Source organism: Sphingobium cyanobacteriorum (assembly GCF_030580935.1).
GTDB classification, from domain to species: Bacteria; Pseudomonadota; Alphaproteobacteria; order Sphingomonadales; family Sphingomonadaceae; genus Sphingobium; species Sphingobium cyanobacteriorum.
In genome coordinates this window covers 567,355-622,766 of record NZ_JAUQOM010000001.1, presented here as the reverse complement: position 1 = coordinate 622,766, position 55,412 = coordinate 567,355, and the positions used below count along the sequence as shown (strand labels likewise).

Genomic DNA, 55,412 nt, shown 5'->3' with positions numbered 1-55,412 from the left:
GCCAGTGCCGTTTCGATGTTGTTCGGCACGCGCCGCGATGTCGGCTGTGACGCCGATATAGAGAACGCCCCTTGCCTTATTTGTCATGATATATGTGTAGCCGCCTCGCGCCATGCCCTACTGTAACGCGCCGCCGCCTGAGACCCCAGCCTTCGCTGGGGTGACGGTGGATTTTATGTCTGCTCTACAACAATTGCTCCTGTAAACCAATCAGTCCACTCCCCACCCTTCTTCGTCATTGCGAGCGTAGCGAAGCAATCCATTGTTGCGCCATGGATTGCTTCGCTACGCTCGCAATGACGGGTGGTTGTGGGATGGGAACCCCAGGCTTTTCCACCATCCCACGATCTTTCCCTCACGCTTCCGTCGCCCCTTAATAAAATCCCCCAAAGGGTCTGGCCGCGCGCGCATGAAGTGGTTACATGGGCCGCCACAAATCCCCCTCGGACCCGCCGCCGGTCCGGCAGCAGAAAGTGGCTTTTTCCATGGATATCCGCCTCGGCCTCACCTTTGACGACGTGCTGTTGCAGCCCGCCGAATCCGATGTGCTGCCCAGTCAGGCGGACACGTCGACCCATGTGACCAAGGCGATCAGGCTGAATATCCCGATCCTGTCGTCCGCGATGGACACGGTGACGGAGGCCGATATGGCGATCGTGATGGCGCAGCTCGGCGGGATCGGCGTGCTGCACCGCAATCTGACGGTCGAGGAGCAGGCGGACGCGGTGCGCGCGGTCAAGCGGTTTGAAAGCGGCATGGTGGTCAACCCGATCACGATCCTGCCCACCGCCACGCTGGCCGACGCGCAGATGCTGATGCAGCGGCACAAGATCAGCGGCATTCCGGTCGTGGAACAGAGCGGCAAGCTGGTCGGCATCCTGACCCATCGCGACACGCGCTTTGCCGAAAATCCCAAGCAGCCGGTCAGCGAACTGATGACCAGGGACAATCTGGCCACGGTCAAGGTCGGCGTCGGCCAGGAAGAGGCGCAGCGCCTGCTGCATGCACGCCGGATCGAAAAGCTGCTGGTGGTCGATGACGCCTATCATTGCGTCGGCCTGATCACGGTCAAGGACATCGAGAAGGCCGTCACTTATCCGCAGGCGACCAAGGACAGCACCGGCCGCCTGCGCGTCGCCGCCGCATCGACGGTGGGTGAAACCGGGCTGGAGCGCAGCCGTGCGCTGATCGACGCGGAATGCGACCTGATCGTCATCGACACCGCCCATGGCCATAGCAAGCAGGTGTCGGCGGCCGTCGAGGCGGTCAAGCGCCTGTCCAACAATGTGCAGGTGGTCGCGGGCAATGTCGCCACCGCCGAAGCGACCAAGGCGCTGATCGGCGCGGGCGCGGATTGCGTGAAGGTGGGCATCGGGCCGGGGTCGATCTGCACCACCCGCGTCGTGGCGGGCGTGGGCGTGCCGCAGTTGACGGCGGTGATGGATTCGGCCGAGGAAGCCGCCAAGCAGGGTGTGCCGGTGATCGCGGACGGCGGCCTGCGCACGTCGGGCGACGTGGCCAAGGCGCTGGCCGCGGGTGCGGGCTGTGTCATGGTCGGGTCGCTGCTGGCGGGCACGGCCGAAGCGCCGGGCGAAACCTTCCTGTATCAGGGGCGCGCGTACAAGAGCTATCGCGGCATGGGCAGCGTGGGCGCGATGGCGCGCGGCAGCGCCGACCGCTATTTCCAGGCCGACATCAAGGACCAGATGAAGCTGGTGCCCGAAGGGATCGAAGGACAGGTGCCGTTCAAGGGACCGGCCAGGGACGTGATCCACCAGTTGGTCGGCGGCGTGAAGGCGGCGATGGGCTATACCGGCAGCGCGACGATCAAGGATTTGCAGGAACGGGCGCGTTTCGTGCAGATCACCAATGCGGGGCTTTCGGAAAGCCATGTCCATGATGTCACGATCACGCGGGAAGCGCCCAATTATCCAACACGTTAACCTGTTCGTAATGCGCCCGGAACAGGGTGCGCAACCGTAATGACACCACAGGCTCGCATCCAGGCGGCGATCGAATTGCTCGACGCCATCATCGCTTCGGCGCGTGACGGCGGCCCGGCCGCCGATACGCTGATCGCCCGCTATTTCAAGGACCGCCGCTATGCCGGATCGCGGGACCGGCGGGCGGTGCGCGACCATGTCTATCGCGCCATCCGCCGCGCCGCCGAACGGCCGGAGGATGGCCGGGCGGCGATGGTCGGGCTGGCGCGCGACTTGCCCGAAATCGCGGCGCTGTTCGATGGCGGCCCCCATGCGCCCGTGCCGATCGCGCCCGGTGAACCGGGTGCGCCGCCGGGCGCGGTGCCGGGCTGGCTGATCCCGCTGCTGGCCGCGCCGGTCGAGCAGGACGCGCTGCTGGGTCGCGCGCCGGTCGACCTGCGGGTCAATGCGCTGAAAGGCGTGCCCGCCGATCTGACGGCGCTGTTGCCCGACGCCGATCCGGTGCCCGGCCTGTCGGCCGCGCGCCGCCTGCCCGAAGGCTTTCCGATCGAGCAGAACCCGGCCTGGAAACAGGGGCTGGTCGAGGTGCAGGACGCTGGCAGCCAGTTGATCGTGCAGGCCTGCGCCGCGCAGCCGGGCATGACCGTGGTGGACCTGTGTGCCGGGGCGGGGGGCAAGACGCTGGCGCTCGCCGCCGCGATGGCGGGCAAGGGGATGCTGATCGCCGCCGACACGATCCGGTCGCGCCTTGCGCGGCTGGGGCCACGCGCGCAGCGGGCGGGGGCGACCTTCATCGAAACGCTGCTGCTGGACCAGAGCCATGAGGCGCGGGGGCTGGAAAGCCTGAACGGTCAGGCCGATATCGTGCTGGTCGACGCGCCCTGTTCGGGCACTGGCACCTGGCGGCGCAACCCGGAAGCGCGCTGGCGGCTGACGCCGGCGCGGCTCGACCGGCTGGTCGCCGAACAGGCCCGCATCCTCGATTTCGCAGCGCCGCTGCTGGCGCCGGGCGGCGCGCTGGTCTATGCCATCTGTGCATTGACCGACCGGGAGGGCCGCGATCAGGTGGACGCATTTCTGACCCGCAACGCCGGCTGGGCGGTGGAGCCGCTCGACCTGCCGCTGGGCCGGCCGCATGGGCCGGGCTGGCTGTTGACGCCGGGGCATGACGGCACCGACGGTTTCTTCTTCGCGCGGCTGCGCCGGACGGCATCCTGATCGCGCTTATGGACAAGCGGGTGCAAACGCGCGAAGATCGGCAGGAATCAGCGCCTGAAACATGGCTGGAGACAATGATGCGTTTCACCCCTGCCTCGATCGCCCTTGCCATCGTCCTGACCACCGTGTCGAGCGTGGGCCTGAGCCAGAAGCCCGACAGCCAGATCAGCCCGCAATCGGTGGAATGGCAGAAGGCCGGTGAGGCCGCGCGCAAGGCCGGCAATCTGGACGGCGCGACCGACGCGCTGGAAAGCGCGCTGGCAATCGATCCGCGCAACCGCGCCGCCTATGTCGCACTGGCCGAGGTCGCGCGGGCGCAGGGGCTTCAGGGCAAGGCGATCCGCCTCTACAAGGAAGCGTTGCTGCTCGATCCCACCGATGTCGTCGCGCTGGCGGGCCAGGGTGAGGCGATGGTGGAAAAGGGCGCGATCGCCAGGGCGAAGGACGTGCTGGCCCAGGCCCAGGCCCTGTGCAAGAGCGAGTGCGCGCCGGTGGGACGATTGGCCGCCGCGATCCAGAAGGGGCCGCCGGCCGTTGCCATGACGGACAAGACTGTGGTGCCCGCGCCCAAGGCCGCGCCGACCCAGACGCCATGATGCGGGGCTGCCGCGCTTGTTAGGGCGGGATGACGTGGGATTGCCCCACGCCGTCCTTGCTTCGCTGCGCGCGCAAGGGCCGAGCGAATCAATCTGGTGTCGTCAAATTTCGATCCGCTGCTCGCGCCATTCGCCCGGTGCGATGCCGTCCACTGTCCAGTCGCCGATGCGCCAGCGGACGAGGCGCAAGGTGGGGTGGTTGATCGCGGCCGTCATGCGGCGAACCTGCCGGTTGCGCCCTTCGCGGATGGTCAGCCGGATCCAGCTATCGGGCACGCTCTTGCGCACGCGGATCGGCGGGGTGCGTGGCCAGAGGCCGGGATCGGCGATGCGGTCGGCTTCGGCCGGGCGGGTCAGGCCGTCTTTCAACGCCACGCCTTGCCGTAGCGCGGCCAGCGCATCGTCGCCGATATCGCCCTCCACCTGCACCAGATAGGTTTTCGGCAGCTTATATTTGGGGTCGGCGATGCGGGACTGGAGCCGGCCATCGTCGGTCAGCAGCAGCAGCCCTTCGCTGTCGCGGTCGAGTCGCCCGGCAGGATAGACGCCGGGCACGGCGATACAGTCGGACAGGGTCGCGCGCGGACTGTCCGTGCCCCGGTCGGTGAACTGGGACAGCATATCATAGGGTTTGTTGAACAGGATCAGGCGGGGCATGGGCCAGCGCGCTTCCATGTAAAATCTTTCCCTGAAAGGGGCGTGTGATGGAGACGCATATCTGCATCGAACAGGACATAGCCCTGAGGCAAGGCTGTTGCCCTGTCGATGATAGCGCGACACCCCTCCGCCACGTCCTTCGGGCGCGGTTCCCCTCTCCTTCCGGGGGAGGATCGGGCGTGCAGGGCCTTCACCGGCTCAAGATACGCGCGACATCGACAAATTCCGCGACGCTCACGGTTTCGGCGCGGCGTTGCGGGTCGATGCCGATCTGGTCGAGCGCTTCGAGCGCGCCGGGCAGCCCCTTGAGGCTCTGGCGCAGCATCTTGCGGCGCTGGCCGAAGGCGGCGGCGGTCAGGCGTTCGAGATATTTGAGCTGCACCCCGTCGGGCGCCGGTTTCGGGGTGATGTGGACCACCGCCGACATCACCTTGGGCGGGGGGGTGAAGGCGCTGCGATGGACCTTCATCGCGATCCGTGCGTCGCTGCGCCATTGGGACAGGATGGCGAGCCGGCCATAATGGTCGGTGCCCGGCTGGGCGACGATGCGTTCGGCGACTTCCATCTGGAACATCAGCGTCAGGCTCCGCCACCAGGGCAGGGGCGACCAGTCGGCCGACAGCCAGCCCACCAGCAGCGGGGTGCCGACATTATAGGGCAGGTTGGCGATGATATGCGCGCCCTCGCCCGCTTCTGCGCGCGCGTCTATTTCCATCGCGTCGCCGGACAGGGTGCGCAACTGGCCGGGAAATGCCTCCTCCAGTTCGGCCAGCGCCGGCAGGCAGCGCCGGTCGCGCTCGACCGCGACGAGCCGCGCCCCGGCGCGCAGGATCGCGCGGGTCAGGCCGCCGGGACCGGGGCCGACCTCGAACGCGGGCGCGTCCCTGAGCGGGCCGGGGATGGCGGCGATGCGGTCGAGCAACTGCTCGTCGAGCAGGAAATTCTGCCCCAGCGCCTTGCTGGCGGCAAGGCCGTGGCGCGCGATCACGTCGCGCAGGGGGGGCAGCGCCGGACGGCCCTCAGCCATGGGCGATGCGCGCCCGCGCGGCTTCGGCGGCCATGCGGAGCGCGGCCATCATCGCGCCGGGATTGGCGCTGTCCTTGCCGGCAATGCCAAAGGCGGTGCCATGGTCGGGCGATGTGCGGACGATCGGCAGGCCCAGCGTGATGTTGACGCCTTCATCGAAATTCAGCGTCTTGATCGGGATCAGCGCCTGGTCATGATACATGCACAGCGCCGCGTCATAGGTTTCGCGCGCACGGGCGTGGAACATGCCGTCGGCGGCGAGCGGACCGACAATGTCGAGGCCGTCCTGTCGCAGCAGATCGATGGCGGGGCGGATCACGTCGATCTCCTCCCGGCCCAGCGCGCCATTTTCGCCGGCATGGGGGTTCAGGCCAGCGACGGCCAGACGCGGGCGCGCGATGCCGAAATTGCGCTGCAACCCCTTGGCCGTGGTGATGGCGCGGGCGCGAATCAGGTCGATGGTGAGCGCGGCGGGCACCTGGGCCAGCGGAATATGGATGGTGATCGGCACGACTTTCAGCGACGGCCCGGCCAGCATCATCACGGCATTATGGGGGGCAACGCCGCATCGTTCGGCGATGAACTCGGTCTGGCCCGGATGGGTGAAGCCGACGCCGTAAAGCTGTTCCTTGCCCACGGGCGCGGTCACGACACCGGCGGCCGATCCCGATCGGGCCAGGCCGACCGCGACTTCCAGCGCCTGGAATGCGGTGCGCGCGCCGTCGATGTCGGGGGTGCCCGGCACGATTTCACCCGCCTGCGCGACCTGGAGGCAGGGGAGGGCGGTGTCGAATATTTTGGCGGCTTCCTCCGGCGCGCCGATCGGCGCAATCGGGCCGAGCCAGACCGCGCGGAGCGAGGCGATGTCGCCCACCGCAAAGAAGGGCGGCAGGCCGCGCGCATCCCGCATCACCCAGCTTTTGGCGACGATTTCCGGCCCTATGCCCGCCGGATCACCGAGCGAGACGGCGAAAGGCGCGCGCTCAGTTATATTCGATGACGGCATCGCGGCGAAGGTCGCGCAGATAGATGCGCGCGCGCTTGTTGACCCGTTCCTCTTCCAGTTGCGCCATGATCTGTTCCGCATTGGGCGCATTGGCCGACGCCGGATCGTCGCGACCGCACACCACAAGCACGCGGACGCCATCGTTGATCGAACCGAAAGGCGGGGTGGTCTGGCCCACTTGCAGGTTCATCAATATGTCCTGCAACTGCGGCGGCAGATCGCGGACCTTGACATTGTCATTGTCGACCACGTCGGCGCCGATCTTCGCGCCCACTTCATTGGCCTGGCCGCACCCCTTGATGCCCTTGATCGCTTCGGCGAACGCCGCCGCCTTGGCGCTGGCTACCTCCTTGGTCGTGCCCTGCGGGAACAGGACCGACAATTGTTTCAGGCTGAGCAGCGAATCGCGCGGGTCAGCGGTCAAGACCTTGCGCTTGTCCATCACGTAGATCAGCGACATGCCACCGGCGACATCGATCGGGCCGGCAATCTGGCCGACCTGCATTTCCGCTGCGGCCTGCGCCAGTTCGGGCGGCAACTGGGTGGGGCGGACCCAGCCCAGGTCGCCGCCGACCACGGCGGTGGAGGCTTCGGAAAACTGCCGGGCATAGGCCTGGAAGCTGCCGCCCTGCTGGATTTGCTGAATGATGTTGCGCGCATTGGCGGCGATCTGGTCGTGATTTTCCGGGGTCGCCGACAGGTAGATTTCGCCGATGCGCACCTCGTCGCTGCCCTTGGCGGCATTCAGCCGCTCGACCACTGCCTTGACCTCCTCCTCCGACACGTTGACGAAGGGCTGGATGTTGCGGCGTTGCAGCCGGCTCCAGGCCAGTTCGCCCTCGATCTGGCGCTTGATGCTGGCGGCCGAGCTGCCCTTTTCGCGCAGATAGGCGTCGAACTGGGCGGGCGACTGGCGGAAATTGGCGGCCACCCGCTCATAGCTTTGCTGCACTTCGGCCGGATCGACCTTGATGTCGTTGGCGGCGGCTTCCTGAATCTGGAGCGTTTCGTCGATCAGGTTGCGCAGCACCTGGACGCGCAGCCGCTCTTTCTCTGCCTCTTCCACCTTGCCGCCATTGGCGGTGATGATGAGCGCCAGCCGCTGATCGACATCGGTGCCGGTGATGATGCGGCCGTTGACGATCGCGGTCGCCTTGCGGACATTGGGGTCGCTCTTGCCAAAGACGGTAAGATCCTTGGGCAGGTTGAGCGGCTGCGCGCCGACGCCGCCATCGTCATCCACGCTCTGGGCAAGGGCGGGCTGGAGCCCCGCGCCCAGCAGAGCCGACGAGAGAAGCAGGGTGCGCAGGCCCGAACGGACGCCATGGAAGCGGCGGTTGGGCGGGGAAACGACAGGCAGCATCGTCGGCAAAAATCTCCAATACGAACCGGCGCGTGATGCGCCCGTCCGCCTTAACCAGCCCTGACAAGGAGACAGGAAGCGTGACCCTTATATGCCAATATTGCGGAAAGCTAGCCGTAGCTGGAAGCCATTGCCCTTCCGCGCGTCGCCATTGGTCTGATAGTCGCGCCGCCAGGTCAGGCCCAGCGTCAGGCAGTCATCCTCATAGGCGACGCCCAGACGGTGGCGGACCGGCTGATAACCGTCGGACACGCTGACCGGATCTTCCTTCGCATCGGTCAGGTCGACCACGGTGGAACCGAACACCGACCAGAATCGCGCGAACTGGACGCGGGCGCCCAGGCGCAATTCCTCCCGGTCCTGCAAATCCTCCAGCGCCGACGATGCATTGCGGTTGAGTCGCAGATAGCCGACCATGGCATAGGTCTGCTTGGTGCCGATCGTCGCGTCCACTTCGTTGCGGCGGACGGAGAGATTGTCCTTGTCCAGCCGGAAGCGGTGGGTGAAGCTGAGGAAATCCTTGTAGCGGACGGTGGTGCGCCCGACGATGTCGGATGTGCGACCGGACAGGCCGGTGCCGTCGGGCAGGATGCTTTCGCGCCGGTTGAGCCGATAGCTCTGGCCGATGATGCTCTGGAGCGAGAAACTGGGCAGATCCAGCCCATATTCCAGGCCATAGGTGACGCGCGAACTGTCCTCGAACCGATCATAGCCGGCGAAACGGTTGAGCGCGAAGAGGTTGCTGTCCTCCAGGTCGACGGCGCGCGCGTCCTCATTGGGCAGGGACAGGTTGGCCAGATGGGGCGAGGCGACGATCTGCACGCGCGGCGCGATCCGCTGCACCCCGCCGAACGCTTCGCCCACGAACGGCCAGCGCATGTCGACCGCGGCGGCGGCGATGCCGCGCGCCTGCCAGCCGGGCTTGCCGGCATAGCTGGTCACGGCCGTCAGATCATTGTCGCTGCTGTGATAGGCGTCGCCGCGCAGATAGCCGGTGAAGGTGACTTCCTGCCCCAGGCCGGTCAGCGTGCGCAGATTCCATTCGGCGGCGGCAAAGGCGCGCTGCGTATCCTGCCCGCTGGTCCGGGTGATCGCCAGCGTGTTGGCCTGCAACTGGAGGATGCCGCCCAGCAGCGGGTCTTTCAGGCGCAGCCGATAATCGATGACAGGCAGGGCGATCGGGGTATTGCCCTGCGAATCGCCCTGGCGCAGCGTCTGGACCGCCCAGCCGCGAATCGAGAAATAACTGTCCTGCCCGATCCGCTGCGCGCCGATGGTGGAGCGCAGCCGATCCTCCCGGCTGATGTCGTAGCGGCGCAGGAAGGTGCGATCGGTGACGAGCCGGATCGATCCGTCCACGCTCCATTGCGGGCTGAGCTGCAACGCGCCGCTGGCGTCGAGATAGCCGCGAATATCCTTCTGCGCACTGGCTGGCGTCGTGCCCACGCTGCTGTCGCCGGTGGCGACGCGGCTGCCCTGGGTCAGATAGCCGGTGATCTGGTAGGCGCCGCGATCGGTCAGATGGCGGAAATTCGTCTCCAGCATCGGCAGCGCGTCGGTATAGACATGCGGCGTGACCGTCAGGTCGCGATTGGGCGCCAGCTTGAAATAATAGGGCAGCGCGACTTCGAAGCCGTTATTGCGGTCATAGCGCAGATTGGGCACCAGCAGCCCGCTGCTGCCGCCATCGCCGACCGGATGCGACAGGCCCGGCAGCGGGATCAGCGGCAGCCCGAACAGTTCGATATTCGCATTCTTGTAGGTGACGCGCTGGCGCGTGGGGTCATAGATGACGCGCACGGCGTTGATCTGCCAGGTCGGTTCCTTGGGACAGCCCTTGCTGTCCTCCACCGCGCAGCCGGTATAGGCGGCGCGGTGCAGCGTGTAGATGCCGTTGACCCGTTCCCCCTTCACCGCCGCCAGCCGCCCGCCCGACTGAAGCACCAGCAACATGTTGTCGACTGCCCCGTCCCTCAGCGTGTCGGTAACGTCGAAGCGGTCGCCATAGGCGATATTGCCTTCGGGATCGGTGACTGAGACATTGCCCAGCGCCTCCACCTTGCCGCTGTTGCGGTTCCACACGACCTTGTCCGCGCGCAGCCGGTTGCCGTCGCGCAGCAATTGCACATTGCCGCTGGCGGTGACGATATCGGCGTTGCTGTCATATTGCAGCGCGTCGGCGGCGAAGCCCAGTTGATCGTCATTTTCCGGCACCGGCGCGTCAGGCGTACTGATCGGCGCCTGCGGTTCGTTGAGTTGCTGTGCGATCGCCTGCGGGCAGGCGGCCAGCGCGACACCGCCCAGCAGGGCAGCACGGAAGGGAAGGGAGAACAGGGTGTTTCGCAAGCGGCGGGGCCTTATCGACGGGCGCATCTGGGCTACCGCCTATCCTACTGATTGGCAGTCCGCAATCGCCCGCTATGCCTGTGGGGCCGCAAAATCGGTCGAACGGCTTTGCCAGACGGAGAAAGCTGCACTATCTGGCACACAAGCGCGCGTTTTTACGGCGCATCAGGACATAAGAGGAAAAGAACCCCGATGGATATCCGTTTCAGCCCGACCCGCCCGGACGCCGACACCCTGGTCTTTGCCGTGCCCAAGGGCGGTTTCGACGCGCTGCCGCTGTCCGCCGCGCCGATTTTGGCCGCCGGCGCGGCCGCATCCCGCTTCACCGGGGAGACGGCGACGAGCTTCGAAAGCTTCGTGACCGAAGGCGGCAAGACGCTGCGCGTGCTGTTGCTGGGCATTGGCGCGGGCAGCGCGCAGGATGTGGAAAAGGCCGGTGCGGCGCTGACCGCCAGGCTGGCGACGAGCGGCGCCGTGCACGCGGCAGTCGAATTTTTCGGCGGCGCGAGCGGCGAACTGGCCGCCCGTCTGGCGTTCGGCGCGCAATTGCGCGGATGGCGGATCGACACATATCGTACCCGCCAGAACGAAAAGGCCAAGCCGACGCTCCAGACCATCACTTTGGTCGCGGCCGGCGCGGATGCGGCCTGGGAAACGCTGGCGGCGGTGGCCGATGGCGTCGCCTTCACCCGCGAACTGGTGTCGGAACCGGCGAACATCCTCTATCCCGAAAGCTTCGTCGAACGCTGCCAGCATCTGCGCGATCTGGGCGTGAAGATCACCGTGCTGGACAAGGCGGCGATGGAGGCGCTGGGCATGGGATCGCTGCTGGGCGTGGCGCAGGGTTCGGTGCGCGAGGCGCGGCTGCTGGCGATGGAATGGGACGGCACCGACGGTGCGGTCGAAAAGCCGGTGGTGTTCGTCGGCAAGGGCGTGACCTTCGACACGGGCGGCATCTCGATCAAGCCGGCGGCGGGCATGGAGGACATGAAGTGGGACATGGGCGGCGCGGGCGCGGTCGCCGGCGCGATGAAGGCGCTGGCCGGGCGCAAGGCGAAGGCGCATGTCGTGGGCATTTGCGGGCTGGTCGAAAACATGCCCGACGGCAATGCCCAGCGTCCCGGCGACATCGTCACCTCCATGTCGGGCCAGACGATCGAGGTTCTGAACACCGACGCCGAAGGGCGGCTGGTGCTGTGCGACGCGCTGACCTGGGCGCAGCGCACCTACAAGCCCGACGTGATCGTGGATCTGGCCACCCTGACCGGCGCGATGATCGTGTCGCTGGGCAACGAATATGCGGGTATCTTTTCCAATGACGATGGCCTCGCCAACGACCTGATCGCGGCGGGGCAGGCGGCGGGCGATCCGCTGTGGCGCTTCCCGCTGTCGGCCGCCTATGACAAGCTGATCGACAGTCCGATCGCCGACATGAAGAATATCGGCTCGCGCTATGCCGGGTCGATCACGGCAGCGCAGTTCCTGAAGCGCTTCATCGAGGATGGCGTCAAATGGGCGCATCTCGACATTGCCGGCATGGTGTGGGCGGACAAGCCGGGTGCGACCTGGGACAAGGGCGCGACCGGCTATGGCGTGCGGCTGATCGACCAACTGGTGGCGGACAAGTTCGAACGCTGATGCAGGTCGATTTCTACCAGCTCAGCCGCGATCCCGTGGACCAGGTGCTGCCCGTCATCGCGGCGCGCATCCTGGGCCTGGGCGCGCGGCTGCTGGTGGTGGCCCAGGAAGCGGAGCGGCTGGAACGGATTTCCGCCGGGCTGTGGGCGGGACCGGCCGACAGCTTCCTGGCGCATGGCCGGGCGGGGGAGGACGGGGAAGCGCACCAGCCGATCCTGCTCGGCGCGACCTGCGCGGCGCTGAACGGCGCGGCGCATGTCGCGCTGGCGGACGGGATCTGGCGTGATGAGGCGCTGGCGTTCGAGCGCGCCTTTTATTTCTTTGACGCGGACACGATCGAGGGCGCGCGCGCCAGTTGGCGGATGCTGAGCAAGGCGGACGGCGTCGCGCCGCGCTTCTGGCGGCAGGAAGGCCGCAAATGGGTGCAAGGTCCGTGACGGCGAAGCCTCTTGCGGCCCGGCGCGGCCACGTCTAAAGGCGCGCCCAGCATTCCCAACAATCTGGAGTTTCGAGGGCCATGGCCGTCACGCGCACCTTTTCGATCATCAAGCCCGACGCGACCCGTCGCAACCTGACCGGCGCCGTCACCAAGATGCTGGAGGAAGCCGGCCTGCGCGTCGTCGCGTCCAGGCGCATCCGCATGAGCCGCGAGCAGGCCGAGGGCTTCTATGCCGTGCACAAGGAACGCCCCTTCTTCGCCGATCTGGTCGCCTTCATGATTTCCGGCCCGGTCGTCGTGCAGGTGCTGGAAGGCGAGAACGCCGTGCAGCGCAACCGCGACATCATGGGCGCCACCAACCCCGCCAATGCCGACGCCGGCACGATCCGCAAGGAACTGGCCGAATCGATCGAAGCCAATTCGGTCCATGGTTCGGACAGCGAAGAAAATGCCGCGATCGAGATCGCCTATTTCTTCAAGCCCGAAGAAATCGTCGGCTGATAGCCGATCGGTCCTGACGGACGGAAAGAGGCCCGGCGCTCCTTGAGGAGTGGCCGGGCTTTTCATGATCTTCACGGCCGGTTAAGGCCGCGCGGCCTTCACCGGCGCCTCGACCTTCACCGGGTCGGGCGCCCGTGCCTTGACGAACAATTGCCAGGAGGACAGCGCCAGCACGGCCGCGAGCAGCGGTTGCAGCAGCCTGTCGGGCGCGCGGGAGGACAGATAGCTGCCGATCACCACGCCGGGGATCGATCCGATCAGCAAATTGGTCAGCAGCACGCCATTCACGTCCCCCATGATCCAGTGTCCGGTCCCGGCGATCAGCGCCAGCGGCACGGCATGGGCGATATCTGAACCCACGATGCGCGCCATTTGCAGGCGTGGATAGAGGAACAACAGCACCGTCACGCCGATCGCGCCCGCGCCGACCGAGGAGATCGACACGGCCACGCCGATCATCGCGCCCAGCACCACCGTCCCGCCGATCACCGTCCCGCGTGATCGCACCGCGTCGAAATCATGCGCGTGGCGGAACAGCCATTTGCGCCCGATCACCGCCACCGATGTCAGCGCCAGCAGGCTGGCGAGCGAGAGCAGGATGACATGTTCGGTCGATTTGCCGACATCGCCGATCCAGCCCAGGACGGCCAGCGTCAGCAATGCGGCGGGCACGCTGCCCATCGCCATGCGGCGCACGATCGTCCAGTCCACCGTTTCGCGCGATCCATGGATGGCGGAGCCGGCGATCTTGGTGATGGCGGCGAACAGCAGGTCGGTGCCCACCGCCGTCTTGGCGCTGACGCCGAAGATCAGCACCAGCAGCGGCGTCATCAGCGATCCGCCGCCCACCCCGGTCAGGCCGACCAGCGTGCCGACCAGAAAACCGGCGATGGCGTGAAAAAAGTCGATCGATCCGGTCACGCTTGTCCTGTCCTTATGGGCGATCCTGCGTCGGCCGTTTCAGCGGGTTGCGGCGCGCAGGACAAGGCGGTTTCGGGTTTCAGCGGGTGAAGCAGGGCTTGGCCTATTGCCCGCTGAGCCTGGCCCAGCGCGTATCGACTTTCGCCTGCGCATCGCGCGCGGTCAGCGTTCCGACCCGCGACAGGCCGCGCAGCGCCAGGCTGTGTCCGGCGATCCAGCGCCCGGATATGCCATAGCCGATGTCGTAGAGCGCCACATTGTCATGCGCGTCGCCATTCACCAGGAAGCGGGTGGTGATGGCGACCGGCAGCCGTTCGTCGCCGATGCTGTCGTCGGGCAGCTTCGCCCTGTCCCGCGCTGTCTTGAGCGCATCGGCGAACCAGCCCGCCTCGATCCGGGGCGCGCCGGTGGTGTCGACCGGCCCGATGCCGAGTGCACGGGGGAAGAGGATGGTCTGGCTCTGGACGATCTGGTCGGGATCGGCGGTCCTGATCGCGATCCGCTCGTCCGTCACCGTCTGTGCGTTCAGCACCAGCGCGGCGGCCCGGCTGGACGCCTTGCGGTTTTCGCTGGCCCTGGCGGCGCGCTCGTCCTGCTTGTCCGACCAGTTGAGATAGAGGGTGAGGGCGGAAATCGCCACCGCCAGCACGGCCACCCCTTCGCCCAGCGTGATCCAGCGCCGGCGGATCGCGGCGGCCTCCGCCGCGCGCGCTTCCTTCGTTTCCGTTGGCGTTTCGGGACCGTCGCTCATCGCTTCACACCGTCTGCGGCGGGACTTCGAAGCGGTCGATCACCCAATCCTCGGCCTGCGCGCCGCCGATCCATTCCTGCATCCAGGGATGGGCGATGATCGCGCGCATATAGGCTTCGGCAAAGCGCGCGACCGGCAACTGATAGGTGATGAAGCGGGTGACGACCGGGGCGAACATCAGGTCCGCCGCGCCAAATGTCCCGAACAGGAACTCGCCATCGCCGCCATGGCGCGCGCGCGCCTGCGCCCAGAGCTGCATGATCCGGCCGATATCCTGCGCCACCGCTTCGGATGGCGGGACGGCGGGGTAGATTTGCCGGATGTTCATGCTGTGCTCGCGGCGCAGCGCGGCGAAGCTGGAATGCATTTCGGCCGCCATCGACCGGGCCATGGCGCGGGCGGCGGGATCGGCGGGCCAGAACAGGTCGCCGCCGACCTTTTCGTTCAGATATTCGACGATGGCCAGGCTGTCCCACACGACGATGTCGTCGCCGTCCCACAATATCGGCACCTTGCCGGACGAGGGCGCGAATTCGTCGCCCTCGCGCCGTTTCTCCCATGCTTCGTCATAGAGGGGGACGACCACCTCCTCGAAGGGCAGGCCCGAAAGCTTGCACGCCAGCCAGCCGCGCAGCGACCAGCTCGAATAGGCCTTGTTGCCGATAAAGAGCTTCATCATGGCGTCAGCTTGTAAACGGCGCGGACGGGACAAGTCGAGAGCGGTCACGGAAAATTGGCCAGGCCGGGCCTTCAGCCCGGATCGATCTGAAGTCCGGCGGTGCGACGGAACAGTTCCAGCACCAGCGGTTCCTGCTCGCGGGCGCGGATCGCGGCCTCGAAATGCAGCATCCGGTCGGGGCGCGGCAATATCTCGACCAGCCGCCCGCTGGCGATTTCGCCGCGCACCATGGTTTCGGGCAGCACTGCCGCGCCGCCGCCATTGGCGACGATTTCCACCAGCGTGCGGACATTGTTACAGCTGTTGATGGATCGCGCAGCGACGCCCTGTTGCGCCAGCGCGTCGCGCATCGCGCCGTGGATGGGGGAAGGATCGGGCAGCGACCAGACCGGCAGCGGCCGGGCGAAGCCGCCAGCCTGCGCGACCGCACGGCCCGCGACCCAGGCGAGGTGCAGCGCGCCGATCGGCTGGGTGCGGATATTGGGGCTGGCGACCGGCCCGGCCAGGAAAACGAGATCACGGGCGCCGGTCAGCAACAATTGCAGCATCCGCGCCGTCAGGTCCAGTTCCACCTCCATCGACACGCCGGGCATGTCGCGTTCGACCGCCTGGATGAAGGCGGGCAGGCAACTGGCCGCCGCGATCTCGCCCGATCCGATGCGGATCATGCCGCTGGCCCCGGCGAAATCGCTGATGTCGAGCAGCGCCTGTTCCAGCCCGGTCCACAGCGGCTCGCACGAATCGATCAGCAGCCGCCCGCGCGCGGTCAGCACCATGCGCCGCCCTTCGCGCCGGAACAGGGCGATGCCCAACTGGTCCTCGACCTCGCGCACGCGCGCCGAAATGGCGGGCTGGGTGGTATGGAGCCGTTCGGCTGCGGCCTGAAACGTGCCCAGCCGGGCGATCCAGGTCAGGGTTTCAAGATGATAGAGCGCGATCCGTTTCATAATCATCTCTTATCATAAATAATAAAAAATAATCGCTATTCCTGATCCTATCCGCGCCTTATCATGCTCCGCGAAGGAGAGACGTGCATGGCGAACAAGCTCTACCCGGATGCGCAGGCGGCGCTCGACGGGGTCATCAGGGACGGGATGCTGATCGCGGCCGGCGGCTTTGGCCTGTGCGGTCTGCCCGAACGGCTGCTCGACGCGATTCGGGACAGCGGCGCGAAGGATCTGACCTTCGCCTCCAACAATGCCGGCATCGACAATGAAGGCATCGGCAAGCTGCTGCGCACGCGGCAGGTGAAGAAGATGATCTCCTCCTATGTCGGCGAGAACAAGGAATTCGAACGCCAGTATCTGGCCGGTGAACTGGAGGTGGAATTCTGCCCGCAGGGCACGCTGGCGGAACGGATGCGCGCCGGCGGCGCAGGCATTCCCGGTTTTTACACCAAGACCGGCGTGGGCACCTTGGTTGCCGAAGGCAAGGAGGTGAAGAATTTCGACGGTGAGGATTATATCCTGGAACGCGGCATCTTTGCAGACCTCAGCATCGTCAAGGCGTGGAAGGCGGACGAGACGGGCAATCTGGTGTTTCGCAAGACTGCCCGCAATTTCAATGCGCCAGCCGCCACCTGCGGCAAGATCTGCATCGTGGAAGTCGAGGAAATCGTGCCGGTGGGGTCGCTCGATCCCGACACGATCCACCTGCCGGGCGTTTATGTCCAACGCCTGATCGTGGGCAGCCCCTATGACAAGAAGATCGAATTCCGCACCGTCCGCCAGAAGGAAGCCGCATGATGACCGAGCAGAGCACAGGCTGGACGCGGGATGAAATGGCCGCGAGGGCGGCGAAGGAGTTGCAGGACGGATTCTATGTCAATCTGGGCATCGGCATCCCGACGCTGGTGGCCAACCATATTCCCGCCGGCGTGGAAGTGACGCTCCAGTCGGAAAACGGGATGCTGGGCATCGGTCCCTTCCCCTATGCAGGGGAGGAGGACGCCGACCTGATCAACGCGGGCAAGCAGACGATCAGCGAATTGCCGCAGACCGCCTATTTCTCCTCGTCCGACAGTTTCGCGATGATCCGCGGCGGGCATATCGACCTGACCGTGCTGGGCGCGATGGAGGTCGCTGAAAATGGCGACATCGCCAACTGGATGATCCCCGGCAAGATGATCAAGGGCATGGGCGGCGCGATGGACCTGGTCGCCGGCGTCAAGAAGATCATCGTGGTGATGGAACATACGTCCAAGAATGGCGATCCCAAATTCATTCCGGCCTGCACCCTGCCTCTGACCGGGCGCAATGTGGTGGACATGATCATCACCGACCTGTGCGTGCTGCAACGGCCCGACCATGACAGCCCGTTCAGGCTGGTCGAAATGGCGCCGGGCGTGAGCGCGGAAGAGATCGCCGCCAAGACGACGGGCCATTATATCGTCTGACGGGCGCGGTCCGATGGTGCGGGCCGCAGCGAACGGATAAGGGGGGTGGGGTGAACAATATGTCCCCCTTTTCCCGGATCGGCATCATCGGCGCGGGCCGGGTGGCGCGCGCCATGGCGCTGGCGCTAGGCCGCCATGCGGCCGCGCCGCCGCTGATCTGGGCGCGCGATCCCGCCCGCGCCCGCGCTGCTGCCGTGCCGGTGGGGGCGTCCGTCGCTGCGTCGCTGGCGGCGATCGCGGCCTGCGACCTGATCGTCATCGCCGTGTCGGACGACGCCATCGCGCCGGTCGTCGCCGCGCTCGCGCCCGCCATCGGCGATTCGCCGTTCATCTTCCATGTCAGCGGGCGCAGCGGCGCGGCGTTGCTGGCCCCCCTTGCCGCGTGGGGCGCCCGGACGGCAGCGATCCACCCCGCCATGACCTTTACCGGCGATCCGCGGGCCGAAATGGTCCGCATGGTGGATGCGCACTTCGCCGTCACGAGCGGGACGGCCATGGCACAGGCGCGACAGGTGGTGGCGTTGCTGGGCGGCGTCGCGGTGGAAATCGCGGAGGACCGCCGCACCCTCTATCATGCCGCGCTCTGCCATGCGGCCAACCATCTCGTCACCCTGATCGCCGGTTCCTGCGACGCGCTGGCGGCGGCGGGGGTGGCGCAGCCTCATGCGCTGGTCGCGCCCCTGGTTCGCGCCGCGCTGGACAACAGCCTGGAGGCAGGCTTCGCCGCCCTGTCCGGCCCGCTGCTGCGCGGCGACGCGGAAACGATCGCCGGTCATGTCGCCGCGATCGGAACAGGGCATGCCCCGTTGCTGCCCGCCTATCGCGCCATGGCGCAGGCAACGCTCGACATGCTGGCGGGCACGGGCCATCCCCCGTCCGATTCGATGCGACAGAATTTGGGTGAATGATGCCGGGACGCCCGGACCATTGGACTTTGCCCTGCTGTTTCCATGACGGCGTTGTTTCCATGACGAAACGCTGCCCCAGGCTGCAGGCCGGGCCATATCCGGGAAAGGGGTTGCAGGCGGGTCGCGCGGGCGGTTAGAGGCGATGGCATGACCTTCTCCCTCCCCGGTTTCGATCTTGACGCCTTCGTTGCTTCCACTCTGGCCGAAGATCTTGGTCCCGATGGTCGCGACGTTACCAGCGAGGCGGTGATACCGGCCGATGCGATCTTCGACGGGGTAATGGACAGCCGGGACGCGGTGACGCTGGCGGGACTGCCGATCGCCATCGCCTTCTTCCGCGCGCTCGACCCCGATGTGATAATCGACCTTTTGCATCAGGATGGGGACCAGGTGGCGGCCGGGACCGACATCATGCGCATCCGGGGCAGGGCGCGGGCCATGCTGACGGCGGAGCGGTCGGCGCTCAACACGGTCCAGCATCTGACAGGCATCGCGACGATGACCCGCGCCTATGTCGACGCGATCCTTGGCACCGGCGCGACCCTGCTCGATACGCGCAAGACGATTCCGGGCCTGCGCGTGCTGGAAAAATATGCCACCCGCATGGGCGGGGCGACCAATCATCGCATGGGGCTGTGGGATGCGGCGATGATCAAGGACAATCATGTCGCGGTTGCCGGATCGGTCGGGGAAGCGGTGCGCCGCGCCGTCGCGGCCGGCATCGAGCGCATCATCGTGGAGGTCGACCGGGTGGACCAGATCGAACCGGCGCTGGCCGCGGGCGCGACGCACCTGTTGCTCGACAATATGGACGCGGCGATGCTGCGCGAGGCTGTAAGATTGATCGGCGGGCGCGTGCCGACCGAATCATCGGGTGGAGTCACGCTCGACACGATCCGCGCCAAGGCGGAAACGGGCGTCACCTATATCAGCGTCGGCCGCCTGACCCAGTCTGCCCCTGCCGCCGACATCGGGCTGGATTTCGCTTATGCATAAAATGCTGCTGTCCCTGTTCGCCCTTGCCCTGATCGCGCTTGTCATGCCGGGCGTTGCCATGGCGCAGGCCGGCCAGTGCCGCCTGCCGGCGGTGATCGCCCGCCCCCATGTCGAAGGGCCAAGCGATAAAGAGCCAAAGCGTGTCCTGCCGATCGGCTATTACACGCTGGCGGTCAGTTGGACGCCGCAATATTGCAAGACATCGCGCGGCGGCGCGCGCGATGCGTTTCAGTGCCGGTCGGGCAACAGATTCGCCTTCACCCTGCATGGCCTCTGGCCCGATGGCCATGGCAAGGAATGGCCGCAATATTGCAGGCCCGCCGGACCCCTTCCGCGCAAGGTGATCCGCGATCATCTTTGCGCCACGCCTTCGGTGCAACTGATCCAGCATGAATGGGTCAAGCATGGCACCTGCATGCCGACCACCCCGGCGAAATTCTTCGCCCTGTCGCGCACACTCTATGCGGCCCTGCGCTATCCTGACATGGCGGCGCTCGCCGCACGGCCCAGCCTGTCGGCACGCGATTTTGCCGAAGCCTTCGCGGCGGAGAATGCGGGCATGGTCGCGGACGGCATCCGCCTGAACGTCACCCGCGACGGGGCATTGAGCGAAGTGTGGATCTGCATGGACCGCCAATATCGCTACATCGCCTGCCCGCCGCAGCAGGGCGGCGTCAGGGACCGGGCGCAATTGCGGATCGAACCGCTGCGCTGATCCTCAGCCGTCGATGATCACCGTCGAGGGATGGTGCCGGTCGAGATGCTTGCGGATGATGCGCAGATTCTTCGTGTTCGACTTGTAGAGAAAGTCGAAGATATCGCCGGCGAAGGGGATCGCGCCGACCAGCGTATCGACCCCGACATTGGCCGCCATGCGGGTGATCTGCCATTTCGACATGCCCAGATTGCGCGCTTCCCACACGATCCATGCGCCCATCGCGGCGGTGGCAAGGTCGCCGACCACCGGGACCAGGCCGACCAGACTGTCTAAGCCGACCCGGCGCTTCGTTCCGGGGATGACGAACAGCCCCTCCAGCATCGCCTCCATCGCCTCGATCCGGCGACGGACGGATGCGGGGTCGCGGCCGAAACCGGGCAAGTCCCGCGCGATGCGATCAAACTGGTCCTGCGAAATCGCCATCTGTCCAAACTCCTTGCCAACCCTAGTTGGTGCTGCGGAACAGATGGTTCAATGGGTGGCGTGCACGCGGGGAGGGGAGGAAGCCGGTCAGCCGTTTCGACACCAGCGACCAGCGCACCGGCGCGCCCAGCGCGATATAGCCGTTATGCGCGACCATCTGCGCTTCGGCATCGGCGATGCGGGCCATGCGTTCGTCCAGCGTCGGGGCCATGCTGGCGGCGTGGAGCTGGGCGTCGGCCTGGTCGCTGCAATGGATTTTGCGCGCGCAACCGACCCGGCCCAGATACCAGATCGCACTGTCATAGGCGGCGACCTCATCGATCAGGCGCAGGTCGGCGTCCGCGTTCATCGCCACACGCCGGGCGGACAGGCCGATCGCCGCCATGTCGCGCGCCAGCATCCCGAACAGCAGGGTGGCCCCCGGCCCGCGTGGCAGGGCGATGCGCAGCGGGGGTGGTGGGCCATGATCGGCGCGCCAGCGGGTGACGCTGGCCGCAGCCTGCGCGCGGCGATCGTCCAGCGACCATGTCGCCCATTTCGGCTGCGTCGGCGGCCGGCCCAGGTCCATCTGGTCGGGCACGATCCGGTCGCTGGTCGCCCAGCCGCCCAGTGGAAAGAGCGCGGGCAATTGACCGCGATCGATCGTCATGTTGATCGCGGCGCGGATGGCGTCATCATCCAGCAGCTTGCCCCGCCCCGTCACCGCCAGCCCCAGCAACCCCTGCACCGGGTCGATCCGCACCATGTCGCGATCGATCCCGGCGGGCACCAGCAGCGGCAGGTCGCTGAACCGCCCGCCCAGCATCAGCGCCGAATCCCGCTCGCGAAAGCGGATGATGGCCAGCGCCGCGCGTTCGGCGCGAATCACCCGGATCTGACCTGCGGCAACGGGCTGGTCCTCGCCATCCTCCTCGCCACTCACGCGATCGATCGGTGTCAGGACCAGGGTGCTGCCTTGCGTCCGGCGGCGATAGGGGCCGGTGCCGCCATCGCGTGACAGGATCGCCATCTGCGGCTGGGCCAGCATCTGCAACACATAGGGGCGCGGTGCGGCGAGCCTGATCTCGATCACCTCGCCAGTCATCGGTATCACCGCCTGCACCGCGTCCAGCGGCCCGTCAGGGTCGAGCCGGCGCAGCGATTCGATCCGCGCCATCAGCATCCGGGCGACATCGGGTGCGGTGACGCGCGACCCATTGGCCCAGAAGGCCCGGCGCAGGCGGAAAATATAGCTGCGCCCGTCATCCTCCACGATCCAGCGCTGGGCGAGCGCGGGCAATATGTCGCCGCCGGCATCAAAGGCGACCAGCCCCTGTGCGGTCGCCTCCAGGATCAGCTTGGCGCCCGGATCGGGCAGATTCTGGAGGGGTTTCGCGAAATCGTCGCGATCGCCCACTACGCTCACCACCACTGGTCCCCGTCCTTCGTCCGCACAGCCGCCGGGCAGCAGGGCAAGGCCCGCGATCAGGGCCAATCGGCGGCAGGCGCGGGGGAAGGGGGACGCGGCGAACATGCTGATCAAGGGCTTAGAGCATTTTGCGTCCGCGTGGAAACATCTGGCGGCGGGGAAGATGCGCAAAACAGCATTTGACCCGATTGCCGGTTCGCGGCCTTATGCGGCCCGCAACGACATGGGGTGACGACAGATGAAGAGGGTGATGGGGATGATGGCGGCGGCGCTGCTGCTGCTGGGCGCTGGACCGGCGATGGCGCAGGCCGATGGACAGGCCCAGGCCCAGGCGCTGGGCGAATGCATGGTGCTCAAATCCACCGGCGCCGACCGGCTGGTGGTGGCGCGCTGGTTCCTGACCTCGCTCGCCTCCGCCCCGCAGGCGACGGGCGTTGCGACGCTGACGCCGGGCAAGAAGGATGAATTCGACAAGGGCATGGCCGCCATCTTCACGCGGCTGATGGCGGTCGATTGCGCCGATCAGGCCCGCCCCCTGTTCAGGGCGAAGGACGAGGCCGGATTCCGCGTCGCGGGCGAAGCGCTCGGCCGGGTGGCGATGGAGGAGCTGCTCAACAACCCGCAGGCGAGGGCGGCGCTGAGCGCCTACACCCAATATCTGCGGCAGGAGGATTTCAAGGCCGTATTGCCCTGAGCCTGCACTGTCATAAAAATGAGAAATGATTGTCATGCAGGAGTCATGAAAATGACATAGCCGTCCGCCCCGTTCAGAGGGAGGCAGTGGGTGACGATATCGACAATCAAGCGGGCGATGGCGACGGTCAGCCTGATCGCGCTGACGCCGCAGGTCGCGCAGGCGCAGACCAGCGCCGATTTGCAGCGCCAGATCGACGCGCTCAAGGCGCAGGTTGAGGCGCTGACCGCCGCGCTCGCCGCCGGCAAGGGCGCGTCGTCCGCGCCGGTGGCGGCGAGCGGGACGCCCGCCCCATCGGTCGCGCTGGCCGCCGCGTCCGCGCCGCCGCCCGCGCCCGTCCCGGCAGCCACCACCGCGCCCAAGGGCAAGGCCTGGTATGAGAAGCTGTCGCTGCGCGGTTATACCCAGATGCGCTACAATGCCTTCCTGTCGGGGGACGACACCGCGCCCGCTGGCCAATCCCGCCTGCGGTCGGTGCATGACAGTTCGATCTCGGATCGCGGCAGCTTCTCGCTGCGCCGGGCGCGACTGGTGGTGCAGGGCGATATTTCCGATCGCGTGTCGCTCTACCTCCAGTCCGACTTCGCGACGGCGGTGAACAATCAGGCGGGCAGCGAACGGCGTGAGGGCTTTGCCCAGTTGCGCGACGCCTATGCCGATGTGTTCCTCGACAAGGCCAAGAGCCTGCGCCTGCGCTTCGGCCAGTCCAAGGTGAATTATGGCTGGGAGAATATGCAATCCTCGTCCAACCGGCTGACGCTCGACCGCAGCGACGCGATCAACAGCGCCGCGCCCAGCGAACGCGATCTGGGCATTGTGGCCTATTATACGCCGCCGTCGGTGCAGAAGATCTGGGACCGGCTGGGGCATGACGGGCAGAAGTTGTTCGGCAATTATGGCGCCTTTGGCCTGGGCGCCTTCAACGGGCAGGGCACCAACCGGACCGAGCAGAATCGCGGGCTGATGAAGGTCGCCTTCGCGACCTGGCCGTTCGCACTGGACGGGCTGGGCGATGCTTTCGAAGGGCAGGTGTTAGAAGTCGGCGGGTCGGCGATGCTGAACAAGGTGCAGCCCGAATTGCGCAGCGGTGCGGTCAGCGCGATCGCCTATGACGATAATCGCGCCGGCCTGCACGCCATCCTCTACCCTCAGCCCTTTGGCATCCAGGCCGAATGGAATTGGGGCAAGGGACCGGAATATGACCGGGACAGCCTCTCCATCCAGACCAGGAAGCTGCAAGGCGGCTATGTCCAGATGATGTATCGCCTGCCCACGGGATCGGCAGGCGCGCTGATGCCCTATGGCCGCTGGCAGCATTATCACGGGGGGTGGAAGGCCGGGACCAACGCGCCCCGTCTGGAAACCGACGAGTTCGAACTGGGCCTGGAATGGCAGCCATGGAAGGCGCTGGAAGTCACGCTCGCCTATGCCCGGATGAAGCGGGCCGAAGCCGACGAGCGTCGCACCGGCCGCGCCGAAGGCGACCTCATTCGTACCCAGGTGCAGTGGAACTATTGAGCGGGGCCATATCGTCCCCACATGAAAAGGGCGGCACCGCAAGGTGTCGCCCTTTTTCGTCCGGCCGGAACCGGATCGGTGGCCCCGCAGCTTGTGGCCGCGGGGCGTGTCCGATTACTTCAGCTCGACGGTCGCGCCAGCTTCTTCAAGCTGCTTCTTGACCTTCTCGGCCTCGTCCTTGTTCACGCCTTCCTTGACGGCCTTGGGCGCGGATTCGACCAGCGTCTTGGCTTCGGTGAGGCCCAGGCCCGTGATGGCGCGGACTTCCTTGATGACGTTGATCTTCTTGCCGCCGTCGCCGGTCAGGATGACGTCGAATTCGGTCTGCTCTTCGGCAGCCGGGGCAGCGGCGGCGGCAGCCGGGCCGGCAACGGCGACGGCGGCGGCGGCGCTGACGCCCCACTTTTCTTCCAGAGCCTTCGACAGCTCGGCGGCTTCGAGGACGGTGAGGGCCGAAAGCTGATCGACCAGAGCGTTGATGTCTGCCATTTGTCTAGTTCCTTATGTGGGGCCAAGCGCCCCGTCAGATGAGGGTCAAAAAATCGGTGAAGGGACGGCTCAAGCCGCTTCCTTCTCCGCATAGGCGTTGAAGACACGCGCGAGCTGCGCGGCCGGCGCCTGGGTGACGGTTGCGAGCTTGGTAGCGGGCGCGACGATGAGGCCGACCAGCTTTGCACGCAGTTCATCCAGCGACGGCATCGATGCGAGCGCCTTGACGCCCTCCGCATCGAGCAGCACTTCGCCCATTGCGCCGCCAACGATCTCAAGCTTGTCGTTGGTCTTGGCGAAATCGATCGCAACCTTGGCGGCGGCGACCGGGTCGACCGAGGTGGCAAGGCCAACCGGGCCGCTCAGCAGGGTGCTGAGGCCGGTGTAGCTGGTGCCATCCAGGGCGATACGGGCGAGGCGGTTCTTCGTAACCTTGTACGAGGCACCGGCTTCGCGCATCTTCTGGCGCAGGACGGTCGACTGGGCGACGGTCATGCCAAGGTTGCGGGTCACGACGACCACGCCAACTTCTGCCAGCTCTGCGTTCAGCGCGGAAACGACCTCAGCTTTCTGATTACGATCCATGCCATTACTCCACTTCATGTTCGCTTCGCTTGACAGCCAAGCGAACGGCTAAAACCCACGCCTGACGGCATGGGGCACTAGGTCCGAAGGGGAGAGATCGACTGGCCCGCATCCACAGAAGGAACAGGCAGACCCGAACCGGGCGTGATCGCCCGTCCGGCAAAGAACTTTTCCCCGTCTAGGCTGGACATTAAGAGGGGCATATTCCCCTCACCAACTGTCTCGGACGGTGAACCCCGAAGGGTCCGCTGGACGCGCCCATACAGGGATGGGGCGCGCATGTCACGCAAAATCCGCTTTGCCCGTGGCCCTTGCCGGCCCATGGTGACGCCCTGGCCTGCGCCGTGGTGACGGCGGTGGAGCCGTTCGCGCGATAGGCTGGCCGATCCCGAATGATGGAATGGCGCAAAGGAACAGGGAGATCGGCATTGGACTTATGGGGCTTTGTACTGGCCGTCCTGCTCATCGAAATAACGCCTGGTCCGAACATGGCGTGGATGGCCGGCCTGGCGGCGGCCGAGGGGCGCCGTTGCGGCATGGCGGCCGTATGGGGGGTGGCTCTGGGTCTGCTGGCCAACGCCCTGCTGGCTGCGCTGGGCTTGTCGCTGCTGTTGCAACGGGCGCCGGGCCTGCTCAACGGGTTGCGCTATGCGGGCGCGGCCATGATGATCTGGCTGGCGATCGATGCGTGGCGCGGGGCGTCGCGGGCCAGTCCGTCCATGCCGGCACATGACGGGATCGGGCGCGCATTCATCACCGGCGCGCTCATCAACCTGTTCAATCCCAAAGCCTATATCTTCTTCATGGTGGTCGCGCCGCAGTTCATGAACGGGGCGGCATTGGGGGTGAGGGCGGCGGTGATCCTGTCCCTGATCAGCGTGTCCATCGCCACGGCGATCCACATCATCATCGTCCTGGCCGGCAGCGGGCTGCACCAATGGCTGGCCAGCCCGGAACGCACCCGGATCGTCCGGCGGCTCTTCGCGATCGTCATGCTGCTGGTGGCGGCGTCCTTTGTGATGGCGGGTCAGGCATAGGGCGGCTGCACCCGCGCTGATGCCCGCGAACCAGCCTGACGCTCCCCGATCCAATATCCGTGCGCTTGCCTGCATGGGGGCGCAGGCTTCCCTCGCATTTATATGGCTATATGTGTGGATGAGTGGGTGGCGGAGCGGCAGGGATTCGAACCCTGGATACGCTTTTGACGTATACTCACTTTCCAGGCGAGCGCCTTCGACCACTCGGCCACCGCTCCGCATTGCGCTGGAGGCGGCTCCCTATCGCGCGTTGTACGGCTAGGCAAGGGGCATTGACGCAAGGCTTTACATTATCCCGTGCGCGCTGTCTGGTTGCGGCATGACCCTTCGCCACCGCGCCATGCTGCTCGCCGCCCTGATCGCAACACCCGTTTTCGCCGCCGATCCGCCGGCCGCCACGCCATCGGCCGCCACCCCATCGGCCGTCGTCGCGCAGGCGCCCGCGGCCGCCTGGCGCGCCATCCCCGCCGAAGAGCTGCTGGTGATGACGATCGAGGGTGGCAAGCGTGTCGTGATCCAGCTCGCGCCCGCCTTCGCGCCGCGCCATGTCGGCAATATCCAGGCGCTGGCCAGGGCGCAGTGGTGGGACGGCACCAGCATCAACCGGGTGCAGGACAATTATGTCGTGCAATGGGGCGATGTGACCGAGAAAAAGCCGTTGCCGCCCGGCCTTTCCCCCACCAGTCCCGCCGATTATGCCGTCCCGCTGGCCAATCGTCGCCTTGCCGTCACGCCCTTGCCCCATGCCGATGCCTATGCGCCCGCGACCGGCTTCGTCGCCGGCTGGCCGGTGGCGATGGACGGGGCGGCGGCCTGGCTGCCGCATTGCTACGGCTTTGTGGGGGTGGGACGCAGCATGTCGCCTGATGCCGGCACGGGGGCGGAACTCTATGCCGTCATCGGCCACGCCCCGCGCCAGCTAGACCGCAATATCGCGGTGGTCGGCCGGGTGATCGATGGCATGGCGCATCTGTCGAGCCTGCCGCGCGGCACCGGCGAACTGGGCTTCTACACGGCGCAAGAACATAAGGCGCCGGTCCTGTCGGTCCGCCTGGCCAGTGCTTTGCCGGAGGCGGAGCGGCCGCGTTTCGAGATGATGGACACCGCTTCGCCCAGCTTTGCCGCCTATCTGCGCCTGCGCGCCAACCGGCGGGATGATTTCTATGATCGCCCCGCCGGCGGCGTCGACCTGTGCAATGCGCCGGTTCCGGTCAGGGCGACGCCCTCAGGCCCCTGAGCCGATAGCCCTGCCAGTCGCGGATACGGCGGATGGCAAAGCTGGTGCGGATCGCCGACACGCCGGGCAGGCGGGCCAGGCAGTCGCGATGGATGGCGTCGAACCCTTTAAGGTCCGCCGCCGCCACGCGCAGCAGATAGTCGGCCTGTCCCGCCATCAGGTGACATTCCAGTATTTCGGGAAAGTCGGCGACCGCCGCCTCGAACCGATCCATCGTCTCGCGGCTCTGGCTGGTCAGCGACATTTCGACAAAGGCTTGCAGCGTCAGGCCCAGCGCTTCGGGATCGAGCCGGGCGGCATAGCCCGCAATCAGCCCCGCATCCTCCAGCGCCTTGATCCGCCGGTGACAGGCGGAGGCGGACAGGCCGATGCGATCGCCCAGTTCCGCCATGGATCGGCGCGAATCGGCCTGCAACGCCTCCAGTAACGCGATATCAAACCGATCCATGCAATGAAATCCCGATAAATGTTGAAAATTCGGGATAGCATTGCATATCCATGGCGCAAACAGGAAAAATCAGGGACCATCCACTGGCCGATCCGCGCTATCCTGCGGTCATGAGGATGCGCAGTGGGGCGCTGCCTGTTTTCCGGAGAATCATGATGATCGTCGGCACCGTCAAGGAAATCAAGAATCACGAATATCGCGTCGGCCTGACGCCTGAAAGCGTGCATGAACTGGCCGCGCACGGCCATCGCGTGCTGGTGGAAACCGGCGCGGGCGAGGGGATCGGCGCTGGCGACGACCTGTATGTGAAGGCTGGCGCGGAAATCGTCGCCACCGCCGCCGAGATTTTCGCCACCGCCGAAATGGTCGTGAAGGTGAAGGAACCGCAGCCTGTCGAGCGCGCGATGCTGCGCCCCGGCCAGATCCTCTACACCTATCTGCACCTGGCCCCCGATCCCGACCAGACCCGCGATCTGATCGCGTCGGGCGCGACCTGCATCGCCTATGAAACCGTGACCGATGCGAGCGGTGGCCTGCCGCTGCTCAAGCCGATGAGCCAGGTCGCGGGCCGCATGGCGATCCAGGCCGGCGCGACCGCGCTGGAAAAGGCGCATGGCGGCCGCGGCGTGCTGCTGGGCGGCGTGCCGGGCGTGCTGCCGGCCAAGGTCGCGGTGATCGGCGGCGGCGTCGTCGGCTTCAACGCGGCGCAGATGGCGGCGGGCCTCGGCGCGGACGTGACCATCCTCGACCGCAGCCCCGAAGTGCTGGAAAAGCTGGGCATGTATTTCGAAGCGCGGGCCAAGACCCGCTTTTCGAACAAGGCCAACCTGGCCGAATGCGTCGCTGATGCGGACCTCGTCATCGGCGCGGTGCTGATCCCCGGCGCGGCCGCGCCCAAGCTGGTGACGGCCGACATGCTCAAGACCATGAAGAAGGGCGCGGTGCTGGTCGACGTTGCGATCGACCAGGGCGGCTGCTTTGAAACCAGCCATGCCACCACCCATGCCGACCCGACCTATGTGGTGGATGGCGTCGTCCATTATTGCGTCGCCAACATGCCGGGCGCGGTTGCGCGCACCAGCACCTATGCGCTCAACAATGTGACCTTGCCCCATGCCCTGCGCATCGCCGAACTGGGCTGGAAGGAAGCGCTCCGCCGCGATCCGCACCTGCGCGCCGGCCTCAACGTCTGGGACGGCAAAGTGACCTATCAGGCGGTCGCGGAAGATCTGGGCCTGCCCTACACCCCGGCGGAAGAAGCCGTCGCCTGACGCGCTTTTCGTCTTTTTATTGAATGCCTTATATGCGGCGCCGGCTCCCCTGGGAGTCGGCGCCGCACGGCTTTCCGCGGGCTGTCGCCGCGCTTATGTCGTGCCATCGCATGACAGATTGGGCGGGGGGCTTGCGGGTTCGCCGACCTGCTTCGTCTAGGGGGGCAGGGGGACATGATCACATGCCCCTCCTGCAGCATGATTCCGCCGAAGAGAGGCATGGTCCAACGTCATGGTCGATTACCCCACATTCGCCGCCTTGATCCGCCGAGGCGATCGCACCAACATGCCCGCTTTTCATCCTGGCCAGGGAGGGGCGTGCTGATGTCCGGGGATGTCATGACCTGGCTTGTGCCGCTCGTCGCGATGCTCGGTGCGGGCCTGCTCGCCGGGTTTGCCGCCGGCATCTTCGGCATCGGCGGCGGCTTTGTCGTCGTGCCCGCCCTGCTGGTCGTCCTGCCGCTGCTGGGCGGCACGCATGACGCTATCGCGCATGTCGCGATCGGCACGTCGGCCGCGACCATCATTGTGACCTCCATCCGCTCGCTGCTGGCCCATGCCAAGCGCGGCGCGGTGGAATTTGAAGTGCTCAAGGCATGGGCGCCGTGGATCGTGCTGGGGTGCGGTGCGGGCGTGCTGCTGGCCAGCCATGTCGATGGCACCACGCTCAAGATGATCTTTGGCGGTGGCGTCATGCTCATGTCGCTCAACTTCCTGCTGCCCAAAGTCAGCGGCAAGGTGGTGAGTGAAAACATGCCATCGGGATTGCTGCGGGTCGGCATCGCCGGCGGCCTTGGCACATTTTCATCGCTGCTCGGCATTGGCGGCGGCACGATCGCGATCATGGTGATGACGCTGTGCGGTCGCACCATTCACCGCGCCATCGCGACGGCGTCGGGCATCGGCACGCTGATCGCCATCCCCACCACCATCGGCTTTGCCATCATCGGCCTCAAGGAAGGCGGCCTGCCCTGGGGGTCGCTGGGCTATATCAACATTCCCGCGACGCTGGCGATCGCGTCGATGTCGATGTTGACCGCGCCGCTGGGCGTCGCCGCCGCGCACAGCCTGCCGGCCGGCCCGCTCAAGAAGATTTTCGGCGTCTATCTCCTCATCATCGGCACCCTGATGCTGCGTGCCGGCCTGAAAGTCTGAACGCAATGCCCCGCGCCTTTCCAAAGGCCGCCGGCGACCGGCCTGGACAGTCTCGACTCTGGCAGGCCCGGCTCTAACAGCCTTTGTCACTGGCGGCCTTTCGCTTTATGGATAAAGCGGGGGAACCATGGGGCAGTCCGATCCGATTTCCATATTGCTGGTGGAGGATGACGCCGCCGCGCGCGCCAATATCGCCGCCATCCTGACCGGCGCGGGCATGGCCGTGGAACAGGCCGCCGATGGTGCGGCCGGCCTCAACCGGGCGGGCGGGGGCAATCATGATGTCATCATCCTCGACCGGATGCTGCCCCACCTGTCCGGCATCGACATAGTGACGCGGCTGCGCGTCGCGGGCGTGGGCGCGCCGGTGCTGATGCTGTCCGCGCTCGGCCGCAGCGAACATCGGGTCGAAGGGCTGGAAAGCGGCGTCGACGACTATCTGGCCAAGCCGTTCGAACCGGACGAACTGGTCGCCCGCGTGCGCGCGCTGTGGCGCCGGGCCAGCCGCCGCTCCAGCCATGATCCTGTCCTGCTGTTCGGTGATCTGGAATGCCATGTGAAGGCCCGCACCGCCTTCAGGCAGGGCAGGCACCTGCCGCTCTCCCCCAAGGAATTCGAACTTTTCCGCTACCTGATGGACCATGCGGGTGAAGTGGTGACGCGCGAAATGCTGCTGCGCCATGTCTGGAAACTCAGCTTCGATCCGCAGACCAATGTGGTCGATGTCAATGTCGGCCGCCTGCGCCGCAAGCTGGAGGAAGGCTTTGCCGGCCCGGTGCTGGAAACCGTCTGGGGCACCGGCTATCGCCTGATCGCATCGGGGGGCGATGGTGCATAGGCCCGACCTGTTCCGGTCGGTGTTCGGCCGGGTCACGCTGTCGGCGCTGCTGGTCAGCCTGCTCTCCACCCTCGCCCTGTTTCTGGTGGTGCAGAAAATCGTCCATGATGATGGCCGGGCGATGCTGGCGCGGGAAGTCGACACCGATCTGGCCGGCCTTGCCGACATTTATGTCAGCAGCGGGGAGGGCGACCTCAAGGACCGGATCGCCGATCGCCTGTCCGTCGACCGTGAGGATGGGGAACGTAGCTGGTATCTGCTCGCGGATGCCGATGGCCGCCCGATCGCCGGCAATCTGCCCCGCTGGCCCGCCATCGCGCCCGAAGTGTCCGAATCCCGCTTCGTCCGCCTGCCCGATGGCGACACCATGTTCGCCCGCGCCACCCAGTTGGGATCGGGCGCCCAACTGCTGGTGGGACGCAGCAATTATCGCGGCCAGGCGCTCATCGCCCGGCTGGTGATGGCCTTTGCCGTCGCGGGCGCGGGCATTGCCTTGTTCAGCCTGGCCGCCGGCCATTTCGCCGCCCGCCGGCTGCGCGCGCGGGTGGGGGTGGTGAACGCCACCTTCGACGCGGTGCGCGCCGGCCATATCACCGCGCGCGCGCCGGGCGCTGCGGGGCATGACGAACTGGCCGAACTGGCCGCCAACACCAATGCGATGCTGGATCAGGTCGAACGGCTGATCGAAGCGCAGCGCACCGTGTCGGATCAGACCGCGCATGAAATCCGCACCCCGCTGATGCATCTCGACACCCGCATCCTGCGCGCGATGGAAAGCACCGCCGACGCCGAATTGCTGCGCACGCTCGACCAGTCGCGCGCCGAAATCCGCAATGTCGTGCGGCTGCTCGATTCGCTGCTCGACATTGCAGGCACGCAGGCGATGCGCGGCGATTTGCGGGGACTGGCCGATGTCGACCTGACCGATATCGCGGAAAGCCTGGCCGACCTCTATGGCGCGAGCGCGGAGGAACTGGGCATCGGCTTTCATGCCCGGATCACGCCGGGCATCCGTTTCCGCGCCGACGCGATGCAGATGACGCGGCTGATGTCCAACCTGCTCGACAATGCCTTCAAATATGTGCCGAGCGGCGGTTCGGTCCTGCTCGCGCTCACGCCCGGCCCGCATGTCATTGTGCAGGATGACGGCCCCGGCATCCCCCCTGCCGACCGGGAACGCATCTTTGAACGCTACGTCCGGCTTGACGGCGCGCGGGGCGGGGGGCATGGCCTTGGCCTCTCGCTCGCCAGGGCGATTGCGGAGCGGCATGCCCTGTCGCTCCATGTGGAGGACGCCGCGCCCGGCGCGCGTTTCGTCGTCCAGCCGGAGGATCGCGATGATTAGGCTGCTAATGTCGGGATTGCTGCTTGCCGCCTCGCCGGCTGCCGGCCTGCTGCCGGACGATCCGGTCCTGCGGACATTGGTGGAGGGCGAAGCTGCCGAGGCCGGGGGCGATCATGCCATGCTGCTCGACAGCGCGCAGGTTCTGAAAGCGCTGGGCGCCAGTCCGGCCGAAGGGCAGGAGGATCTCGCCGCACGCTGGACGCATGCCGCCAACGCGGCGGGCATCACCCGATCCGCGCTTGGCTTTCGCGGCCGCGCGCTGGGTCCGGCCTATCGGCGCGGCTCCCTGGATGCGGGGGGCAGCGTGACGATGCGCCAGATTTTCTTCGCTGGCCAGCGCGCCCAGATATTGGTTGCGCCCCGCGGCAACAGCGCGAAACTCTCGATCCGGGTGCAAAATGCAGATGGCGGCACGCTTTGCGCCAAGCCGGTCGGCGGCCCGCAGGCCGATTGCGCCTGGCTGCCGCTCTTTACCGACCGCTATGACATCGTGATCGAAAATGGCGGCACGACCACGGCCGCCTTCTACCTGATCGTGCGCTGAACATGAGTTGAAACTCGGAATGTTCAGGATGCACGCATTGTGGTCCAGACTGTGCATGGATCGCTTCGTTGTGGCGGACGCCCGATGGGCGCCAGCAAAATTCCTGGCGATTACGCGCTTTCCCAAGTCTGGCCTATAAAGCGCGCGTGGGCGCGTCGCGCGCCGGAATATGACGCTGAAGAATATCCGATCGCGCAGATGGTGACGGCCATGGATGATCGGGTGAATATCGCACGGCCAGGACATGGCCTGTAAGGGTTCGGCTTATCGCCCCCGCCACAACCGCCCAAGCACCGCCCCGTCCTTCAACACTTCCCGCGCCGCATTATGCCCCGGCGCGCCGGTCACGCCGCCGCCCGGATGCGTCCCCGCGCCGCACATGTAGAGGCCCTTCACCGGCCCGCGATAGGCGCCATGGCCCAGCACCGGCCGCGCCGCCCACATCTGGTCCAGCGTCAGGTTGCCGTGCATGATGTCGCCGCCGACCAGCCCGAACTTGCGCTCCAGGTCGAGCGGCGAATGGATCTGCCGCGCGATCACACTTTGCGCAAAGCCCGGTGCGGCGGCGTCCACCGTCGCGATGATGCAGTCCGCGGCCGCCTCCCGCTCGTCGTCCCAGCTTCGCCCGCCGGGCAGGTCCGGCGCGAATTGCTGGCAGAACAGGCTCGCCACATGGCATCCCTCCGGCGCCAGGCTGTCGTCGATGGTCGACGGGATCAGCATCTCCACGATCGGCGCTTTCGACCAGCCATCGCGCTTCGCATCCATGAAGGCCCGGTCCATATAGTCCAGCGTCGGCGCCAGGATGATGCCCGACTGGTGATGCTCGCCCACGCCCGGCAGGCAGGTGAAATCGGGCAAGGCGCTCAGCGCGACATTCATGCGGAACGTGCCCGATCCCGCCTTGAACGTCTTGATCCGCTTGACGAAATCGGCGGGCAGGTCGGCCGCGTCCATCATCTGCTCATACAGCAGTTTCGGTCCGACATTGGCGATCACCGCGCCGCCCATCACCGCCTCGCCGCTCGCCAGCCGCACCCCGACCGCGCGCTTGCCATCCACCAGCACGCGATCGACCGGGGCTTCCAGGCTGATCTCCACCCCCATCGCCTGCACGACCTTCGCCATGATCTGCGTGATCGCGCCCATGCCGCCGACCGCATGGCCCCATGCGCCCTTCTTGCCGTTCACCTCGCCGAATACATGGTGCAACAGCACATAGGCGCTGCCGGGCGTGTCGGGGCTGGCATAATTGCCGACCACCGCGTCGAATCCGAACGCCGCCTTCACCGCATCGCTCTCGAACCAGCTATCCAGGAAGCTGCGCGCCGATTTGGTGAACAGGTCCAGCACGTCGCGCTGCTGCTCGATGCCGAGGGCCGCGACCCGCCGCCCCTGCCGGATCGCCTCCACGATCATGCCGATGCCATCGCCGACATTGGGCGGGCATTTGAGCACCAGGTCGCGCAGCATGTCGGCCACCACCTCCAGCGCGTCATAATAAGCGGGCAGGGCGGTCGCATCCCTGGCGCTGAACCGCGCGAACTCCGCCTGCGTCCGCGCCACCCCGCCGCCCAGCTTCAGATAGCCGCCATTGGGCTGGGGCAGGAAATTGCTGATCGGCCGCTCGATCACGCGATAGCCATGGGTCTCCAGCTTCATGTCCCGGATGACCTTGGGATTGAGCAGGCTGACGGTATAGCTGGCGGTCGAATTGCGGAAGCCGGGATGAAATTCCTCCGTCACCGCCGCGCCGCCCACGACATCGCGCCGCTCCAGGATGCGCACCTTGTAGCCCGCCCGCGCCAGGTAGAAGGCGCAGACCAGCCCATTATGCCCGCCCCCGATGATGATGGCGTCGCAGCTTTTGGTCATACCTTGCTCCACCCCGTCCCCGGCGCATGATGCAGCCGTGCCTGCGGAATCACATCGCGCACCCGCCCGCAAAAATGCCGCAGCGCCACTTCCTGTTCGCTGAGCGGCCCGACGGTGAAGCTCTGCGACGCCATCCCCGCCTGCACCCGCGCGACCAGGTCCGTATCCTCGGCATTGACCTGCCGGTTGATCCGCCAGTTCAGGTAACGCGCCGCGCGCATTTCGCGCCGCGCGTCGGGCAGGGCATAGCTGATCTCCCGGATCAGCGTCTGCGTCGGCGACACCGGCAGCCAGGCCATGAAATCCACCTGATCGGGATAGATGTCGAAGGCGAAATTGGGCCACAGCTTGTAATAGGTCCACAGCCTCTGCCGTTCGGGCGGCAGATGCGGCACAGGGGGCAGGAAATGCTGATAGGCCCGCTCGGACAGGTTGGGCGAAGGCCGCTCCACTATCGGGCCCCACATCCTGTCCGCATGGGGTGATGCCGCCACGCCATAGCCATCGCCCATCAGCCGCTTCAGCCCCGGATGGGCGACCGTGATATGCAGGCCGTCCGAATAATTGTCGCCGATGATCTTCCAGTTCACCGCGCGCGGCCGCAACGTTACCCGCCCCAGCGCGCGCAGGTCGGCAAAGCGGTAAGGGGCGATCTCCGCCGCATGGGGCGCCATCATCTCAGCCACCGAAGGCCCGCCATCATCGGCCAGCCGCACGAACAGGAAGCCTTGCCAATTTTCCACCGCGACCGGGCTCAACCCATGATCGGCCAGCGCGAAGCCATCACCATAGCTGGCCTTCATCGGCACGCCCGAAAGCCGCCCGTCCGTCTCATAGGTCCAGCCATGATAGGGGCAGACCAGCTTGTGCGCGCACCCGCTCGTGCCATCGACGATCCGCGCCCCGCGATGGCGGCAGACATTGGTGAAGGCCCGGACCGCGCCATCGTCGCCGCGCAGCACGATCACGCTCTCGCCGATATAGTCCAAAGTCTGGAAATCGCCGGGGTTGGGGATATCGCTCTCATGGGCCACGATCTGCCAGGCGGGGCGAAAGATGCGGGCGCGCTCGACGGCGAAAAATTCAGGATCGCTATAGGTCCAGGCGGGCAGGCTCCACCCCGCGTCGGGATCTGCCATCCTGTCGCTCTGCCCTGTCACTTTTCCAGCTTTCCCTAACGTAAAATTACAATTATACAATCGTATAACGAATATGTGCCGAACACCATCCCCAATCGATTTAGCTGTTCCACTCGCTGTCACTTTTACCATCCGCCCGTGCGGCATAATGGCGCGCCAGCAGGGCGCAGGCCATCAACTGGATTTGATGGAAAATCATGATCGGCAACAGGATCGGCCCGACCGCAGCGGCGGGGAACAGCACGCCCGCGATCGGCACGCCCGACGCCAGGCTCTTCTTCGACCCGCAAAATTGCAGCACGATCGCATCTGCGCGCGACAGGCCCAGCGCCCGCCCCAGCGCCAGCGTGAACAGCAGGATCAGCGCCAGCATCGCGACGCTGATGCCCGCCAGCGTCAACAGCGCCGCGCCCGACACGTTCGACCACAGCCCCTCCACCACGGCGGCGGAGAAGGCGGCATAGACGACCAGCAATATCGATCCCCGGTCGACCCGGCCCAGCATCGCCTTGTGCCGGGTCACGAACCCGCCGATCCACGGCCGCAGCAGATGGCCCAGGACGAAGGGCAACAGCAATTGCAGCACGATGCCCTCGATCGACGCCAGCGAGATCAGGCTGCCGCTGCCGCTCCGTTGCATCAGCAGCGCGACCAGCAGTGGCGTCAGGACGATGCCCAGCAGGTTGGAAAAGGACGCGCTCACCACCGCCGCCGCCACATTGCCGCGCGCGATCGCGGTAAAGGCGATCGAGGATTGCACCGTGGACGGCAGCAGCGTCAGGAACAGCAATCCCGTCCGCATCTCTGCCGGCACCAGCCCGAATCGCCCGATGATCAGCCCCATGACCGGAAAGGCGATAAAGGTCGTGCCCAGCGTCGCCAGGTGCAGTTTCCACGCCCTGGCCCCGCTCCAGATCGCCTCGCGCGACAATTTTGCCCCATGCAGGAAAAAAAGCAGCACGATGCCCGCATCGGCCACGGCATCCGCGATCCGCGCCCCATCCCCGCGCGCAGGCAGGATGGACGCTAGGGCGACCGTCCCGATCAGGAACAGCAGGAACGGGTCCAGGGCTTGGCGCAGGCGGTTCATCGACACTCCGGGCTGGGGGGACGGGTTGCCGGGGGGATAGACGCGGTGTTCGCGCTGCGCCAACATTTTCCCTTTGACCCATCATCCAGGAAAAGGCTGCTTCATGCGCGACAGCATCACGATCACACAGACGGCCGGTGTCATGGAAATCCGTCTCGACCGGCCGGACAAGAAGAATGCGCTGACCGGCCCCATGTACCGCGCCATGACCGCCGCGCTGGCCGACGCCTCGGCGCGGTCGGACATCGGCGTGGTCCTGTTTTCGGGGGTGGGCGATGCCTTTTGCGCGGGCAATGACCTTAAGGATTTCATGGCCGGGCCGGAGGGCGGAGCGGCGGCTTTCGCGTTCATCCGCGCCATCGCCGCCTTCGACAAGCCGGTCGTCGCGGCGGTTCAGGGGCTGGCGGTGGGCGTCGGCACGACGATGCTGTTCCATTGCGACCTGATCTATGCCGCGCCCGATGCGCGCTTCATCATGCCCTTCGTCAATCTGGGCCTGGTGCCGGAGGCCGGCTCCAGCCTGCTCGCGCCCGCGACCATGGGCCATGCCAGGGCGGCGGCGATGCTCTTGCTGGGCGAACCGATGGATGCGGACGCCGCCGACCGCGCCGGGCTGGTCACGGCCATCGTCCCGGCCGCCGCCCTGCTCGATCATGCCCGCGCTAAAGCCGCCGCGCTGATGGCCAGGCCGCCGCGGGCGCTGGCCGCCACCCGCCGCCTGATGAAGGGTGATCCCGCCGCGCTCATCGCCCGGATCGAGGAGGAAGCCCGGCTGTTCCGCGAAACCCTGGCTTCGCCCGAAGCGCAGGAAGCCTTCGCCGCCTTCTTCGAAAAGCGCCCGCCGCTGTTCCGGCGGCCATGAGCCCCGCCGCTGTTCCGGCGGCCATGAGCAAAGCGGGTTATCCTCCCTGTGCCGGTTTGCACAGCGCCGGCTGGTCGCCGTGCAAATCCTGCGTCACTACCGCCCCTGGTTGCGCCAGCGGGTGATGGTGCGGTCGAGAATATCGGCCTCGCTGCCCGCCTGACGCCACAGTTGGGTGAAGCTGGGATCGCCCGAAGCGGGACGGCGATGCTCTTCCAGATTGTCGAGCGCCACCCGGATCGGCACCGCGACGCCCTCGCCGCAGATGATCGCCTCCCGGTTCCGCAGCGCGGGGATCGAATCGAGGAAGCCGCGCGCGCCTTCGGGCATGGCGGCCTTGACGAAGGCCTGGTCGCGATCATTGTTGAGGCGCATCGAGATGATCGTGCCGCATTGCGACAGCACGCCTTCGGCCAGGTCCGACGGCCGCTGGGTGATCAGGCCCAGCGAAATGCCATATTTACGGCCTTCCTTGGCGATCCGCTCCAATATCTTGCGCACCGCCTGCCCTGATCCGGTGGTGGTGCTGGGGATGTAGCGATGCGCTTCCTCGCAGACGAGCAGGATCGGCCGCTGCGGTTCGTCGCGCGCCCAGATGGCATAGTCGAACACCAGGCGGGACAGCACCGACACCACGGTCGATGTGATGTCGGACGGCATGGCCGACACGTCGATGATGGAGATCGGCTTGCCGTTGGAGGGCAGGCGGAAGATCTTCGCCAGGAACGCCTGCATCGTGTCGGCGACCAGCATGCCCGAAAACATGAAGCTGTAGCGCGGATCGGCCTTGATCTCGTCGATCTTGGTCTTGAGCCGCATATAGGGCAGCGAATTGGTGCCCTTGTCGAGCTTGCCCATCTCGTTCTGGAGGATCGTGGTGAGGTCCGACAGCAGATAGGGGATCGGCGAGTCCACTGTCAGCCGCCCGATGCTTTCGGCCAGGCGGTTCTTCATCCGCGCCGCCAGCAGGCATTTGGCCAGAATGTCGCAATCGACCGTCCGTTCGGAACCGGACGAGGTGACGAACACCTCGCAATGTTCCTCGAAATTCATCAGCCAATAGGGGAGGGCGAGATTGTTGACGTCATAGACCGCGCCGTTGGTCGCGAAGGCCGCGCCATATTCGCCATGGGGATCGATCATGACGATATGGCCCTGGGGCGACAGGTCGCAGATGCGGTGCAGGATCAGCGCGGCGCTGGTCGACTTGCCGGTGCCGGTGGACCCCAGCAGCGCGAAATGCTTGCCCAGCATGGAATCGACATAAAGGGCTGCGCGCGTATCCGTGGTGGGATAGACGGTGCCGATCTCTACATTCGCCCGGTCGTCGGCGGCATAGATTTGCTGCATGTCGTGGCTCGACACGGGGAAGATATCGGTGCCAGGCGTGGGATAGCGGGTCACGCCGCGCCGGAAGCGGAAGATGCGCCCGGTCAGCTTTTCCTCATCGCCCTCGCCCAGGAAATCAATGTCCGCGATAATGCCCTTGCTCGCCTGGTCCAGCGTCATGGCGCGGACGCTGGCGACCAGCCAGCTCTGGCCGACGCGCATCTTCACCTGGCTCCCGACCTGGCCCGCCATGGCGATGCAGGCATCCTCGTCCTGTGCGAACAGGGACAGGATATGGGCGTCGATCAGCACTTTCGAACTGGAGCCGGCAATCTGGAACACCATGCCCATCGCCTGGGCATGGGCCAGATGCGCAGGCGCGGAGGCAGCAGAAAATGAGTGAGCGCCCGGCATATGCGTCATGAGCCTTTATGGTCCCCCTGGCCGGAACGTCTTCCGGTATGGCGGACTGCATATCGGACATAGGTAAATATTGGCTTAGCTCAGGGGCGCGCGCGGGTCGCATCACCGTCTGTCTTTTCGGTTAAGACGGGATGAGGAGAGGTCCGTTTCGGACCGGATGACCGGGCGGCGGGGAACCGGAGCCGCCGCTGGCCATTGGTTCTGCACCGTAACAAGCAGGATGCCGGTTTGTCCAATCATCTGCCGTTTCAAGCCGCGCGTCGTTCCGATGCCATCGCCATCGCGCGCGTCATCTGCATCCTGGGGGTGGTCTATGTCCACGCCTGGACGGGGCTGAATGGCGAAGCGCTGGCGGCATTGCGCGGCACGGCCCAGGATAATTTCCGCTGGTTCCTGATGGAGTTGTTCGGGCGCAGCGCGGTGCCGCTGCTGGGCCTGATTTCCGGCTGGCTGGTGGCGGGGTCGCGCCGGACGCTGGACTGGAGCGGGCATGTGCGGCGCAAGGCGCGCACGATCCTGCTGCCGATGATCCTGTGGAATATCATCGCGATCGTCCTGGTATCCGGTGCGGCGCGGGTGGCGGGGTTGCAGGCGCCCCAGCCGCAATCGCTGGGGTGGATGATCGATGAAATATTCATCGTCACCCGCAATCCCGACATCAATGTGCAGATGCCCTTCCTGCGCGACCTGTTCCTGTGCATGGTCGCCGCGCCCCTGCTGGTGCGCCTGCCGGGCCGGGCGCTGGCGCTGGTCGCGCTGGTGGCGGCTGCTTGCCACATCATGGGCTGGGGGCCGCCTGTGCTGATGCGGGCGTCGATCCTGTTCTTCTTTGCCACTGGCATCCTCGCGCGGCGCGGCGGCTGGGCGGAGCGGGCCGTGGCCTTGCCCTGGCCAGTGGCGATCCTGCCCTTTGCGATGCTGATGGCGGCGCAGCTTTACTGGGCGGTTGCAGGCGGTGGATCACCGCTGGCGTTGAGCGCGCTCGACATGGCGGTGCGCGTCGCGGCGGCGCTTGCCTTCTGGCGGCTGGCCTGGGCATTGGCGGGCAGTGGCGCGCGCCCCCTGCTGCTGCGGATCGAACCCTATGCCTTCTTCCTCTTCTGCGCCCATCTCATCCTGATCTGGCTGGGCGGGCCGGTGCTGGGCGGGGTGCTGGGCAGGATGGGGACGCCGCTCTATCCCGCCTATCTGCTGCTTCAGCCGCTGATCGTGCTGGGCGTCGTCATGCTGATCGGCACGGGTCTGCGCCATGTCGCGCCGGGCGCCGCGGGCATATTGAGCGGCGGGCGGCTGAGGGCAGAGCCTCAGGCCAGCTCGCGGGTCGCGATGGCCTGAGCCGCCGCCATGGCGATGGCGAAGCTGCGCTTGCGCGCGTCGGCATCGAAAATCTGCCCGGTCAGGATCAGTTCGTCGGCCTGTGTGCGGCGCAGGAAAGCGGCGATGCCGCGTTCGACATCTTTCTGGTCGCCGATCGCGGACACGCTCAGCACATCGGCCAGCATCGCCTGCGCCTGCACCGGCAGGCTGTCATAATAGCCCGGAACGGGCGGTAGCAGCTTGCCCGGATTGCCTGCGCGCAGCCGCACGAAAGCCTGTTGCATCGAACTGGCGAGCAGATGCGCCTGCGCCGCGTCATCGGCGGCAAAGACATTATAGCCGGCCATCACATAAGGATATTTGAGCTGCGCCGACGGGCGGAACTCCCGCCGGTAGATGGCGATCGCGTCATCCAGCGCGGCCGGTGCGAAATGGGATGCGAACGCATAGGGCAGGCCCAGTGCCGCCGCCAGTTGCGCGCCATAGAGGCTGGAACCCAGTATCCACAGCGGCACCTGCGCGTCCGCACCGGGCGTCGCCTGGATGCCCAGCTGATCGTCGCCCGCGAAATAGGCCTGCAATTCCATCACGTCGCGCGGGAACTGGTCCGGGCCACCGGCCAGCGTGCGGCGGATCGCCTGCGCGACCCGCTGGTCCGATCCGGGCGCGCGACCCAGGCCCAGATCGACCCGGCCGGGGAACAGCGCGTCGAGCGTGCCGAACTGTTCGGCGATCAGCAACGGGGCATGGTTGGGCAGCATGATGCCGCCCGCGCCGATGCGGATGGTCGATGTCGCCTGACCGACATGGGCCAGCACCACGGCGGTCGCGGCCGATGCGATGCCGGCCATGCCATGATGTTCGGCGACCCAGTAACGGTGATAGCCCAGCATTTCGGCATGGGCGGCGAGATCGGCGGCGCTGGTCAGCGCCTCGCCAACGGTGCCGCCTTCACGGACAGGCACCAGGTCGAGCAGGGAAAAGCGTGTCATGCCCTGCATATGGGGGCATGATGGGTTTTACTTCAAGACGGAATTATCCGGCCCGGCCAAAACCCTGCGTCGGCGTCTCGACCCGGCGGCCGAATGTCACGGGGCGACGCGCGACCAGCGGATTGGCGTCGCGGTCGAGCAACGCCAGCGTCTCGGTAAAACAGGGGCGCAACGCTACGATGGTTTCGATCAGTTCGTCCGGGCTTTCATGGGTTTCCACGCAGCGGCGGGCGGTCATTTCGATTTCTTCGGACATGGCGCTCAGCCGGTAGGCGCCGAACTGGGCCGATTCGCCCTTCAGCGTATGCGCAGGCACCACCAGCGCAGCCGCGTTGCGGGCGCGGAAGGCTTCTTCGACGGCAGCGATGGATTTGACCCCATCTTCCCGGAAATAGCCAAGAATGCGCAGGAACGCGGTCCCCAGTTCCCCGCGGGTCCGCGCCAATTCGCTCCAGTTGACCAGGTCGGTGTCTTGGTGGGGCACCTGTACCATTCCTCCATTCTTGCCTGTCGAAAATAGACGGCGCACGTAAACAGAGGGTTAAGGCGGCGGGGCTGGCACCAGATTGCAGGTCTGTCCAATGGGTTTGCGCAGCGAAAAATGATGATCGGCCAGGGCGGCAAAATCCCAGCCCTGCTGCCGGGCAAGCGCAGCAAGTTCGGCCGGGGCGATCGGGTCGTCCGCCACGATGACGATGGCGTCCGCAGCCCGCATCGCGCGGGCGGCGCGCAGGACGGGCCAGGGGCATTTCATGCCCCTGGCGTTCACCATGACCGGATCGACCGCCATCTCTCTATTTGGTCGCGAACGGATTTTTCTGGCTGCGCAATGTCAGGCGCACCGGCACTGCGCCGAAACCCAGTTCCCGGCGAATGCCATTGACGAGGTAACGGCGATAGCTTTCGGGCAGGTCGTCCAGCCGCGTGCCGAACAGCACGAAGGTGGGCGGCCGGGTCTTGTTCTGGGTGATATAGCGCAGCTTGATCCGCTTCCCGCCGGGGGCTGGCGGCGGATTGGCTTCCAGCGCGGTTTCGAACCAGCGGTTCAGCACGCCGGTCGAAACTCGTTGCGACCAGGCCGTGCGGGTTTCGAACGCGACATGGATCAGGTCGTCCAGCCCTTTGCCGGTCGCCCCGGAAATCGTCATGATCGGCACGCCGCGCACCTGCGCCAGCCCCTCGTCCAGCGCCTTCTTGATGCCCTGATACAGCGCCGAGCCATGCTCGACCGTATCCCATTTATTAAGCGCCACGACGAGCGCGCGCCCTTCTTCCAGCACCCGGTCGGCGATGCGCAGATCCTGCGCTTCCAGCCCGCGGGTGGAATCGATCATCAGCACGACGACTTCGGCGAAGTTGACCGCGTTGATGCCGTCCGAAACCGCCAGCTTTTCCAGCTTTTCCTGCACCTTGGCGCGCTTGCGCATGCCGGCCGTGTCGATCAGGCGGACGGGGCGCTCCACGCCTTCGCGGCTGGTCCACATCCAGTCGACGGCGATGCTGTCGCGGGTGATGCCCGCTTCCGGCCCGGTCAGCAGCCGGTTTTCGCCCAGCAGCCGGTTGATCAGGGTGGACTTGCCCGCATTGGGACGACCCACGATGGCCAGCTTGAGCGGGGCGCTCTCCTCGTCCTCGTAAAATTCCTTCTCGTGCGGCTCCTCGCCCTCCCGCTCCAGATGCGGCAGCAGCGCCTGGAACAGATCGGCCAGGCCCTGCCCATGTTCGGCGGAAAAGGGGATCGGTTCGCCAAGGCCCAGCGAAAAGGATTCCATCACGCCGTCGTCGGCGGCCTTGCCCTCCGCCTTGTTGGCGACCAGCACGACGGGGGCGTCGTTGGCGCGCAGCCAGCGGGCGATTTCCTCGTCCAGCGGGGTGATGCCCGCGCGCGCGTCGATCATGAACAGAGCGACATCGCAATTTTCGACCGCGGCTTCGGTCTGCATCCGCATCCGGCCGGGCAGGGTGTTGGCGTCCTCATCCTCATAACCGGCGGTGTCGACGATCGTGAAGTCGAGGCCCAGCAGATGCGCCTCGCCCTCCCGCCGGTCGCGCGTCACGCCGGGCTGGTCATCGACCAGCGCCAGCTTCTTGCCGACCAGGCGGTTGAAGAGGGTGGACTTGCCGACATTGGGACGTCCGACGATGGCTACTGTGGGCAGCATGGAGGCCCGCTTCCTTCTAATATCAAAGCTGTGACACAAACGCCGTGCTCCTGCGAAAGCAGGAGCCCAGGGTTGCAGGTCGCTCACCGCACCCTAGGCTCCTGCTTTCGCAGGAGCACAAGTTTTTTCTAAAATCGGCTTTTAACGCAGCGCCGTCAATTTTCCATCGTCGGCCAGCAGATAGAGCATATTATTGGCGACGATCGGCGACAGCGACATGGAATGGTCCATATCGACCTCCGACTGGACCGATCCGGTCGTGGGATCGACATAGACCATCTGGCCACGGGTCGACACGACGATCAGGCGACCACCGGCCAGCACCGGGCCGGTCCAGCGGATCGCCTTGTCCTTCTTCTTTTCCTTCTGCCAGCGGCGAAGCTGGCTGACCCAGCGGATCTTGCCGGTGGCGCGCGCGACGCAGAGCAGGCGCGCGTCGCTGGTCACGGCAAACACCCATTCGCCCGCCACCCAGGGGGTGGAGATGCCGGCGATGTTGATTTCCCACAGGCGCTGGCCGCTGGTCAGTTCATAGCTGGCCATGCGGCCGCCCTGGCCGATCGCGAACACCCGGCCACGATCGATCACCGGATCGGCGTCGATGTCGGTCAACGTCGCCACCGCCGTCGAAATGCTGGTCCGCGACAGGGCATCGCCCCACAGACTGCGGCCATTTTCATACCGATAAGCGGTGATTTCGCCCGAACTATAGCCCGCGATCACCGTGCCCTGCGCGGCGGCGGGGGCGGCGACACCGAAAATGCCCGTGACCTGCAATGTGCCGCTGTCGGTCCACTGGGTTTCGCCATCACTCTGGTTGAGCGCGAAAATCTGGTTGTCCTGGCCCATCACATAGACATGGCCGTTTTCCAGTGCCGGCGCGCCGCGCAGCGGGCCGCCCGGATGCTTCTTCCACAGGATCGCGCCGTCCGCGACATTGATCGCGAATACGTCGCCCAGGCCGGTGCTGGCATAGAGCCGGTCGCCGATCACGCTGACGCCGCCGCCAAACAGCGCGCGGCCATTGCCCTTGCCTTCGGCCGGCAGGCTGGTCTGCCAGAGTTTCGATCCGCTGACGGCGTCGAAGGCGATGACATGGGCGCCGGCGTCGCTCACGAACAGCTTGCCGCCCGCCACGACCGGCGATGCGGCAAGGCGCGCCTGCGGTGAACTGCCCTCGATCGATGTGGTCCAGACCTGGCTGGGCGATCCGCCTAGCGACACATGACCCATCGCCTTGGAAGGGTCGCCACCCGGCTGCGACCAACTTTCATTGACATAGGGGGCGGGCAGGCTGACCGGCACGTCGGCCAGCGCCGGTTCCACCTCGACACCCTGTTCGTTGTTCAGGATCGATACGCGATTGCCGATAACGGGCGTCTTTGGACCGCCCTTCTTGCCACCGACGATGCCACACCCCGCCAGCAGCGCGACGAGCGCCGCCATCGTCACCATCCGGCCCATCTTCATGCTTGCCATGCGCGCGGTCATCCTTCGGTGCTTTCGGCCTGGGTGCTTTCGGCCGGATTCTCGACCGCATCAATGCCCATGACGCCGGCCATCTGTCTGGCCCGTGAACGGATCGAATCGGGCACATTGGCGTCCTTTGCCATGGCGGCGAACATCGGTCCGGCCATCTTGGTCTTGCCCATCTTCATATAGGCGAGCGCGACCAGCTCGCCGGCGCTGCCGAACCAGGGTGTGCCCTCGATCGCCAGCGGCTTGAGCCGGTCGACCACCTGCTGCGGCGTCAGGCTGTCGAATTCCAGCGCGGTCTGACGGATCAGCGCCAGGTCGCGATAGGGCTGGTCCAGCCCCTTGTCGGCCACCATGGCGCGGTACAGCGTGATCGCCGTCCCGGCGTCGCCCTTGCGCGACGCGAGGCCCGCCTTGGTCAGCAGCGCGGACGCGCGATAGCCCGGCTGGCTGGCGTCGGCCAGCATGTCCAGTTGCTTTGCATCGGGTGTCCCGCCGCCGACGGCGGTGGTCAGAACGCTGTCCATCTTCTCGGACACGGCTTCGGACTGGGTCTTGCTGTAATGCTGCCAGTATAGCCAGCCGCCAAACCCGGCCAGGCCCAGGATGATGGCGGCCAGCAACAGGCGGCCATAACGCTGCCAGAAGGTCAGAAGCTGATCCTGACGGACCGCTTCATCGACCTCGCGCATGAATGCTTCGCTGTTTTGCGGCGTCAGGGCCACGGGCTTCTCCGAAAAATGCGGCGAAAATCTTTGCCGGAAGGCGCGATCAATAGCGGCGCTCATGCCACAGGCAAATCAATTTTTAGGGCGATAGACCTGATCTTCGGTCGGGAAGAGACGGTTGCGGACATCCTGCGCATAATGTTGCGCGGCATTGCCGATCGTTTCTGCGATATTGTCATAGCGTTTCACGAAGCGTGGCACCCGTTCGAACATGCCCAGCATGTCCTCCGTCACCAGCACCTGTCCGTCGCAATGGACCGACGCACCGATGCCGATGACAGGCACGTCGACGCTGTCGGTGATCGCCACCGCCAGTTCCTCCATCACCCCTTCCAGCACCATGGCGAAGGCGCCGGCCTGCGCCACGGCGCGGGCGTCGGCCATGATCTTGGCATGTTCCTGCTGGCTTTTGCCGCGCGCGCCATAGCCGCCCAGCGCATTCACGGCCTGCGGGGTCAGGCCGATATGCGCCATCACCGGAATGCCGCGCTGGCTGAGGAAGGATATCGTGTCGGCCATCGCCGCGCCGCCCTCCAGCTTGACGGCGGCGCAGCCGGTTTCCGCCATCACCCGGCTGGCACTGGCGAACGCCTGCTGCGGCGACGCCTCGTAGCTGCCAAAGGGCATGTCGACCAGAACGAGGCTGTGATAGCTGCCGCGCACCACCGCCGCGCCATGGGCAATCATCATGTCGAGCGTGACGGCGAGGGTGGAGGGCAGGCCGTAAATCACCTGGCCCAGCGAATCGCCGACCAGCAGCATGTCGCAATGCGGGTCGAGCAGTTGCGCCTGCCGCGCGGTATAGGCGGTCAGCATGACCAGCGGTTCGCTCGTATTCCCCTCGAACTTGCGTCGCTGGATCGCGGGCACGGTCAGGCGCTTCATCGGCGCGGGTGTGGGATTGGCGCGGCTGGTCGACGTGTCGATCGTGAAGGTCGTGGACATGGCCGCGCTCTACCGCACCGTGGCGCGGCGCGCAAATGCCGGACGGACCGGAGCGGCATGATGCGCCGTCCCGGCCCGTCCTCATCACTTCAGAACGAGACTTTGATCGTTCCGCCCCATGTCTGCGGATCGCCGACCTGCCCGGCGATCAGGCCGGTGTTGCCGGGCGCGACCTGGAGATTTTCGATATAGTTCACGTCGAAGACATTGCGGACCCAGCCGAAAATATCGAAGCCTTCGCCCCGGAATCCGGCACGCAGGTTGGTCAGCGCATAGCCCTTCACCTCCGTATAGATGGATGGCGAGGCGTTGTTGTTCCAGCGCGAACGGTAATTGCCGTCGACGCCCAGATAGGCCTGACCGTCCTTCGCCAGCAGCGTGACCGGAATATTATATTCCGCCCCGTAGGAGAAAGCCCATTTCGATACGCCCGGCAGGTTCTGGCCGGAAATGTCGCACTGGCGCGGGCTGAGCGCACCGGGGACTCCGGGCTGCGAATAATCGGCTGCCTGTCCCGATGGCTGCAACGTGCCGCCGGACAATTCGGGCGGGCAGGGGGCGTTGGTGAACTTCTTGTACTTGGCGTCGGTATAGGCGCCATTGGCATAGGCGGTGAAGCGGTCGCTGGCGACGATCTTGAAGTCCGCCTCGATGCCCTGCGACCGCACCTTTTCCGCATTGGCCAAGTAGCCGCGCACGGTGCCGAACTGGCCGCCATTCACGGTGGCCTGGAAATTCTTGATGTCGGTGCGGAAGGCAGTCAGGTTGAAGGTCGCCCGGCGATCCCAAAATTGTGTTTTCAGGCCGATTTCATAATGGTTGACCGCTTCCGGCTTCACCGTGCTGGCGTCATAGTTAACCGTATTGTCGGCGTTGAGCGGCAGGCCGTTCTGGTTGATGCCCAGCGTCTTGAAGCTCTTGGCATAGGTTGCATAGGCGAGGATGTCGCGTGCGACCTTGTAATTCACGTTGAAATCATAGGTAAAGTTCCAGGCGCTGTCGGACGGCGCGCTGATTTGCGGCTGATACACCCCGCATTGCTGCGTCGTTCCCGCGATCGTGCCGGGGGCCGGCGTCGCCGTGCAACTGATGGTCTGGCCCTGCGCGTTCGTCACGACACGCTGATAGAAGCCCGATTTCTTGTCATAGTTGATGCGCGCGCCCGGCTGGATCGTCAGGGCGTCCGTCACTTTCCAGCTCAACTGACCGAACAGCGCGGCGCTGTCGGCTTTCAGCCATTGGGTGTTGCTGGCGGTCAATCCCGCGAGGGTTGCGGGCTTGTTGGCGGCGTTGTTCGGATCGGTCGATGGCGTCAGGCTCCATTTCGCGGCGGCGCTGCCCTGTTGCTCGGTGCCTTGGGTGTCGATCCGCTGCTTGAAACCGAACAGGCCGACGACGAAATCGACATCCTGGCTTTCATAGTTATAGCGGAATTCCTGGCTGTACTGGTCCTGCTGCGAAGGGTTTTGGGATTTCGACACGATCGACAGGCCGGTGAAGTCGCGGTCATTCTCCGGCTTCCAGTCCCAGAAGCGCCACGCGGTGACGGACGTGAGGGTGCCGGGGCCGACATCCCACTTCACCTTGGCCGATACGCCGCCAATCTTGTTGCCCGCGTTGAGATTGCTGTCCAGATCGGTCAGCCGGTCATAAGGGTTGCGGCTGGGCACGACATAATTCTGCGCGGCGGCCAGCGCGTCATATTGGCGGTTGAGCGGCCGCTGGGTGCGGCCCACACGCACGAAGGTGGTGCCGCAACATTCCGGGTCCTGCTTGCTATAGTCGCCTGACAGGGTGATGCTGAAATCCTCATTGGGCCTGAACAGCAACTGGCCGCGAATGCCCAGATTATCCTGTTCGTTGATCCAGCGCTGGCTCGTCACATTGTAGAGCGTGCCGCGCCGGCTGGTCGCGGCGATCGCGATGCGGGCGGCGACCGTTTCCGACAGCGGGCCGGACACAGCGGCCTTCGCCTGCTTCAGATTGAGGTTGCCGACGGTCAGTTCGGCGCGCCCTTCGAAATCGAAGGTCGGCTGGTTGGTCGTGATGTTGATCGCGCCGGCCGTGGTGTTCTTGCCGTAAAGCGTGCCTTGCGGCCCGCGCAGCACTTCGACCTGGGAAACGTCCAGAAAGTCGAAGGTCGCGGCGGCGACGCGGCTGTTATAGACATCGTCGACATAGATGCCCACGCCCTGTTCGAACCCGTCGCTGGTCAGGCCGAACGGCACGCCCAGGCCACGGATGTTGACCGACGTGTTGCGCGGGTTGGTGGTATAGACCTGCAAGGTGGGCGCCAGTTGTTGCAGCTTGACGATGTTGAAGTTGCCGGTCGCCTCGATGCTGTCACCCTTGACGACGGAAATCGCCAGCGGCACTTCCTGCGCGGTTTCCTGGCGGCGGCGGGCGGTGACGACGATCACCTCGCCGCGCACATTCTGGGCGGTATCATCCCCCACGGGCTGGGCCGCATCCTGCGCAAAGGCGCCGGGCGTGATGAATGAAGCGCTTGCGACGCTCGCAAGCAACAGGAAACGCGCAATCATGTTATTCCCCTTTATCCGGCTGTCCGGTGCCAATTCGGTTGTCTGGTGATTGCGGCTGTTCCGGCGGTCCGGTCAGAGCCGATGGATGGGATGATCCTTGCATGTTGCGGCCATCCCTGCCGCATGGGCCGATGCCGGCCCGAACCCGTTGCGCCCGCCACGTCCTTCAACTGGTCAGGCGCGTCTTTTCCGTCACGTCGATCTGGACCACGCGCGCGTCATGAACGGTCAGCGTGATCGATCCAAAGCGCAGCCCCTCCAGCACGCCGCGTACCTTGTCGATGCTGGCGGCTATGTCGGGGCGCTGCCCGTCGGCGCGAACGTGGCGAATGTCGATTGCTTTATGTTCACTCATATGACCCTCTTCCCGCCTAATATCTCAACTTTTAAGATAGACAAAAAAGCAAAAATGAGGGGCGCGAAAGTTTGTCTTGTCGCGCCCCTCAGGGGGAGCCTCAGCTATGGATGGCCGGGCGGGGAAGCTTGTGATCCTGTTGCGTCAGCGGGATGGCGGGCCGCATCTGACGAAAGGCGGTTGCCTGTTCCTGCGCATTGTCGATCAACCGTTCCAGCATGGATTGGCCGAACGCCCAATCGCCCAACCCGGAATCGGCATTGATATGCCCGGCATAGCCTGCATCGACGAACTGGCTGCCCCAATTCTTCCCGATGCTATGGGCGCGTTCGAAGAAAATATAGGGATCGTCGCGACTGGCGACCAGAATGGATGGGAAGGGCAGTTGCGCGCGTGGTGTCGGGCCGAATCCGCCGATTGTTTCGGGCGTTTCCATCCGGTCGCAATCGGGTGGTGCGACCAGCAATGCGCCTGTCACCGGCCATCCATAGGCCTGGCTCTGCAATGCGCCCCACCAGGCGACCGCCATGCAGCCCAGGCTGTGCGCCGCCAGGATGACCGGCCCGCTGGCCTGCCGGATCGCGGCGTCCAGCCGCGTGACCCATGCGTTGCGGTTGGGGCTGGCCCAACTGCCCAGGTCCACCCGCTCGCAATCGCCGCGTGTATTTTCCCAGATGGTCTGCCAGTGACCCGGCCCGCTATTATTAAGACCGGGGATGGTCAGTATGACCGGCGGGCGCGTGTCGCCCGAAAAACCGAATCGCTCCATAGCTGGTCCTCATCCTCTGCATTGCGCCTTGGACAATAATTCTATTCATTTGATAGACAATGGGCTGGCGGCGAAATGTGGTGAAATTTGGGCAATCCGAAAATGTGATGGGAGCATGTCAGGGAAAGGCCGGGCGGCGCGATATCGTCTGGCCTTGCCGTACCCCTGCGGCCGCCCTCTCAGGCTCTCTCAGCCCATGACAAGGATCGCTGCCGCGCGGCCATTGTCATTCTCCTGCACGAATGTCTCTGTAGGCATGCAACCATGGGGGCACGCCGGGGTTCCTCCGCTGCATCACAAGGAGCTTTGGCCATGAAAATCAATCGTAGCGGTTCGGCAGTCTGGACAGGTGGCCTCAAGGACGGGAAGGGCGCGATTTCGACGCAGAGCGGCGCGCTCGACGCCTATCCCTATGGCTTTGCAACCCGGTTCGAAGGACAACCGGGCAGCAACCCGGAGGAACTGATCGCCGCCGCCCATGCCTCCTGCTTCACCATGGCGCTGTCGCTGATCCTGGGGGAGGCCGGGCTGACGGCGGAGAAGATGGAGACGAGCGCGGTCGTGACGCTGGAGAAGCAGGACGACGGGTTCGCCGTGACCGCGAGCAAGCTGACGCTCAAGGCGACCATCCCCGGAACGGACGATGCGACGTTCCAGGAACTGGCGGGCAAGGCCAAGGCGAACTGCCCGATTTCCAAGCTGCTCAAGGCGGATATCAGCCTGGACGCGGAACTGCTGGGCTGATCCGCGCCTGCCTGGCGCGGACATGTTCGCGCCAGGCGATATAGAGGCCGCTTGAAATGATCAGGACGGCCCCGATCCAGGTCGTCGCCATCGGCCAGTCCTGACCGATGGCGACCCCCAGCAATGTCGTCCAGATGATCGCGCTGTAATCCATCGGCAGCACGACGGCGATCGGTCCGTAGCGCAGGGCCGATGTCAGGCATAGCTGCGCCAGCCCCCCGGACAACCCTATCAGCAGCAACAGGCCCCATGTCGCGGGATCATGCGCCCGCGCGAAGAACGGCATGGCCAGGCCCAGGGGGATCATCGACAATATGGTGAACCAGAACACGATGACGCCTGCCCCTTCGGTGCGGCCCAATGCCCGCAGCACCAGGCTGACGCTGGCGGTCGACAATGCGCCGGCGATGGCGACGGCCACGCCCTGGACCGGGAAATGTCCGGCATCCGGCCGGATCATCACCAGCACGCCGGCAAAGCCGATCAGCACCGCGCTCCAGCGGTGGATGCCGGTCGCCTCGCGCAGGATCAGCGCCGACAACAGGGTGCCGAATATCGGCATGGTGAAGCCGATCGTCGCCGCTTCCGCAGGTGGCAGCAGGATTTAGGACAGGAAATTGAACAGCATCCCGGTCAGGCCCAGGATCATGCGGCTGGCATGAACCCCGATCCGCGTTGTGCGAACGGTCGGCAGGCCGCCCACCATCGCGACCCAGGCCAGGATGACGGGCAATGCCAGCGCCTGTCGATAGAAAAGCGATTCGACGACATGGACGCCGCGATCGCTCGCCAGCCGCACGGAAATGAACATGACCGACAGACAGATAACCGCCGTCAGGCGCAGCGCGATCGCGAACAGCGGACGATGGGGGCGGGCGGCGGCGGTCACGCCTCCTGCCTTAGCCCGGTCACGCCATGGCGCAACCGGGCTGGTGGTTATTTCACCGGCTTGCGGAATTTCAGCGTCATCCTGTCACTTTCGCCGATCGCCAGATATTTGTCCCGGTCGACCTCCTTCTGGCTGAGCGAAGGCGGCAGCGTCCATACGCCCTTGGGCCAGTCGGCCGTATCCTTGGGGTTGGCGTTCACGTCCGACGCGCCGACATATTCGAAACCGGCCGCTTCGGCGATCCGCCGGACGGTCGATACCTTCACATAGCCGCTGCTCTTTTCCAGCGCGGTGTCACGCGCTTCCGGCAGGCGATGATCGACCACGCCCAATGTGCCACCGGGCTTGAGCATGTCGAAGAACGCCTTGAAGGTCGCGGCCTCTTTCCCGGCCATGACCATGTTATGAACGTTGCGGAACGTCAGCACCGTGTCGACACTGCTGGCCGGGATGGTGGCCAGGGCGTCGGGATATTCGACTAGCTTCACCTTGTCATAGACTTCGGGTTTGGTGGCGAGGAAATTCCTGTAGCTGGCCAGATAGCCTCCGGTGGGCTGGAGCGCATAGAAAGTACCGTGATCGCGCAGCAGCGGCGCCAGTATTTCCGTGTACCAGCCGCCACTGGGGCTATATTCCACAACTGTACCACTCGCTGTCACACCAAAGAAGGCCAGTGTCTCGGCCGGGTGGCGATACTGGTCGCGGGCGATGTTGGCGGGCGTGCGGCTGGGCGCGGCGACAGCGGCAGCGATCGGGTCCGACGCCTGATGATGGGCGTGCTGGGCAATGACGGCGCTGGCGGGTATAGTGACAAGCGCGGCAAACAGGGCGAGACGGTTCATCGGGGATCCTCTCTTATAGGGGGGAGAGGGAGATGTGACGCCCACGCCGCAGGCGCGCAAGAGGCTGGCGGGAGGAAATCCCCCGCCAGCCATAATAAGTTACAGAGAGAAGGTCAGAGACAGGCTTCCAGGAAGGGCTGGTCGAAGCCGAACATGCGCGCCTTGTCGAGCGTGTAGGGGCGCAGGCCCATCGACCGATATTCGCCGATGATCTTCCCGCTGTCGTCCTCGTCATGATATTCGAACTTGAACAGTTCCTGGGTGACGATGACGTCGCCTTCCATGCCGATGACCTCGGTGACGTTGGTGACGCGGCGCGAACCGTCGCGCAGGCGCTTGACCTGTACGATCAGGTCGACCGAATCGGCGATCTGCTTGGAAATGGCTTCCTTGGGGATTTTGATGTCGCCCATCAGGATCATGTTTTCCATACGGCCCAGGCACTCGCGCGGCGAGTTGCTGTGGAGCGTGCACATGGAGCCGTCATGGCCGGTGTTCATCGCGGCGAGCAGGTCGAAACATTCCGCGCCACGAATTTCGCCCAGGATGATGCGGTCCGGGCGCATACGCAGGGCGTTCTTGACCAGATCGCCGATGGTGATGGCGCCATTGCCCTCCAGATTGGCGGGCCGGGTTTCCAGCGGCAACCAGTGCGGCTGTTGCAGCCGCAGTTCGGCCGCGTCCTCGATCGTCAGCACGCGCTCGCCCGGATCGATCATCTTGGACAGGGCGTTGAGCATCGTCGTCTTGCCCGAACCCGTGCCGCCCGAAATGACGATGTTGAACCGGCACGCGCCCGCAATCTTGAGCGCGGTCGCCATCTTGGGCGACATGGCGCCCCACTGCGCCAGCATGTCGATGGTGATCGGCTTGGCCGAAAATTTACGGATGGAAATGGCCGTCCCGCGCAGCGACAGCGGCGGCACGATCACGTTGACGCGGCTGCCGTCGGGCAGGCGGGCGTCGGCCAGCGGCGTGGTCTGGTCGACGCGGCGGCCGACCTTGCTGACGATCCGTTGCGCGATCTGAAACAGATGCTCCTCATCGCGGAACTTGATCGGCGCGATGGTCAGCTTGCCCTTCTTTTCGATATAGGTCTGGTCCGGGCCGTTGACCATGATGTCGGTCACGTCCGGGTCGGCGAGTAATTCTTCGAGCGGGCCAAGGCCCAGCAATTCGTCGACCAGCACCTTTTCCAGCGCGAACTGTTCGCGCCGGTTGAGTGTCAGCTTGAGCTCCGCCAGCACTTCCATGATGATCGGCCGGAATTCCTCCGCCAGTTCATCCTTGGTCAGTGTCGCTGCCGCTTCGGGGTCGACCCGCTCCAGCAGGCGGGGCAGCACCTGCTCCTTGATCTTGTGGACGCTGGCCTCGAAACCCTGCGGCCCGGCATCGGGGGCATGGTCGGCATTGGCGCGATCCGACAGGCGCGCCATGGCGTCGGCGTTGCGCTGCATCTGGCTGGTAGGGGCCGCGAGCGGATCGAACGGTGTCTCACCCGGCAGGGATGCGATGTCGAGCGGTGGAAACTGGTCGCCGCCCTGCGGTGTTTCCTCACGCGCCGCCACACCGCCCTGCATCGGCCGGGCCACGCCAAAGCCGGGCTTGATTCCGGCAGGTCCATTTTTCCGTCCAAAGGCGCTCATAAGTCTCCGCCAGCAATATGCGATCGGGCCGGCCAGTCCGAACGGAGCCGATCCGATATGGGTGATGAAGGTGAATAAGCCGGAAACTTTGACAAATGGCTAATGGCGCGGAAACGCCAATGTAGCATCGTCAGCAGCATCGTCGCCAGGCTGATCATCATGCCCGCCATCTCCTGCCACAGGCGGATTCGG

57 protein-coding genes, 1 tRNA gene and 1 pseudogene (2 of these 59 only partly in view) are annotated in these 55,412 nt (G+C 65.7%); 25 read left to right on the top strand and 34 right to left on the bottom strand.

Annotation, left to right across the window (positions count from 1 at the left end; all coding sequences use genetic code 11):
- Positions 1-114, bottom strand: the 5' portion of a protein-coding gene (locus Q4610_RS03030; RefSeq protein ID WP_304534521.1) for a GIY-YIG nuclease family protein. It extends 177 nt beyond the left edge of the window; 114 of the gene's 291 nt are visible here — the first part of the coding sequence; its start codon is at positions 112-114; the stop codon falls past the left edge of the window.
- A 371-nt stretch (positions 115-485) separates the two neighbouring features.
- Here Q4610_RS03030 and guaB point away from each other — a divergent pair, with 371 nt between their 5' ends.
- From guaB to Q4610_RS03015, 3 genes are all read left to right on the top strand, one after another.
- Positions 486-1,943 (top strand): IMP dehydrogenase, encoded by a 1,458-nt coding sequence (gene guaB / locus Q4610_RS03025; protein WP_304534520.1) that lies wholly within the window; start codon positions 486-488, stop codon positions 1,941-1,943.
- A gap of 39 nt (positions 1,944-1,982) precedes the next feature.
- Entirely contained in the window at positions 1,983-3,161 is a 1,179-nt protein-coding gene (locus Q4610_RS03020) for an RsmB/NOP family class I SAM-dependent RNA methyltransferase (protein WP_304534519.1), read from the top strand.
- 77 nt (positions 3,162-3,238) lie between these two features.
- On the top strand, positions 3,239-3,757 hold the full coding sequence (locus Q4610_RS03015) for a tetratricopeptide repeat protein (protein WP_304534858.1): 519 nt from the start codon (positions 3,239-3,241) through the stop codon (positions 3,755-3,757).
- Between the two features lie 102 nt (positions 3,758-3,859).
- Here Q4610_RS03015 and Q4610_RS03010 read toward each other — a convergent pair whose 3' ends face one another.
- The 5 genes from Q4610_RS03010 to Q4610_RS02990 form a co-directional block, all read right to left on the bottom strand.
- Positions 3,860-4,414 (bottom strand): pseudouridine synthase, encoded by a 555-nt coding sequence (locus Q4610_RS03010; protein WP_304534518.1) that lies wholly within the window; start codon positions 4,412-4,414, stop codon positions 3,860-3,862.
- Between the two features lie 190 nt (positions 4,415-4,604).
- On the bottom strand, positions 4,605-5,441 hold the full coding sequence (gene rsmA, locus Q4610_RS03005) for a 16S rRNA (adenine(1518)-N(6)/adenine(1519)-N(6))-dimethyltransferase RsmA (protein ID WP_304534517.1): 837 nt from the start codon (positions 5,439-5,441) through the stop codon (positions 4,605-4,607).
- A complete protein-coding gene (gene pdxA, locus Q4610_RS03000) occupies positions 5,434-6,447 on the bottom strand; it encodes a 4-hydroxythreonine-4-phosphate dehydrogenase PdxA (protein ID WP_304534516.1) in 1,014 nt (337 codons plus the stop codon). The genes rsmA and pdxA overlap by 8 nt, the downstream gene beginning before the upstream one ends.
- The gene (locus Q4610_RS02995; protein WP_304534515.1) at positions 6,425-7,810 is read right to left on the bottom strand and encodes a peptidylprolyl isomerase; all 1,386 of its coding nucleotides are present in this window, start codon (positions 7,808-7,810) and stop codon (positions 6,425-6,427) included. Before Q4610_RS02995 ends, pdxA begins: the two co-directional genes overlap by 23 nt.
- Positions 7,811-7,897: 87 nt before the next feature.
- The gene (locus Q4610_RS02990; protein ID WP_425262520.1) at positions 7,898-10,183 is read right to left on the bottom strand and encodes an LPS-assembly protein LptD; all 2,286 of its coding nucleotides are present in this window, start codon (positions 10,181-10,183) and stop codon (positions 7,898-7,900) included.
- A 165-nt stretch (positions 10,184-10,348) separates the two neighbouring features.
- Between Q4610_RS02990 and Q4610_RS02985 the strand changes: the two genes are divergently transcribed.
- The 3 genes from Q4610_RS02985 (at position 10,349) to ndk (ending at position 12,734) form a co-directional block, all read left to right on the top strand.
- Positions 10,349-11,794 carry a leucyl aminopeptidase gene (locus Q4610_RS02985; protein ID WP_304534513.1) on the top strand — a complete coding sequence of 482 codons (1,446 nt, stop codon included), beginning with the start codon at positions 10,349-10,351 and terminating at the stop codon, positions 11,792-11,794.
- Positions 11,794-12,231, top strand: a complete 438-nt coding sequence (locus Q4610_RS02980) for a DNA polymerase III subunit chi (RefSeq protein ID WP_304534512.1) — start codon at positions 11,794-11,796, stop codon at positions 12,229-12,231. Before Q4610_RS02985 ends, Q4610_RS02980 begins: the two co-directional genes overlap by 1 nt.
- Before the next feature lie 80 nt (positions 12,232-12,311).
- Positions 12,312-12,734: a nucleoside-diphosphate kinase gene (ndk, locus tag Q4610_RS02975; protein ID WP_304534511.1), complete on the top strand. Its 423-nt coding sequence runs from the start codon at positions 12,312-12,314 to the stop codon at positions 12,732-12,734.
- Between the two features lie 81 nt (positions 12,735-12,815).
- Here ndk and Q4610_RS02970 read toward each other — a convergent pair whose 3' ends face one another.
- The 4 genes from Q4610_RS02970 to Q4610_RS02955 form a co-directional block, all read right to left on the bottom strand.
- Entirely contained in the window at positions 12,816-13,655 is an 840-nt protein-coding gene (locus Q4610_RS02970) for a sulfite exporter TauE/SafE family protein (protein WP_304534510.1), read from the bottom strand.
- Between the two features lie 103 nt (positions 13,656-13,758).
- Positions 13,759-14,406, bottom strand: coding sequence for a hypothetical protein (locus Q4610_RS02965; RefSeq protein WP_304534509.1), 648 nt, complete (start codon positions 14,404-14,406; stop codon positions 13,759-13,761).
- 4 nt (positions 14,407-14,410) lie between these two features.
- The gene (locus Q4610_RS02960; protein ID WP_304534508.1) at positions 14,411-15,085 is read right to left on the bottom strand and encodes a glutathione S-transferase family protein; all 675 of its coding nucleotides are present in this window, start codon (positions 15,083-15,085) and stop codon (positions 14,411-14,413) included.
- A 71-nt stretch (positions 15,086-15,156) separates the two neighbouring features.
- The gene (locus tag Q4610_RS02955) at positions 15,157-16,032 is read right to left on the bottom strand and encodes a LysR family transcriptional regulator (RefSeq protein ID WP_304534507.1); all 876 of its coding nucleotides are present in this window, start codon (positions 16,030-16,032) and stop codon (positions 15,157-15,159) included.
- Between the two features lie 87 nt (positions 16,033-16,119).
- Between Q4610_RS02955 and Q4610_RS02950 the strand changes: the two genes are divergently transcribed.
- The 5 genes from Q4610_RS02950 to Q4610_RS02930 all read left to right on the top strand — a co-directional run bounded on the left by Q4610_RS02950 (position 16,120) and on the right by Q4610_RS02930 (position 20,099).
- Entirely contained in the window at positions 16,120-16,830 is a 711-nt protein-coding gene (locus Q4610_RS02950; protein ID WP_304534506.1) for a CoA transferase subunit A, read from the top strand.
- Complete coding sequence (locus Q4610_RS02945) at positions 16,827-17,480, top strand: CoA transferase subunit B (RefSeq protein WP_304534505.1); 654 nt, start codon at positions 16,827-16,829, stop codon at positions 17,478-17,480. Before Q4610_RS02950 ends, Q4610_RS02945 begins: the two co-directional genes overlap by 4 nt.
- A 59-nt stretch (positions 17,481-17,539) precedes the next feature.
- Complete coding sequence (locus Q4610_RS02940) at positions 17,540-18,388, top strand: Rossmann-like and DUF2520 domain-containing protein (protein WP_304534857.1); 849 nt, start codon at positions 17,540-17,542, stop codon at positions 18,386-18,388.
- Between the two features lie 147 nt (positions 18,389-18,535).
- Positions 18,536-19,384, top strand: a complete 849-nt coding sequence (gene nadC / locus Q4610_RS02935; protein WP_304534504.1) for a carboxylating nicotinate-nucleotide diphosphorylase — start codon at positions 18,536-18,538, stop codon at positions 19,382-19,384.
- Position 19,385: 1 nt separating this feature from the next.
- The gene (locus tag Q4610_RS02930; protein WP_304534856.1) at positions 19,386-20,099 is read left to right on the top strand and encodes a ribonuclease T2 family protein; all 714 of its coding nucleotides are present in this window, start codon (positions 19,386-19,388) and stop codon (positions 20,097-20,099) included.
- A 3-nt stretch (positions 20,100-20,102) separates the two neighbouring features.
- Here the strand turns inward: Q4610_RS02930 and Q4610_RS02925 are convergent, their stop codons facing one another.
- A complete protein-coding gene (locus tag Q4610_RS02925; protein WP_304534503.1) occupies positions 20,103-20,525 on the bottom strand; it encodes a DUF4112 domain-containing protein in 423 nt (140 codons plus the stop codon).
- 22 nt (positions 20,526-20,547) lie between these two features.
- Positions 20,548-22,038 (bottom strand): ABC transporter substrate-binding protein, encoded by a 1,491-nt coding sequence (locus Q4610_RS02920; RefSeq protein ID WP_304534855.1) that lies wholly within the window; start codon positions 22,036-22,038, stop codon positions 20,548-20,550.
- On the opposite strand from Q4610_RS02920, the gene Q4610_RS02915 reads away from it, so the two are divergent.
- From Q4610_RS02915 to Q4610_RS02905, 3 genes are all read left to right on the top strand, one after another.
- Positions 22,037-22,165, top strand: a complete 129-nt coding sequence (locus Q4610_RS02915; RefSeq protein ID WP_304534502.1) for a hypothetical protein — start codon at positions 22,037-22,039, stop codon at positions 22,163-22,165. The two genes, Q4610_RS02920 and Q4610_RS02915, sit on opposite strands and share 2 nt — an antisense overlap.
- A gap of 6 nt (positions 22,166-22,171) precedes the next feature.
- Positions 22,172-22,627 (top strand): hypothetical protein, encoded by a 456-nt coding sequence (locus tag Q4610_RS02910; protein WP_304534501.1) that lies wholly within the window; start codon positions 22,172-22,174, stop codon positions 22,625-22,627.
- Positions 22,628-22,744: 117 nt separating this feature from the next.
- Positions 22,745-24,145 (top strand): porin, encoded by a 1,401-nt coding sequence (locus Q4610_RS02905; protein ID WP_304534854.1) that lies wholly within the window; start codon positions 22,745-22,747, stop codon positions 24,143-24,145.
- Positions 24,146-24,259: 114 nt separating this feature from the next.
- Here Q4610_RS02905 and rplL read toward each other — a convergent pair whose 3' ends face one another.
- On the bottom strand, positions 24,260-24,634 hold the full coding sequence (rplL, locus tag Q4610_RS02900) for a 50S ribosomal protein L7/L12 (RefSeq protein WP_304534500.1): 375 nt from the start codon (positions 24,632-24,634) through the stop codon (positions 24,260-24,262).
- A 69-nt stretch (positions 24,635-24,703) separates the two neighbouring features.
- Positions 24,704-25,219, bottom strand: a complete 516-nt coding sequence (rplJ, locus tag Q4610_RS02895) for a 50S ribosomal protein L10 (RefSeq protein ID WP_304534499.1) — start codon at positions 25,217-25,219, stop codon at positions 24,704-24,706.
- Positions 25,220-25,611: 392 nt separating this feature from the next.
- Between rplJ and Q4610_RS02890 the strand changes: the two genes are divergently transcribed.
- Positions 25,612-26,256: a LysE family translocator gene (locus Q4610_RS02890; RefSeq protein WP_336622852.1), complete on the top strand. Its 645-nt coding sequence runs from the start codon at positions 25,612-25,614 to the stop codon at positions 26,254-26,256.
- Between the two features lie 127 nt (positions 26,257-26,383).
- Here Q4610_RS02890 and Q4610_RS02885 read toward each other — a convergent pair.
- Positions 26,384-26,474 (bottom strand) — tRNA-Ser (locus Q4610_RS02885).
- A gap of 101 nt (positions 26,475-26,575) precedes the next feature.
- Here Q4610_RS02885 and Q4610_RS02880 point away from each other — a divergent pair.
- Positions 26,576-27,493: a peptidylprolyl isomerase gene (locus tag Q4610_RS02880; protein ID WP_304534498.1), complete on the top strand. Its 918-nt coding sequence runs from the start codon at positions 26,576-26,578 to the stop codon at positions 27,491-27,493.
- On the opposite strand, the gene Q4610_RS02875 is transcribed toward Q4610_RS02880, so the two are convergent.
- Entirely contained in the window at positions 27,468-27,941 is a 474-nt protein-coding gene (locus Q4610_RS02875) for an Lrp/AsnC family transcriptional regulator (protein ID WP_304534497.1), read from the bottom strand. The genes Q4610_RS02880 and Q4610_RS02875 overlap by 26 nt on opposite strands.
- A 155-nt stretch (positions 27,942-28,096) precedes the next feature.
- Between Q4610_RS02875 and ald the strand changes: the two genes are divergently transcribed.
- The 6 genes from ald (at position 28,097) to Q4610_RS02845 (ending at position 33,349) form a co-directional block, all read left to right on the top strand.
- The gene (gene ald / locus Q4610_RS02870) at positions 28,097-29,212 is read left to right on the top strand and encodes an alanine dehydrogenase (RefSeq protein ID WP_304534852.1); all 1,116 of its coding nucleotides are present in this window, start codon (positions 28,097-28,099) and stop codon (positions 29,210-29,212) included.
- 324 nt (positions 29,213-29,536) lie between these two features.
- Positions 29,537-30,367: a sulfite exporter TauE/SafE family protein gene (locus tag Q4610_RS02865; RefSeq protein WP_304534496.1), complete on the top strand. Its 831-nt coding sequence runs from the start codon at positions 29,537-29,539 to the stop codon at positions 30,365-30,367.
- A gap of 127 nt (positions 30,368-30,494) precedes the next feature.
- Positions 30,495-31,205, top strand: coding sequence for a response regulator transcription factor (locus tag Q4610_RS02860; protein WP_304534495.1), 711 nt, complete (start codon positions 30,495-30,497; stop codon positions 31,203-31,205).
- Positions 31,195-32,550, top strand: coding sequence for a sensor histidine kinase (locus tag Q4610_RS02855; RefSeq protein WP_304534494.1), 1,356 nt, complete (start codon positions 31,195-31,197; stop codon positions 32,548-32,550). Before Q4610_RS02860 ends, Q4610_RS02855 begins: the two co-directional genes overlap by 11 nt.
- Entirely contained in the window at positions 32,543-33,094 is a 552-nt protein-coding gene (locus Q4610_RS02850; protein WP_304534493.1) for a hypothetical protein, read from the top strand. Before Q4610_RS02855 ends, Q4610_RS02850 begins: the two co-directional genes overlap by 8 nt.
- A gap of 84 nt (positions 33,095-33,178) precedes the next feature.
- The gene (locus tag Q4610_RS02845) at positions 33,179-33,349 is read left to right on the top strand and encodes a hypothetical protein (protein ID WP_304534492.1); all 171 of its coding nucleotides are present in this window, start codon (positions 33,179-33,181) and stop codon (positions 33,347-33,349) included.
- A 9-nt stretch (positions 33,350-33,358) separates the two neighbouring features.
- On the opposite strand, the gene Q4610_RS02840 is transcribed toward Q4610_RS02845, so the two are convergent.
- From Q4610_RS02840 to Q4610_RS02830, 3 genes are all read right to left on the bottom strand, one after another.
- A complete protein-coding gene (locus tag Q4610_RS02840) occupies positions 33,359-34,969 on the bottom strand; it encodes a phytoene desaturase family protein (protein ID WP_304534491.1) in 1,611 nt (536 codons plus the stop codon).
- Positions 34,966-36,108, bottom strand: coding sequence for an aromatic ring-hydroxylating oxygenase subunit alpha (locus Q4610_RS02835; RefSeq protein WP_304534490.1), 1,143 nt, complete (start codon positions 36,106-36,108; stop codon positions 34,966-34,968). Before Q4610_RS02835 ends, Q4610_RS02840 begins: the two co-directional genes overlap by 4 nt.
- 100 nt (positions 36,109-36,208) lie before the next feature.
- Positions 36,209-37,198, bottom strand: a complete 990-nt coding sequence (locus tag Q4610_RS02830) for a bile acid:sodium symporter family protein (protein WP_304534851.1) — start codon at positions 37,196-37,198, stop codon at positions 36,209-36,211.
- A 103-nt stretch (positions 37,199-37,301) separates the two neighbouring features.
- On the opposite strand from Q4610_RS02830, the gene Q4610_RS02825 reads away from it, so the two are divergent.
- Entirely contained in the window at positions 37,302-38,060 is a 759-nt protein-coding gene (locus Q4610_RS02825) for an enoyl-CoA hydratase-related protein (RefSeq protein ID WP_304534489.1), read from the top strand.
- 96 nt (positions 38,061-38,156) lie between these two features.
- Here the strand turns inward: Q4610_RS02825 and Q4610_RS02820 are convergent, their stop codons facing one another.
- Complete coding sequence (locus tag Q4610_RS02820) at positions 38,157-39,812, bottom strand: ATP-binding protein (protein WP_304534488.1); 1,656 nt, start codon at positions 39,810-39,812, stop codon at positions 38,157-38,159.
- A 228-nt stretch (positions 39,813-40,040) separates the two neighbouring features.
- Here Q4610_RS02820 and Q4610_RS02815 point away from each other — a divergent pair, with 228 nt between their 5' ends.
- A complete protein-coding gene (locus tag Q4610_RS02815) occupies positions 40,041-41,147 on the top strand; it encodes an acyltransferase family protein (RefSeq protein WP_304534487.1) in 1,107 nt (368 codons plus the stop codon).
- Here Q4610_RS02815 and Q4610_RS02810 read toward each other — a convergent pair.
- The 10 genes from Q4610_RS02810 to Q4610_RS02765 all read right to left on the bottom strand — a co-directional run bounded on the left by Q4610_RS02810 (position 41,117) and on the right by Q4610_RS02765 (position 51,099).
- Entirely contained in the window at positions 41,117-42,121 is a 1,005-nt protein-coding gene (locus tag Q4610_RS02810) for an LLM class flavin-dependent oxidoreductase (protein ID WP_304534486.1), read from the bottom strand. The two genes, Q4610_RS02815 and Q4610_RS02810, sit on opposite strands and share 31 nt — an antisense overlap.
- Positions 42,122-42,164: 43 nt before the next feature.
- Entirely contained in the window at positions 42,165-42,614 is a 450-nt protein-coding gene (locus tag Q4610_RS02805) for an Hpt domain-containing protein (RefSeq protein WP_425262519.1), read from the bottom strand.
- A 48-nt stretch (positions 42,615-42,662) separates the two neighbouring features.
- Positions 42,663-42,911 (bottom strand): sulfurtransferase TusA family protein, encoded by a 249-nt coding sequence (locus Q4610_RS02800; RefSeq protein WP_304534484.1) that lies wholly within the window; start codon positions 42,909-42,911, stop codon positions 42,663-42,665.
- Between the two features lie 4 nt (positions 42,912-42,915).
- A complete protein-coding gene (der, locus tag Q4610_RS02795) occupies positions 42,916-44,283 on the bottom strand; it encodes a ribosome biogenesis GTPase Der (protein WP_304534483.1) in 1,368 nt (455 codons plus the stop codon).
- Positions 44,284-44,424: 141 nt separating this feature from the next.
- Complete coding sequence (locus tag Q4610_RS02790; protein ID WP_304534482.1) at positions 44,425-45,762, bottom strand: outer membrane protein assembly factor BamB family protein; 1,338 nt, start codon at positions 45,760-45,762, stop codon at positions 44,425-44,427.
- An 8-nt stretch (positions 45,763-45,770) separates the two neighbouring features.
- Positions 45,771-46,484: a tetratricopeptide repeat protein gene (locus Q4610_RS02785; RefSeq protein ID WP_304534481.1), complete on the bottom strand. Its 714-nt coding sequence runs from the start codon at positions 46,482-46,484 to the stop codon at positions 45,771-45,773.
- A gap of 75 nt (positions 46,485-46,559) precedes the next feature.
- Positions 46,560-47,432 (bottom strand): 3-methyl-2-oxobutanoate hydroxymethyltransferase, encoded by an 873-nt coding sequence (gene panB, locus Q4610_RS02780; RefSeq protein WP_304534480.1) that lies wholly within the window; start codon positions 47,430-47,432, stop codon positions 46,560-46,562.
- 89 nt (positions 47,433-47,521) lie between these two features.
- Complete coding sequence (locus Q4610_RS02775; protein ID WP_304534479.1) at positions 47,522-49,975, bottom strand: TonB-dependent receptor; 2,454 nt, start codon at positions 49,973-49,975, stop codon at positions 47,522-47,524.
- A 166-nt stretch (positions 49,976-50,141) separates the two neighbouring features.
- Entirely contained in the window at positions 50,142-50,330 is a 189-nt protein-coding gene (locus tag Q4610_RS02770) for a YezD family protein (RefSeq protein ID WP_304534478.1), read from the bottom strand.
- Positions 50,331-50,430: 100 nt separating this feature from the next.
- Positions 50,431-51,099, bottom strand: a complete 669-nt coding sequence (locus tag Q4610_RS02765) for an RBBP9/YdeN family alpha/beta hydrolase (protein ID WP_304534477.1) — start codon at positions 51,097-51,099, stop codon at positions 50,431-50,433.
- Between the two features lie 312 nt (positions 51,100-51,411).
- Here Q4610_RS02765 and Q4610_RS02760 point away from each other — a divergent pair, with 312 nt between their 5' ends.
- Positions 51,412-51,843: an OsmC family protein gene (locus tag Q4610_RS02760; protein WP_304534476.1), complete on the top strand. Its 432-nt coding sequence runs from the start codon at positions 51,412-51,414 to the stop codon at positions 51,841-51,843.
- On the opposite strand, the pseudogene Q4610_RS02755 reads toward Q4610_RS02760, so the two are convergent.
- The 4 genes and pseudogenes from Q4610_RS02755 to Q4610_RS02740 all read right to left on the bottom strand — a co-directional run.
- Positions 51,815-52,654 (bottom strand): annotated as a pseudogene (locus Q4610_RS02755) (DMT family transporter). The gene Q4610_RS02760 and the pseudogene Q4610_RS02755 overlap by 29 nt on opposite strands.
- 125 nt (positions 52,655-52,779) lie before the next feature.
- Positions 52,780-53,574 (bottom strand): class I SAM-dependent methyltransferase, encoded by a 795-nt coding sequence (locus tag Q4610_RS02750; protein ID WP_304534475.1) that lies wholly within the window; start codon positions 53,572-53,574, stop codon positions 52,780-52,782.
- Positions 53,575-53,687: 113 nt separating this feature from the next.
- The gene (locus Q4610_RS02745) at positions 53,688-55,220 is read right to left on the bottom strand and encodes a TadA family conjugal transfer-associated ATPase (RefSeq protein WP_304534474.1); all 1,533 of its coding nucleotides are present in this window, start codon (positions 55,218-55,220) and stop codon (positions 53,688-53,690) included.
- Positions 55,217-55,412: the 3' portion of a glycosyltransferase family protein gene (locus Q4610_RS02740; RefSeq protein WP_304534473.1), read on the bottom strand. It continues 1,373 nt past the right edge of the window; the window shows 196 of its 1,569 coding nt (coding positions 1,374-1,569); the start codon falls outside the window, past its right edge — the gene reads right to left on this strand; the stop codon is at positions 55,217-55,219. Before Q4610_RS02740 ends, Q4610_RS02745 begins: the two co-directional genes overlap by 4 nt.

Coding starts and splice junctions, on each gene's coding strand:
- guaB (WP_304534520.1), top strand. CDS start 486: ATGGATATCCGCCTCGGCCTCACCTTTGACGACGTGCTGTTGCAGCCC.
- Q4610_RS03020 (WP_304534519.1), top strand. CDS start 1,983: ATGACACCACAGGCTCGCATCCAGGCGGCGATCGAATTGCTCGACGCC.
- Q4610_RS03015 (WP_304534858.1), top strand. CDS start 3,239: ATGCGTTTCACCCCTGCCTCGATCGCCCTTGCCATCGTCCTGACCACC.
- Q4610_RS03010 (WP_304534518.1), bottom strand. CDS start 4,414: ATGCCCCGCCTGATCCTGTTCAACAAACCCTATGATATGCTGTCCCAG.
- rsmA (WP_304534517.1), bottom strand. CDS start 5,441: ATGGCTGAGGGCCGTCCGGCGCTGCCCCCCCTGCGCGACGTGATCGCG.
- pdxA (WP_304534516.1), bottom strand. CDS start 6,447: ATGCCGTCATCGAATATAACTGAGCGCGCGCCTTTCGCCGTCTCGCTC.
- Q4610_RS02995 (WP_304534515.1), bottom strand. CDS start 7,810: ATGCTGCCTGTCGTTTCCCCGCCCAACCGCCGCTTCCATGGCGTCCGT.
- Q4610_RS02990 (WP_425262520.1), bottom strand. CDS start 10,183: ATGCGCCCGTCGATAAGGCCCCGCCGCTTGCGAAACACCCTGTTCTCC.
- Q4610_RS02985 (WP_304534513.1), top strand. CDS start 10,349: ATGGATATCCGTTTCAGCCCGACCCGCCCGGACGCCGACACCCTGGTC.
- Q4610_RS02980 (WP_304534512.1), top strand. CDS start 11,794: ATGCAGGTCGATTTCTACCAGCTCAGCCGCGATCCCGTGGACCAGGTG.
- ndk (WP_304534511.1), top strand. CDS start 12,312: ATGGCCGTCACGCGCACCTTTTCGATCATCAAGCCCGACGCGACCCGT.
- Q4610_RS02965 (WP_304534509.1), bottom strand. CDS start 14,406: ATGAGCGACGGTCCCGAAACGCCAACGGAAACGAAGGAAGCGCGCGCG.
- Q4610_RS02960 (WP_304534508.1), bottom strand. CDS start 15,085: ATGATGAAGCTCTTTATCGGCAACAAGGCCTATTCGAGCTGGTCGCTG.
- Q4610_RS02955 (WP_304534507.1), bottom strand. CDS start 16,032: ATGAAACGGATCGCGCTCTATCATCTTGAAACCCTGACCTGGATCGCC.
- Q4610_RS02950 (WP_304534506.1), top strand. CDS start 16,120: ATGGCGAACAAGCTCTACCCGGATGCGCAGGCGGCGCTCGACGGGGTC.
- Q4610_RS02945 (WP_304534505.1), top strand. CDS start 16,827: ATGATGACCGAGCAGAGCACAGGCTGGACGCGGGATGAAATGGCCGCG.
- Q4610_RS02940 (WP_304534857.1), top strand. CDS start 17,540: ATGTCCCCCTTTTCCCGGATCGGCATCATCGGCGCGGGCCGGGTGGCG.
- nadC (WP_304534504.1), top strand. CDS start 18,536: ATGACCTTCTCCCTCCCCGGTTTCGATCTTGACGCCTTCGTTGCTTCC.
- Q4610_RS02930 (WP_304534856.1), top strand. CDS start 19,386: ATGCTGCTGTCCCTGTTCGCCCTTGCCCTGATCGCGCTTGTCATGCCG.
- Q4610_RS02925 (WP_304534503.1), bottom strand. CDS start 20,525: ATGGCGATTTCGCAGGACCAGTTTGATCGCATCGCGCGGGACTTGCCC.
- Q4610_RS02915 (WP_304534502.1), top strand. CDS start 22,037: ATGCTGATCAAGGGCTTAGAGCATTTTGCGTCCGCGTGGAAACATCTG.
- Q4610_RS02920 (WP_304534855.1), bottom strand. CDS start 22,038: ATGTTCGCCGCGTCCCCCTTCCCCCGCGCCTGCCGCCGATTGGCCCTG.
- Q4610_RS02910 (WP_304534501.1), top strand. CDS start 22,172: ATGAAGAGGGTGATGGGGATGATGGCGGCGGCGCTGCTGCTGCTGGGC.
- Q4610_RS02905 (WP_304534854.1), top strand. CDS start 22,745: ATGGCGACGGTCAGCCTGATCGCGCTGACGCCGCAGGTCGCGCAGGCG.
- rplL (WP_304534500.1), bottom strand. CDS start 24,634: ATGGCAGACATCAACGCTCTGGTCGATCAGCTTTCGGCCCTCACCGTC.
- rplJ (WP_304534499.1), bottom strand. CDS start 25,219: ATGGATCGTAATCAGAAAGCTGAGGTCGTTTCCGCGCTGAACGCAGAG.
- Q4610_RS02890 (WP_336622852.1), top strand. CDS start 25,612: ATGATGGAATGGCGCAAAGGAACAGGGAGATCGGCATTGGACTTATGG.
- Q4610_RS02880 (WP_304534498.1), top strand. CDS start 26,576: ATGACCCTTCGCCACCGCGCCATGCTGCTCGCCGCCCTGATCGCAACA.
- Q4610_RS02875 (WP_304534497.1), bottom strand. CDS start 27,941: ATGGATCGGTTTGATATCGCGTTACTGGAGGCGTTGCAGGCCGATTCG.
- ald (WP_304534852.1), top strand. CDS start 28,097: ATGATCGTCGGCACCGTCAAGGAAATCAAGAATCACGAATATCGCGTC.
- Q4610_RS02865 (WP_304534496.1), top strand. CDS start 29,537: ATGTCCGGGGATGTCATGACCTGGCTTGTGCCGCTCGTCGCGATGCTC.
- Q4610_RS02860 (WP_304534495.1), top strand. CDS start 30,495: ATGGGGCAGTCCGATCCGATTTCCATATTGCTGGTGGAGGATGACGCC.
- Q4610_RS02855 (WP_304534494.1), top strand. CDS start 31,195: ATGGTGCATAGGCCCGACCTGTTCCGGTCGGTGTTCGGCCGGGTCACG.
- Q4610_RS02850 (WP_304534493.1), top strand. CDS start 32,543: ATGATTAGGCTGCTAATGTCGGGATTGCTGCTTGCCGCCTCGCCGGCT.
- Q4610_RS02845 (WP_304534492.1), top strand. CDS start 33,179: ATGGGCGCCAGCAAAATTCCTGGCGATTACGCGCTTTCCCAAGTCTGG.
- Q4610_RS02840 (WP_304534491.1), bottom strand. CDS start 34,969: ATGACCAAAAGCTGCGACGCCATCATCATCGGGGGCGGGCATAATGGG.
- Q4610_RS02835 (WP_304534490.1), bottom strand. CDS start 36,108: ATGGCAGATCCCGACGCGGGGTGGAGCCTGCCCGCCTGGACCTATAGC.
- Q4610_RS02830 (WP_304534851.1), bottom strand. CDS start 37,198: ATGAACCGCCTGCGCCAAGCCCTGGACCCGTTCCTGCTGTTCCTGATC.
- Q4610_RS02825 (WP_304534489.1), top strand. CDS start 37,302: ATGCGCGACAGCATCACGATCACACAGACGGCCGGTGTCATGGAAATC.
- Q4610_RS02820 (WP_304534488.1), bottom strand. CDS start 39,812: ATGACGCATATGCCGGGCGCTCACTCATTTTCTGCTGCCTCCGCGCCT.
- Q4610_RS02810 (WP_304534486.1), bottom strand. CDS start 42,121: ATGACACGCTTTTCCCTGCTCGACCTGGTGCCTGTCCGTGAAGGCGGC.
- Q4610_RS02805 (WP_425262519.1), bottom strand. CDS start 42,614: ATGGTACAGGTGCCCCACCAAGACACCGACCTGGTCAACTGGAGCGAA.
- Q4610_RS02800 (WP_304534484.1), bottom strand. CDS start 42,911: ATGGCGGTCGATCCGGTCATGGTGAACGCCAGGGGCATGAAATGCCCC.
- der (WP_304534483.1), bottom strand. CDS start 44,283: ATGCTGCCCACAGTAGCCATCGTCGGACGTCCCAATGTCGGCAAGTCC.
- Q4610_RS02790 (WP_304534482.1), bottom strand. CDS start 45,762: ATGGCAAGCATGAAGATGGGCCGGATGGTGACGATGGCGGCGCTCGTC.
- panB (WP_304534480.1), bottom strand. CDS start 47,432: ATGTCCACGACCTTCACGATCGACACGTCGACCAGCCGCGCCAATCCC.
- Q4610_RS02775 (WP_304534479.1), bottom strand. CDS start 49,975: ATGATTGCGCGTTTCCTGTTGCTTGCGAGCGTCGCAAGCGCTTCATTC.
- Q4610_RS02770 (WP_304534478.1), bottom strand. CDS start 50,330: ATGAGTGAACATAAAGCAATCGACATTCGCCACGTTCGCGCCGACGGG.
- Q4610_RS02765 (WP_304534477.1), bottom strand. CDS start 51,099: ATGGAGCGATTCGGTTTTTCGGGCGACACGCGCCCGCCGGTCATACTG.
- Q4610_RS02760 (WP_304534476.1), top strand. CDS start 51,412: ATGAAAATCAATCGTAGCGGTTCGGCAGTCTGGACAGGTGGCCTCAAG.
- Q4610_RS02750 (WP_304534475.1), bottom strand. CDS start 53,574: ATGAACCGTCTCGCCCTGTTTGCCGCGCTTGTCACTATACCCGCCAGC.
- Q4610_RS02745 (WP_304534474.1), bottom strand. CDS start 55,220: ATGAGCGCCTTTGGACGGAAAAATGGACCTGCCGGAATCAAGCCCGGC.